This is a genomic window from Exiguobacterium acetylicum (assembly GCF_022170825.1).
Classification (GTDB): domain Bacteria; phylum Bacillota; class Bacilli; order Exiguobacteriales; family Exiguobacteriaceae; genus Exiguobacterium_A; species Exiguobacterium_A acetylicum_B.
This window is the reverse complement of sequence record NZ_CP081878.1, coordinates 1,015,073-1,072,316: the sequence shown is the minus strand read 5'-3', so window position 1 is coordinate 1,072,316 and position 57,244 is coordinate 1,015,073. Positions and strand designations below refer to the sequence as shown.

The 57,244-nt window shown below is 47.3% G+C and carries 61 protein-coding genes (2 of these 61 cut by a window edge); 15 read left to right on the top strand and 46 right to left on the bottom strand.

Annotation, left to right across the window (positions count from 1 at the left end; translation table 11 throughout):
- The 13 genes from K6T22_RS05505 to K6T22_RS05445 all read right to left on the bottom strand — a co-directional run.
- Positions 1-112, bottom strand: the 5' portion of a protein-coding gene (locus K6T22_RS05505) for a DUF3388 domain-containing protein (protein ID WP_023467698.1). Its footprint begins 671 nt before the window's first position; the window shows 112 of its 783 coding nt (coding positions 1-112); its start codon is at positions 110-112; the stop codon falls past the left edge of the window.
- Between the two features lie 94 nt (positions 113-206).
- Positions 207-911 carry an elongation factor P 5-aminopentanone reductase gene (gene ymfI / locus K6T22_RS05500; RefSeq protein ID WP_238239312.1) on the bottom strand — a complete coding sequence of 235 codons (705 nt, stop codon included), beginning with the start codon at positions 909-911 and terminating at the stop codon, positions 207-209.
- A complete protein-coding gene (gene yfmH / locus K6T22_RS05495; protein WP_425293153.1) occupies positions 911-2,179 on the bottom strand; it encodes an EF-P 5-aminopentanol modification-associated protein YfmH in 1,269 nt (422 codons plus the stop codon). The genes ymfI and yfmH overlap by 1 nt, the downstream gene beginning before the upstream one ends.
- Entirely contained in the window at positions 2,179-3,432 is a 1,254-nt protein-coding gene (yfmF, locus tag K6T22_RS05490; protein WP_238239310.1) for an EF-P 5-aminopentanol modification-associated protein YfmF, read from the bottom strand. The genes yfmH and yfmF overlap by 1 nt, the downstream gene beginning before the upstream one ends.
- Positions 3,432-3,980, bottom strand: coding sequence for a cob(I)yrinic acid a,c-diamide adenosyltransferase (locus tag K6T22_RS05485; RefSeq protein WP_238239308.1), 549 nt, complete (start codon positions 3,978-3,980; stop codon positions 3,432-3,434). Before K6T22_RS05485 ends, yfmF begins: the two co-directional genes overlap by 1 nt.
- Before the next feature lie 33 nt (positions 3,981-4,013).
- Positions 4,014-5,741: an ATP-binding protein gene (locus K6T22_RS05480; protein WP_238239306.1), complete on the bottom strand. Its 1,728-nt coding sequence runs from the start codon at positions 5,739-5,741 to the stop codon at positions 4,014-4,016.
- A 2-nt stretch (positions 5,742-5,743) separates the two neighbouring features.
- A complete protein-coding gene (locus tag K6T22_RS05475; protein ID WP_023467692.1) occupies positions 5,744-6,460 on the bottom strand; it encodes a response regulator transcription factor in 717 nt (238 codons plus the stop codon).
- 170 nt (positions 6,461-6,630) lie between these two features.
- Positions 6,631-7,797, bottom strand: coding sequence for a c-type cytochrome biogenesis protein CcsB (ccsB, locus tag K6T22_RS05470; RefSeq protein WP_283205702.1), 1,167 nt, complete (start codon positions 7,795-7,797; stop codon positions 6,631-6,633).
- A complete protein-coding gene (gene resB, locus K6T22_RS05465) occupies positions 7,794-9,341 on the bottom strand; it encodes a cytochrome c biogenesis protein ResB (RefSeq protein WP_238239305.1) in 1,548 nt (515 codons plus the stop codon). Before resB ends, ccsB begins: the two co-directional genes overlap by 4 nt.
- Positions 9,342-9,364: 23 nt before the next feature.
- Positions 9,365-9,955 carry a thiol-disulfide oxidoreductase ResA gene (gene resA, locus K6T22_RS05460; protein ID WP_023467689.1) on the bottom strand — a complete coding sequence of 197 codons (591 nt, stop codon included), beginning with the start codon at positions 9,953-9,955 and terminating at the stop codon, positions 9,365-9,367.
- Positions 9,956-10,081: 126 nt separating this feature from the next.
- Positions 10,082-10,843 (bottom strand): pseudouridine synthase, encoded by a 762-nt coding sequence (locus K6T22_RS05455; protein ID WP_023467688.1) that lies wholly within the window; start codon positions 10,841-10,843, stop codon positions 10,082-10,084.
- Complete coding sequence (scpB, locus tag K6T22_RS05450) at positions 10,843-11,415, bottom strand: SMC-Scp complex subunit ScpB (RefSeq protein WP_023467687.1); 573 nt, start codon at positions 11,413-11,415, stop codon at positions 10,843-10,845. The genes K6T22_RS05455 and scpB overlap by 1 nt, the downstream gene beginning before the upstream one ends.
- Entirely contained in the window at positions 11,405-12,160 is a 756-nt protein-coding gene (locus K6T22_RS05445) for a segregation/condensation protein A (RefSeq protein WP_023467686.1), read from the bottom strand. Before K6T22_RS05445 ends, scpB begins: the two co-directional genes overlap by 11 nt.
- Positions 12,161-12,252: 92 nt before the next feature.
- On the opposite strand from K6T22_RS05445, the gene K6T22_RS05440 reads away from it, so the two are divergent.
- Positions 12,253-12,717, top strand: a complete 465-nt coding sequence (locus tag K6T22_RS05440) for a DUF309 domain-containing protein (protein ID WP_133208018.1) — start codon at positions 12,253-12,255, stop codon at positions 12,715-12,717.
- Positions 12,718-12,734: 17 nt separating this feature from the next.
- Here K6T22_RS05440 and K6T22_RS05435 read toward each other — a convergent pair whose 3' ends face one another.
- The 11 genes from K6T22_RS05435 to K6T22_RS05385 form a co-directional block, all read right to left on the bottom strand.
- Complete coding sequence (locus K6T22_RS05435) at positions 12,735-13,082, bottom strand: GNAT family N-acetyltransferase (protein ID WP_238239302.1); 348 nt, start codon at positions 13,080-13,082, stop codon at positions 12,735-12,737.
- Positions 13,083-13,235: 153 nt separating this feature from the next.
- Positions 13,236-13,763, bottom strand: a complete 528-nt coding sequence (locus K6T22_RS05430) for a type 1 glutamine amidotransferase domain-containing protein (RefSeq protein ID WP_238239301.1) — start codon at positions 13,761-13,763, stop codon at positions 13,236-13,238.
- 97 nt (positions 13,764-13,860) lie between these two features.
- Entirely contained in the window at positions 13,861-14,298 is a 438-nt protein-coding gene (locus K6T22_RS05425) for a peptidylprolyl isomerase (RefSeq protein WP_238239299.1), read from the bottom strand.
- Between the two features lie 103 nt (positions 14,299-14,401).
- Positions 14,402-15,406 carry a S66 family peptidase gene (locus tag K6T22_RS05420; RefSeq protein ID WP_238239298.1) on the bottom strand — a complete coding sequence of 335 codons (1,005 nt, stop codon included), beginning with the start codon at positions 15,404-15,406 and terminating at the stop codon, positions 14,402-14,404.
- An 82-nt stretch (positions 15,407-15,488) separates the two neighbouring features.
- Complete coding sequence (locus K6T22_RS05415) at positions 15,489-16,133, bottom strand: hypothetical protein (RefSeq protein ID WP_238239296.1); 645 nt, start codon at positions 16,131-16,133, stop codon at positions 15,489-15,491.
- 503 nt (positions 16,134-16,636) lie between these two features.
- A complete protein-coding gene (locus tag K6T22_RS05410) occupies positions 16,637-17,938 on the bottom strand; it encodes a pyrimidine-nucleoside phosphorylase (protein WP_029341182.1) in 1,302 nt (433 codons plus the stop codon).
- A gap of 47 nt (positions 17,939-17,985) precedes the next feature.
- Entirely contained in the window at positions 17,986-18,798 is an 813-nt protein-coding gene (locus K6T22_RS05405) for a purine-nucleoside phosphorylase (RefSeq protein ID WP_029341181.1), read from the bottom strand.
- A gap of 18 nt (positions 18,799-18,816) precedes the next feature.
- Entirely contained in the window at positions 18,817-19,989 is a 1,173-nt protein-coding gene (gene deoB, locus K6T22_RS05400; protein WP_238239294.1) for a phosphopentomutase, read from the bottom strand.
- Between the two features lie 117 nt (positions 19,990-20,106).
- Positions 20,107-20,991 (bottom strand): site-specific tyrosine recombinase XerD, encoded by an 885-nt coding sequence (gene xerD / locus K6T22_RS05395; RefSeq protein ID WP_238239293.1) that lies wholly within the window; start codon positions 20,989-20,991, stop codon positions 20,107-20,109.
- A gap of 125 nt (positions 20,992-21,116) precedes the next feature.
- Entirely contained in the window at positions 21,117-21,599 is a 483-nt protein-coding gene (locus K6T22_RS05390; RefSeq protein ID WP_023467675.1) for a ferric iron uptake transcriptional regulator, read from the bottom strand.
- Between the two features lie 101 nt (positions 21,600-21,700).
- A complete protein-coding gene (locus K6T22_RS05385) occupies positions 21,701-22,231 on the bottom strand; it encodes an NUDIX domain-containing protein (protein WP_238240036.1) in 531 nt (176 codons plus the stop codon).
- Between the two features lie 166 nt (positions 22,232-22,397).
- Here K6T22_RS05385 and K6T22_RS05380 point away from each other — a divergent pair, with 166 nt between their 5' ends.
- The gene (locus K6T22_RS05380) at positions 22,398-23,252 is read left to right on the top strand and encodes an aldo/keto reductase (protein WP_238239291.1); all 855 of its coding nucleotides are present in this window, start codon (positions 22,398-22,400) and stop codon (positions 23,250-23,252) included.
- Between the two features lie 67 nt (positions 23,253-23,319).
- On the top strand, positions 23,320-23,979 hold the full coding sequence (locus K6T22_RS05375; protein ID WP_238239290.1) for a type 1 glutamine amidotransferase domain-containing protein: 660 nt from the start codon (positions 23,320-23,322) through the stop codon (positions 23,977-23,979).
- A 59-nt stretch (positions 23,980-24,038) separates the two neighbouring features.
- Here K6T22_RS05375 and K6T22_RS05370 read toward each other — a convergent pair whose 3' ends face one another.
- The 11 genes from K6T22_RS05370 to K6T22_RS05320 all read right to left on the bottom strand — a co-directional run bounded on the left by K6T22_RS05370 (position 24,039) and on the right by K6T22_RS05320 (position 33,509).
- The gene (locus K6T22_RS05370) at positions 24,039-24,656 is read right to left on the bottom strand and encodes a hypothetical protein (RefSeq protein WP_238239288.1); all 618 of its coding nucleotides are present in this window, start codon (positions 24,654-24,656) and stop codon (positions 24,039-24,041) included.
- Positions 24,657-24,741: 85 nt separating this feature from the next.
- Positions 24,742-25,278 (bottom strand): PadR family transcriptional regulator, encoded by a 537-nt coding sequence (locus K6T22_RS05365; RefSeq protein ID WP_023467670.1) that lies wholly within the window; start codon positions 25,276-25,278, stop codon positions 24,742-24,744.
- A 149-nt stretch (positions 25,279-25,427) separates the two neighbouring features.
- On the bottom strand, positions 25,428-26,024 hold the full coding sequence (locus K6T22_RS05360; protein ID WP_238239287.1) for an NUDIX hydrolase: 597 nt from the start codon (positions 26,022-26,024) through the stop codon (positions 25,428-25,430).
- A complete protein-coding gene (locus K6T22_RS05355; protein WP_238239286.1) occupies positions 26,021-26,602 on the bottom strand; it encodes a CDP-alcohol phosphatidyltransferase family protein in 582 nt (193 codons plus the stop codon). The genes K6T22_RS05360 and K6T22_RS05355 overlap by 4 nt, the downstream gene beginning before the upstream one ends.
- A gap of 1 nt (position 26,603) precedes the next feature.
- Positions 26,604-27,491 carry an ABC transporter ATP-binding protein gene (locus K6T22_RS05350; protein ID WP_238239285.1) on the bottom strand — a complete coding sequence of 296 codons (888 nt, stop codon included), beginning with the start codon at positions 27,489-27,491 and terminating at the stop codon, positions 26,604-26,606.
- Positions 27,463-28,209, bottom strand: coding sequence for an ABC transporter permease subunit (locus K6T22_RS05345; RefSeq protein WP_238239284.1), 747 nt, complete (start codon positions 28,207-28,209; stop codon positions 27,463-27,465). Before K6T22_RS05345 ends, K6T22_RS05350 begins: the two co-directional genes overlap by 29 nt.
- A complete protein-coding gene (locus K6T22_RS05340) occupies positions 28,206-28,964 on the bottom strand; it encodes an ABC transporter permease family protein (protein ID WP_238239283.1) in 759 nt (252 codons plus the stop codon). The genes K6T22_RS05345 and K6T22_RS05340 overlap by 4 nt, the downstream gene beginning before the upstream one ends.
- Entirely contained in the window at positions 28,951-30,147 is a 1,197-nt protein-coding gene (locus K6T22_RS05335; RefSeq protein WP_238239282.1) for an ABC transporter substrate-binding protein, read from the bottom strand. Before K6T22_RS05335 ends, K6T22_RS05340 begins: the two co-directional genes overlap by 14 nt.
- A 19-nt stretch (positions 30,148-30,166) precedes the next feature.
- A complete protein-coding gene (locus K6T22_RS05330; protein WP_238239281.1) occupies positions 30,167-30,925 on the bottom strand; it encodes an SDR family NAD(P)-dependent oxidoreductase in 759 nt (252 codons plus the stop codon).
- The gene (locus K6T22_RS05325) at positions 30,925-31,896 is read right to left on the bottom strand and encodes an MBL fold metallo-hydrolase (protein WP_238239280.1); all 972 of its coding nucleotides are present in this window, start codon (positions 31,894-31,896) and stop codon (positions 30,925-30,927) included. The genes K6T22_RS05330 and K6T22_RS05325 overlap by 1 nt, the downstream gene beginning before the upstream one ends.
- 173 nt (positions 31,897-32,069) lie before the next feature.
- Positions 32,070-33,509, bottom strand: a complete 1,440-nt coding sequence (locus tag K6T22_RS05320; RefSeq protein ID WP_238239279.1) for an NADP-dependent glyceraldehyde-3-phosphate dehydrogenase — start codon at positions 33,507-33,509, stop codon at positions 32,070-32,072.
- A 218-nt stretch (positions 33,510-33,727) separates the two neighbouring features.
- On the opposite strand from K6T22_RS05320, the gene K6T22_RS05315 reads away from it, so the two are divergent.
- Positions 33,728-34,606, top strand: a complete 879-nt coding sequence (locus tag K6T22_RS05315; RefSeq protein WP_238239278.1) for a chemotaxis protein CheV — start codon at positions 33,728-33,730, stop codon at positions 34,604-34,606.
- A 46-nt stretch (positions 34,607-34,652) separates the two neighbouring features.
- Here K6T22_RS05315 and K6T22_RS05310 read toward each other — a convergent pair whose 3' ends face one another.
- Positions 34,653-35,021 (bottom strand): Hpt domain-containing protein, encoded by a 369-nt coding sequence (locus tag K6T22_RS05310; RefSeq protein ID WP_023467659.1) that lies wholly within the window; start codon positions 35,019-35,021, stop codon positions 34,653-34,655.
- A 122-nt stretch (positions 35,022-35,143) separates the two neighbouring features.
- On the opposite strand from K6T22_RS05310, the gene K6T22_RS05305 reads away from it, so the two are divergent.
- Complete coding sequence (locus K6T22_RS05305; RefSeq protein WP_238239276.1) at positions 35,144-36,079, top strand: magnesium transporter CorA family protein; 936 nt, start codon at positions 35,144-35,146, stop codon at positions 36,077-36,079.
- 80 nt (positions 36,080-36,159) lie between these two features.
- Here K6T22_RS05305 and K6T22_RS05300 read toward each other — a convergent pair whose 3' ends face one another.
- Complete coding sequence (locus K6T22_RS05300; protein ID WP_238239274.1) at positions 36,160-37,263, bottom strand: PP2C family protein-serine/threonine phosphatase; 1,104 nt, start codon at positions 37,261-37,263, stop codon at positions 36,160-36,162.
- Positions 37,264-37,389: 126 nt separating this feature from the next.
- Between K6T22_RS05300 and ytzI the strand changes: the two genes are divergently transcribed.
- Together ytzI and K6T22_RS05290 are read left to right on the top strand one after the other, a co-directional pair.
- Positions 37,390-37,563 (top strand): YtzI protein, encoded by a 174-nt coding sequence (ytzI, locus tag K6T22_RS05295; RefSeq protein WP_023467656.1) that lies wholly within the window; start codon positions 37,390-37,392, stop codon positions 37,561-37,563.
- Positions 37,564-37,696: 133 nt separating this feature from the next.
- The gene (locus K6T22_RS05290) at positions 37,697-38,248 is read left to right on the top strand and encodes a hypothetical protein (protein WP_238239272.1); all 552 of its coding nucleotides are present in this window, start codon (positions 37,697-37,699) and stop codon (positions 38,246-38,248) included.
- A 54-nt stretch (positions 38,249-38,302) separates the two neighbouring features.
- Here K6T22_RS05290 and K6T22_RS05285 read toward each other — a convergent pair whose 3' ends face one another.
- The gene (locus tag K6T22_RS05285) at positions 38,303-38,887 is read right to left on the bottom strand and encodes a YdcF family protein (protein ID WP_238239270.1); all 585 of its coding nucleotides are present in this window, start codon (positions 38,885-38,887) and stop codon (positions 38,303-38,305) included.
- 155 nt (positions 38,888-39,042) lie between these two features.
- On the bottom strand, positions 39,043-39,867 hold the full coding sequence (locus K6T22_RS05280; protein WP_238239268.1) for an endonuclease I family protein: 825 nt from the start codon (positions 39,865-39,867) through the stop codon (positions 39,043-39,045).
- Between the two features lie 355 nt (positions 39,868-40,222).
- Here K6T22_RS05280 and amyS point away from each other — a divergent pair, with 355 nt between their 5' ends.
- The gene (amyS, locus tag K6T22_RS05275; protein ID WP_425293152.1) at positions 40,223-41,746 is read left to right on the top strand and encodes an alpha-amylase; all 1,524 of its coding nucleotides are present in this window, start codon (positions 40,223-40,225) and stop codon (positions 41,744-41,746) included.
- Positions 41,747-41,793: 47 nt separating this feature from the next.
- Here amyS and K6T22_RS05270 read toward each other — a convergent pair whose 3' ends face one another.
- Positions 41,794-42,408, bottom strand: coding sequence for an NAD(P)-dependent oxidoreductase (locus K6T22_RS05270; RefSeq protein ID WP_238239267.1), 615 nt, complete (start codon positions 42,406-42,408; stop codon positions 41,794-41,796).
- A gap of 215 nt (positions 42,409-42,623) precedes the next feature.
- Between K6T22_RS05270 and K6T22_RS05265 the strand changes: the two genes are divergently transcribed.
- From K6T22_RS05265 to K6T22_RS05240, 6 genes are all read left to right on the top strand, one after another.
- Positions 42,624-43,313: a hypothetical protein gene (locus tag K6T22_RS05265; protein ID WP_238239265.1), complete on the top strand. Its 690-nt coding sequence runs from the start codon at positions 42,624-42,626 to the stop codon at positions 43,311-43,313.
- 17 nt (positions 43,314-43,330) lie between these two features.
- Positions 43,331-44,254 (top strand): AAA family ATPase, encoded by a 924-nt coding sequence (locus K6T22_RS05260; RefSeq protein WP_238239264.1) that lies wholly within the window; start codon positions 43,331-43,333, stop codon positions 44,252-44,254.
- A 6-nt stretch (positions 44,255-44,260) separates the two neighbouring features.
- Positions 44,261-45,328, top strand: coding sequence for a DUF58 domain-containing protein (locus K6T22_RS05255; RefSeq protein WP_238239263.1), 1,068 nt, complete (start codon positions 44,261-44,263; stop codon positions 45,326-45,328).
- A gap of 29 nt (positions 45,329-45,357) precedes the next feature.
- Positions 45,358-46,218 carry an ABC transporter permease subunit gene (locus tag K6T22_RS05250; RefSeq protein WP_238239262.1) on the top strand — a complete coding sequence of 287 codons (861 nt, stop codon included), beginning with the start codon at positions 45,358-45,360 and terminating at the stop codon, positions 46,216-46,218.
- On the top strand, positions 46,218-47,246 hold the full coding sequence (locus tag K6T22_RS05245) for an ABC transporter permease subunit (protein ID WP_238239261.1): 1,029 nt from the start codon (positions 46,218-46,220) through the stop codon (positions 47,244-47,246). Before K6T22_RS05250 ends, K6T22_RS05245 begins: the two co-directional genes overlap by 1 nt.
- A 114-nt stretch (positions 47,247-47,360) precedes the next feature.
- Complete coding sequence (locus K6T22_RS05240; RefSeq protein ID WP_238239260.1) at positions 47,361-48,533, top strand: MFS transporter; 1,173 nt, start codon at positions 47,361-47,363, stop codon at positions 48,531-48,533.
- A gap of 52 nt (positions 48,534-48,585) precedes the next feature.
- Here K6T22_RS05240 and K6T22_RS05235 read toward each other — a convergent pair whose 3' ends face one another.
- The 5 genes from K6T22_RS05235 to K6T22_RS05215 form a co-directional block, all read right to left on the bottom strand.
- Complete coding sequence (locus K6T22_RS05235; protein ID WP_283205711.1) at positions 48,586-49,659, bottom strand: MFS transporter; 1,074 nt, start codon at positions 49,657-49,659, stop codon at positions 48,586-48,588.
- A gap of 181 nt (positions 49,660-49,840) precedes the next feature.
- Positions 49,841-52,396 (bottom strand): sensor histidine kinase, encoded by a 2,556-nt coding sequence (locus K6T22_RS05230; protein ID WP_238239258.1) that lies wholly within the window; start codon positions 52,394-52,396, stop codon positions 49,841-49,843.
- A gap of 206 nt (positions 52,397-52,602) precedes the next feature.
- Positions 52,603-53,055: a hypothetical protein gene (locus K6T22_RS05225; RefSeq protein ID WP_238239257.1), complete on the bottom strand. Its 453-nt coding sequence runs from the start codon at positions 53,053-53,055 to the stop codon at positions 52,603-52,605.
- A gap of 75 nt (positions 53,056-53,130) precedes the next feature.
- Positions 53,131-53,547, bottom strand: a complete 417-nt coding sequence (locus K6T22_RS05220; RefSeq protein WP_214808234.1) for a hypothetical protein — start codon at positions 53,545-53,547, stop codon at positions 53,131-53,133.
- Complete coding sequence (locus K6T22_RS05215; RefSeq protein WP_238239256.1) at positions 53,547-55,664, bottom strand: DNA topoisomerase III; 2,118 nt, start codon at positions 55,662-55,664, stop codon at positions 53,547-53,549. Before K6T22_RS05215 ends, K6T22_RS05220 begins: the two co-directional genes overlap by 1 nt.
- 44 nt (positions 55,665-55,708) lie before the next feature.
- On the opposite strand from K6T22_RS05215, the gene K6T22_RS05210 reads away from it, so the two are divergent.
- Complete coding sequence (locus tag K6T22_RS05210) at positions 55,709-56,602, top strand: DMT family transporter (RefSeq protein WP_238239254.1); 894 nt, start codon at positions 55,709-55,711, stop codon at positions 56,600-56,602.
- Between the two features lie 45 nt (positions 56,603-56,647).
- On the opposite strand, the gene K6T22_RS05205 is transcribed toward K6T22_RS05210, so the two are convergent.
- Positions 56,648-57,244, bottom strand: the end of a protein-coding gene (locus K6T22_RS05205; protein WP_238239253.1) for an MDR family MFS transporter. It continues 864 nt past the right edge of the window; the window shows 597 of its 1,461 coding nt (coding positions 865-1,461); its start codon lies beyond the right edge, outside the window; its stop codon occupies positions 56,648-56,650.

Sequence of the window (57,244 nt, the reverse complement as noted above, 5' to 3'; positions counted from 1 at the left end):
TCGTCACGATCGAAATATGTAACATTCCCATCAACGAAGCAATGTCCCCGAGTATACCGGGACGGTTGACCTTTAATTCATATTCGAGATACCATTGCTCGAACTCACTCACGCGCCCATCCTCCTCTATCAATACGATTATCCATTCCTCATGTTAAATGATTTTTTGAAAAATGAAAAGCATTCCTGAACTGAAATTCCACTGCTCACATCCAGGCACCATCTATTTTAAGGATCGCTCCCGACACATAACTGGATTCCGGATGCACTAAGTAACGGATTGCAGAAGCGACTTCCTCTGCTTTCCCGAAACGACCGACAGGGATTTCAGCAATCGCCTCTTCCTTTTCCTCATCAGAAAAAACCGCGTTCATCGGAGTATCGATCCACCCCGGTGTGATCGCATTGATTCGTCCATGCATCGGCCCAAGCTCCTTGCTGTACGCTTTGACGAATCCAAGTTGCGCCGCCTTACAGGTCGAATAGGCAACTTCACCCGCGACACCTTGCTCCCCTAATACACTACTGACGACGACGATTGCAAGATTTGACGTAAACGGTTTTGTCCGCGTCACCGTTTGGCTGATTCGCATCAAGGCATCGACATGGATTTTCCAAAGCTCCTGCATCGATGTCGCCGATTGATCGAGTAACAAACCGCTATAACTCGTTCCAGCACAATGGACGAAAGCATCGACGACCGGTAACGTCGCACAAAATGTCTGCAAGTCCGCCTCATCCGCCAAGTTCACAGTCAGGATTACGTGTTCCCCAGGCCACTCCTCTATCATCCGTTCTAAAACCGCTTGCTGTCGATACGTCTGAAGCACCAATTCATGTCCGGCGACAGCGAGTTGTTTCGCTGCCGCAAGACCAATGGCACCACTCGCACCCGTGATGAGAATTCGCATCACGCGTATGGTTTGACGATCGAGATTGCTCGATTTTCAATAGCGAACAACTCATCAAAACGAGCTTCAATCTCTTCTTTCGTAATCGACGCAATCATCGTCGGAAGCGTGAATAAATTCGTACCGGCAAGTGCGTGACGCGAGAACTGGTTTGCGATGAACTCCGGCGAGTTCAAGGCGCGGAGGAATTTCCCTTGCATCATGTTTCGCTTACGCGTGACTTCATCTTCTGAAAAGTCAGGACGCGTTTGAAGCAATGTCTCGTAGGCATTGATGAATTTATCCGGGTCTTCTGTTTCCATTCCAAACGTCGCAAAGGCGAACTCTTCTTCACTCGAATAGTCAAAGCTGAACGTATCATCAATCAATCCATCTTCATAGAGCTCTAAATACGTCGATGATGTCTGATCGAATAAGAGATGCAACAGCAATTCACTCGTCAACTCCCGGCGGACTTGCGCTTCGCCGCGAAGAGATTCGTCTTTATAGCCAATCAATACTTTAGGTGTTTTAACGTCGAGTTCAAGTTCGAACCGTGGACGATGCACTCCGCGCGGTTCTTGCCCATAATCCCGCTCGATCGCTGGGCGATCCGTGTAGTCCTTCTTCGCTTGGTTCGCCTTGATCAATGCAAGCGTCTCTTCCGGGTCGATGTTACCAACGACGAACAAGACCATGTTCGATGGGTGATAGAACGTACGGTAACATGTGTAGAGGTCATCGGCTGTGATTTGATTGATTGATTCTGGTGTTCCCGCGATATCGATCCGGACTGGATGCGATGCATACATCGATTCAATCAAACCAAAGAATAGACGCCAGCCTGGATTATCTTGATACATCTGGATCTCTTGCGTAATGATTCCCTTCTCTTTCTCCACGCTTTCCGGCGTAAAGTACGGATCTTGTACGAAATCGATCAACGTCTCGAGATTTTGTTCGATCAACGATGTTGCCGAGAACAGATAGGCTGTCCGCGAGAATGATGTAAAGGCGTTCGCTGAGGCACCGAGGCGACCGAACTCTTGGAAGACATCCCCTTTTTCTGATTCGAACATCTTATGCTCAAGGAAATGGGCGATGCCGTCCGGGACCGTGACCCATTCCTCTCCTTTTTTGAATCGCTGATCAATCGAACCATAACGTGTCGTAAACGTCGCATACGTCTTTTCGTAGCCTTTTTTTTGCAACAAGTAGACCGATAACCCGTTATCGAGCTGCTCGTGGTATACCGTTTCGTCTGTATCGTGATAAGTCAGTTGTTCCATCATTCTTCACCTCGCAATAGATATACGGCATCAAGATCGATTGCCGCTGCTAATCGAACGACGTCTTCACGTGTCGCCGTTTCGATGATTTGGATCTCATCTTCAAGTGTCAATCCACGCATCTTCGAACCATTCAACCAACCAATCAACTGCCCTGGTTGATCAAGGATTTGACGACGCGCATTGATTAACATCGCCTTCGTCTGTGTCAATTCTTCATCCGTGAACTGTCCTGCCTTCAAATCAACGAGTTGTTCTAAGATGATTTTCTCAGCACGTTCCGCTTCTTTTGTGTCGACCCCGGCATAGACATAGAGTGCACTATTCAATGCCGCATAACGTGAAGCGGCGTAGTAGGCGAGACTTTCTTTTTCACGGACATTCATGAACAGCTTCGAGTGCGGGAAGCCACCGAACAGACCGTTGACGATTTGCATACGGATTGAATCAGCCGATGTCGGATCAACTGCTACCCGGTAACCGAGATGTAATTTCCCTTGTTTGATCGGTTGTGTTTCACTCGACCGTTTCACGCCATTGACTGTTTTTTGAGCAGGAATGTAATGACTGACTTTTTCCGAGTGTGACGGCAAGAAGGATAACGCATCTTCCATTTCGTCTTGCGTCACCTGCCCGACGACGAAAACGTCGATTCGATCGTCTTCGATCATCGAACGGTATGTATCACGCAAAGATGACGGAGTGATCTGTTCAAGTTCTTCCAGTGTTCCAAGAGATGGCAGGGAGACTGCTTCACCTGGTGCCATCAATTCGAGAAGACGCTGTTGTGCGTAACGCATCTTATCGTCATACAGTGAACTGATCCGTAACGCATGGAGTCGTTTTTCTTGTTTGACGAACTGTTCGCGGAAGCCACCTTCCGTCAAATCAGGATAAAGCACCATCTGCTCTAATAATTCGAGTGCTTCTTTTAAGAGCGACGGATGATGGACAAGCTCTCCCCGTACGACATCGAGCTGGAAGGAAATGACGTGCTCTTCTCCGAACTTCGATGCGTCCGCATAAAGACCGGCATCATATAGTGTTTCAAGTGGTTCACGTAACGCTTTCATCGACGGATAAGCAGCTGTCGATTTTTCCATGATGTACGGCAAAATCGCACGGCTTGTTAACGTCTTCGCTTCGAGCGGTGCCGAAAAAGTGACAAGGATCGTCGTCGTCTTGAATTTATCGGTCGGAACGAGGTGGAAGCTCGTTCCTTCTTTTTTCCATGTGCTGAATGACTGACTCATTACTCTCCATCCTTTCGTTTGAATACATGCGCACTGCGGACGTATTCAATATCTGCTTTTTGTTTAACCGCATTCTCATAGCGAGCGGCTGTAAAGAAGAAATCACTGAGTCGGTTGATGAACGGTAGTAGATGCGCTGCTTGAGGGACATCGATCATCGAACGTTCGACGCGACGACAGACCGTCCGCGCCACATGCAACGTCGCAGCTGCTTCCGTTCCGCCTGGTAAAATGAATTTATCGAGTGGTGGCGATAACTCCGTTAAACTGTCGATCCAACTTTCTAAATCGACTGTCGCTTCCTGACTCAATCGTGATGGTCGTGGTTCGATATACATCAAATCACTACCACAGTCGAATAAGGCATGTTGAATGACTGTTAATTGCTCTCGCACCTCAATCGATGATGCTTTCGTCCGAGCAAGTCCGACGAAGCTATTGAGCTCATCGAGTTCTCCCATCAAACTGATCAAACGATCATTTTTTTTGACCCTACCACCAACGAGAGAAGTTTCTCCCTCATCGCCAGATTTCGTGTAAATTTTCATTTTTCATTCACTCCTATAGCGAAAGGAAGCGACTCATAATGTTCGCTTCCTTTGTTTTTTTGGTAATCGAATTCGGAAAGTCGCTCCTTCTCCTAGGCGGCTGTCGACTTCGACGTCTCCACCGTGAGCACGGACGACGTTCGCGACGATCGCTAGACCGATTCCTGTACCGGTCTTTCCGCGCGTCCGCGCCTTATCTGCCTTATAGAAACGATCAAAGACAAATGGTAAGTCTTCTTCCGGAATCCCGTCACCTGAATCAATGACGGATAATGTCATGTTTTCCCTATCTTCGTCAATCTTAATCTTGATTTCACCGTTCTCCGTATAACGAAGCGCGTTGCCGAGAAGATTCGTCAACACTTGCTCCATCTGATCCGGATCAGCGTCAAACTCAACGTTCGGACCAGCAACAGAGAACGTGACCTGCTTATCGCGTCCCATTTGTTTGAACTTCTTGATGACCCGCTCTGCGAAAGGTACGGCTTCGACTGATTCGATTCGCAACTCCTGATATCCCGCTTCCATCCGCGCAAGATCGAGTAAATCATTGACGAGACGTGACAGCCGTTGTGATTCATCGTAAATGATCGAAGCGAATTCCTTTGTCGCCTCATCACTTTCGGTCATCCCGTCGACGATCGCTTCCGAATACCCTTGCAACATGACGAGTGGTGTCCGAAGTTCATGACTGACATTCGCAACAAAATCAGCGCGCATCTTTTCAAGTTGTTGTGCTTCCGTCATGTCACGTAAGACTGCGACTGCTCCAATCTGTTCTTCTTGTTCAAGCAACGGACTGACGATGATGATGTAGAAGCGTCCCTCTCGCTCGAAGGACACGGTCATCTCCGTCTCTTCTTGCATGACCGTCTGGAACAGCTCGATCAGTTCGTCCGGAACCGGAGAACCTGCAAGGAATGCCTCTGCCGGTGGATTCGTCGCGAGTAGCTCACCTGATTTCGAAAACGTCAACACCCCGTCTGCCATACAGCGCAGAATCGAGGAGAGTAGATGCCGTTCCTTATCGAGATCCGTGACGTATTGATTGAGTTGGCTACTCATCTCGTTAAAAGCAAGCGCCAAGTCACCAATCTCATCGCGCGACCGTTGCGTCAAACTTTGATCGAATTTCCCCTCACCCGCCTCAACGACGGCTTGGCGAATCGTCCGCAGTGGTGCCGTAATCCGCGTTGAGAGGAAGAAAGCAAAGACTGTCGTCCCGATGATCGCTAACAAGACACAGAGTTGAATGATTTGGCGTGCACCCTCATTCGCTTGCTCGATATTCGTCAATTGTTCGATCAGGTAGATCGTGCCATTGCCGCTATCCGTAATGAGCGGTGCTCGGTACGCAAGTGCCGCCTTTCCATCAAACGTCTCATAGTTCCCGATTGCCGTCTCTCCCTCTTCACCATCGATTGCTTTCCAGTTCTGGCGTTCAAGTTCCTTGATGATCCGGTTCGCTTTCGCTTGTGAGATGTTTGCTTCGACAGAATCGTCCTGGGTCTTCGCGATCAGTGTCGCGCCATAAATATCGGTGATTTCAACAGCGGTACTCGATCCTTCCTCGATGCCGGAGTGCGCCTGAAAGACGGTCTCGACTTGTTGACCAAGCTTTGCAAGGTGCCCCCGCTCCTGTTCGATATGAAACGAGTTGAAAAATTCAAGTAACAAGATCGTCAAGGCAATCAAGACGACTGAAACGAGTAACAAAATCGTACCCCATAGTTTAATGACAACGCTTTGCAACCATTTCATCGTCAGGTTGGACTATTCTCGAACTTGTATCCGACACCCCAGACCGTCGTGATCATTTGAGCGGCGTTCGGCGACAAACGATTCAATTTTTCACGCAGACGTTTGACGTGCGTATCGACCGTCCGAAGATCTCCGAAAAATTCATAGTTCCAGACTTCCTTGAGTAGTTGTTCGCGCGAGAATACCTTGTCCGTTTGTTTGGCCAAGAAATACAGCAGTTCGTATTCCTTTGGTGTTAAGTTAACTTCTTGCGACTCGACCGTCACGCGATGTGCGTCATTGTCGATCGTCAAATGTGGGAAGACGATGACATCTTTCGTCTTCGCATCCGTATGGAGGAATTTCGTCGCGCTTGCTCGACGAAGGATTGCTTTGACGCGCAAGACGACTTCACGTGGACTGAATGGTTTAACGATATAATCATCCGCCCCCATCTCAAACCCATGAACACGGTTTGTCTCTTCGCCTTTTGCCGTCAACATGACGATAGGCGTCGCTTTTGTTTTCCGCAGTTCTTCACAGACTTGCATCCCGTCCATCTTCGGCATCATTAAGTCGAGGAGAATGACATCGTATTCTGTCTCAAGCGCCATTTCAAGCGCCGTCTCTCCATTGTCTGCTTCCTCGATCGTGAAATTTTCCCGCTCCAGATACATCTTCAACAGGCGACGAATCCGTTCTTCATCGTCGACGACTAAAATACGTGCTTCTTCTGACATGCTGTCTCCTCCTATGAACTAAACTCTACTCCTCTATCCTACTACTCTTTTAGTATACTATGAAACGAAAAGAATGGCTTGCTCTGGCTGACTTCTCCGAAAAGAGGCACATTGATGAGACAAATATGAAAAAGCAGCGGACCGTTTCCGGATCCGCTGCTTTCCTTTCCTTATGCGTAAGAGTGTAATCCTGCTACGACAAGGTTAACGAAGACGAGGTTGAACATGATGACGGCAAATCCACCGACACATAACCACGCTGATTTTTTACCGATCCAACCACGCTGGATGCGCATGTGGAGATAGAACACATAGAAGAGCATCGTGATCAGTGCCCAAACCTCTTTCGGGTCCCAGCCCCAATAACGGCTCCATGCCATTTGCGCCCAAATCATTGCGAAGATCAGACCGCCAAGAATGAAGATCGGAAGACCAATCGCAACAGAGCGGTAGCTGATTTCATCCGCTGTTTCAAGATCAATTTTACGCGCAATCGGCTTTAAGCTTTCAGCAAGACGCTTCCGTAAGATGACGAAACGAAGCAAGACGTATAAAACGACGCCACCAATGACTGACCAAAGGACCGTATTGACTTTGTTCGCGTTCAAGAAGTTTGGTAATTCGATGACAGCACCTGAACCCGATAATACTTTTCCGCCTTCAGGACCTGTCAAGACAGGCATCGCATAGTCGTGCGTCATTGTCGCACCGTTCTTCGCTACGTATTCAATCGTCGAAGCCGATCCCGTCGCTTTGAACAATAGACCGACTAAGATGTAACCGACGACACAAGCGAGTGAGAACATGACGACTTCAAGCCATGTACGTGTTTTCGATTCCTTGCTGAAATCCGTTGCGTGAATCAAGTACAACAATCCTGTCGCGAAACTGACGGCAAGGATTCCTTCGCCGAGTGCAGCTGTCGTGACGTGGATTTTAAGCCAGACGCTTTGAAGTGCTGGAATCAATGGTTGGACTTCATCCGGGAACATCGACGCATAAGCGATGACGAGCAACGCAACTGGCATCGCAACTAAACCGAGGACATTGTTTTTGTAGATCGCATAGACGATCAAGAATCCGAGTACCATCATCATGCCGAAGAATGTCGTGTATTCATATAAGTTCGAGACCGGAACGTGCCCAGCTCCTGCCCAGCGGGTAAAGAAATACCCGAGCTGAGCGAGGAAACCGATGATGGCGAGCGTAAAGGCGATTTTACCAGAACGCGTCGGTCCTTTTTTACCACTCGTCGCTACAGCGAAGAATCCTGTACTGACGAGGTAGACGATGAATGATGTAAGGAGCAGGTTACTGCTCAACTGAAGCAAATTCATTTAGCTTCCCCCTCTTCCCGCAACTTTTGTCGATCCTCAAGTTCTGGTAGACCGACTTCCGTCAACGCGAGATTAGCTTCTTTTTGAAGCCCCAATGCATTTTTGTTCGTAAATCCAGCAATCTGGATGCGACCGTTCTTCTCACGTAACCAGAGACGACGGTGCGGCCAGTACATTCCGATCAATAGGCCTGCCATGAAGATGATACCACCTGCAAACAGGAACGGTAGCGTCAAATCTTTTTTAATCCGGACACCCGAGATGTTCGAGAGTTCCGTACCGGCGAATGCCATCTTGTACTGGTTCTCATCTCCACCGACGTTGAGCTTGATACCAATCAAACTCCGCTCACCTTTCGGGTGTTCCGGTGACTTGATACTGAAGACGAAGGCTGGATTGACTGGACGTCCCGAGTTCGTCGTTGGCTGACCATCTTTGACGACGAAGTCCGGAAGGAAGTCCTTCAGTTCGACTTCATATCCATCTTTTAAAGCATAAGTTTCTTTCGGTTCACGCAAGTCGACTTTGATTGTATCGACGACTTTGTCCGTCTTCTGGTTGACGATATTAAACGACATCGTCTTGAATTCCGGATCTGCCGCATACTGTTCTTGGAAGACTTGATAATCATCGAATTCGAATGGGCGGTTGACTGCCGTCTCACCTGACTTGATTTCTTCAAGCTCCGGTTTGAAATCGGATGTTTCGCCGACTTTCTTATACAGCGTCATCTTCGTATCATAGTTCTTCGGTACGTTTCCGCCTGCTGCTTCAAGTGACTTCTTGAACTTCTCATCGACCTTCTCAGGATCATAGAACTCGATGTTGAACGCTTCGTTCTTTAGGTAGTACTGATTGTCCGTCGCCTCGATGGGCAACGTCTCCCCTTCGCGTAACCAGAGCAATTCATCTTCGTGCATGCCCGGTACGACCCGAAGCATTGCACCACCGAAGAATAAGACGAGTCCGATGTGATTGATATATGGACCCCAACGCCCGAAACGTTGCTTTTCAGCCAAGAGTGCTCCGTCTTGTCGACGGACTTTATATCCTTTTTTCTCTAGCAACGGTGCGATCGCATCGATTGTTTTGACATCTCCAGTCGCTTCCGCGCCAAATCGCTGACCGTTCATGAAACGGTCCGACTGGATGACCGGTTGTTTCTTCAATGCTCGGTAGAGCGGGAAGAATCGGTCAATTGACACAATGATGATCGATAGTAGTAAAAGCGTGATTAACCCAATATACCACCACGATTCAAAAAGATTATGGAATCCTAACGTATAATAGATATCACCAGCTGTACCGTATTCTTTTTGATAAAACTCTTCCGGTGGTGTTGCCTGTGGAATATACATCTCTTGTGGGAAAATCGTCCCGACTCCACTTGCGATGATGATCAAGGCAATCAACCACAACCCGACTTTGACAGACGAGAAGAACGTCCATGCCCGGTCGATCCAAGATGGATTTTTACGTTTCGATCGAAGCTCCGCTTCCTCGTAACGCATGTCCAGTTGTTTGAAATCTTCTTGCTCCTGCATCCCTTAAATCCCCCTTCGATGCGTTACTCGTTCGCCTTCTTCACCATCTCTTCGAGCTTCGCTTGATCAATCTCACCTTCATACTTCTCGACGACTTCACCTTTTTTATTGATGATGAACGTCACAGGTAAGTTATAGATCCCGTAAGCCTTCTCGACCGAACTGTTCGTATCCATGAGAATCGGATAGTCCGTTCCGCCAATATCCTTGATGAAGCTTGAGACACGAACTGGTGTTTCACCGACATTGACCGCTACGAAATTGACGCCTTGGTCTTGCATCATCTGATAGTTGTCATTGATCAATGGCATCTCTTTCTTACATGGTTCACAGAATGTTCCCCAGAAATTGAGTAAAAGTCCTTTTCCTTTGTACTCGTCCATCGAGTGCTGTTTCTCACCATATAGATCGACGAGTGCGAAACCAGGGGCATCATCGCCTGCCATGACACGACCGTTTTTATCACGTGTCGCTTGATCGACGAATTGCATGATGACGACTGCTCCAGCGAACAAGACGATCGTCATGATCATTAGACGCCAGAAGGAGCGTTTCTTCTTTTTTTGCTGGGCCGCTGCTAAGCGTTCTTCCGGATTTTGTTTCGTTTTTTTCATATTTTACCGCCTCCACCCATATTGTACTTGAAATCGCTTTAACGTTGACAAAATGTGAAATTCGTTAATCGTTTTGTCACAAAAAAAGAAAACTCAACCCGGAGGATGAGCTTCTCGCTTTACAAATTAACGTTTTTTTGTGTTCTTACGTCTTTTCGTAGGTGGAGCGGCTGGATCCGCTAGCTCACGCAATTGATTGACTTCTTTTTTTGAAAGTTCACGCCACTCGCCAGAAGTAAGACCTGCCAGTGTCAAGAAACCGAACTGTTCACGTTTCAACTTCAAGACTTCCGAACCGAGTGTCTCGACCATTTGACGAACTTGGCGGTTATGTCCCTCGTAGATGACCATTTCAAGAATCGCTGTATTTTTCTTCTTATCGATATCGCGCATCTCGACACGTGCTTTACCTGTCTTGAAACCATCCGGTAAGACGACGCCTTTTTCAAGACCTTTGACGTGGAAGTATTCTGGTACACCTTTGATTTTGACGATGTAACGCTTCGGTACCTTATACTTCGGGTGAAGCAAGAGGTTCGAGAATTCACCGTCATTCGTCATTAAAAGAAGACCGCTCGTATTGTAGTCGAGTCGACCGACTGGGAAGACACGGTGTCCGGGTGGTACGAGATCGACGACCGTCTTACGTCCTTTGTCGTCTTCAACCGTCGAAACGACACCTGTTGGTTTATAGAGCATGTAGTAGACGTGTTCTTCACGTTCGAGCTTCACACCGTCTACTTCGACTTCGGCACGTGCTCCGACTTTCGTTCCAAGCTCCGTGATGACTTTTCCATTGACCTTGACGCGACCTGCTGTGATCAATTCCTCTGCTTTACGCCGCGAAGCGACACCTGCTTGTGCGATGATTTTTTGTAACCGTTCCATTAATTCACTCTCTCCTCTAATGAAGGATCATTCCGGAAGAAGAGATCTCCATCCGATTCGAACGTTTCTTCGAACTCGAGTGGCGGCAACTCTTCAATACTGTTCAGACCAAAATGGTCCAGGAAATGATCCGTCGTTTTATACAATTTTGCGCGACCGACGCCTTTGGCGCGTCCCGCCTCTTCAATCAAACCTTTTGCACTTAACGTATGGATGACACGCTCCGTCTTCACACCACGAACGACTTCGATGTCAGCACGTGTGACGGGTTGCTTGTATGCGATGATGACGAGTGTCTCCATCGCTGCTCGAGACAAGGAATCTTCTGCAAGCGAACCAGCATATGCCTGAATATATGGCGACATCTCTTTTCGTGTCACCATCTTAAAGACACCACCCGACTCCACGATTTGCAACACACGCTGCTCTGCTTCGAATGTCGTTTGAAGAGCCAGCAACTGTTCGCGTGCTGCCGCTTCACTGATCTCTAGCGCTTGACTGAGACCTCGCGGATCGATTCCATCGTCTCCGACGACGAATAACAGGCTCTCAATGATTTGTTCATACGCCAATCTGACTCTCCTCCTTCACCATGCTCCGCAATAGGATATCATCGGTCATCTGTTCACAATCAATGACCCGTTGCTTCACGAGCTCAAGAACAGCGAGGAAGCTGACGACTAGTTCTTCGACCGTCGGTTGCTCCGCAAAAAAACCGAAGAATGTCGTCCGCTCACGGGTCGCGACGTACCGGGCAACGGACTCCATCTGTTGCTCGAGTGAACGTTCTTCCCGTTTGACCGTCTTCGAACGGCGTACCTTCCAGGCTTCCCGTTGGCGCATTTTTTCGTAAGCACGTAATAAATCACTCAGTGATAACGTACCGTTATACTCTTGTGCATCCGTGTCGAGATAACGCATCAAATCCTCTGGTTGTTTCGAGAACAGCTCAAGGCGTGCCTCTTCCTTTTCTTTCAGGACGAGTGCTGCTTCCTTGTATGCTTTATACTCGATCAACTGTTGAATCAGACCTTCTCGCGTCGGTTCTTCCTCGAAATCGGGAATCTCATCGTATTCCGTCTGTTCGATCGGCAAGAGTTGTTTGCTTTTCAGTTGCAACAGCGTCGCTGCCATGACAAGATATTCACTAGCAACATCTAGTTCAAGATGCTGCATCGCACGGATATAGGACACATATTGATCCGTCACCATGGAAACGGATATATCATAAATATCGATTTCTAATTTACCAACCAAGTGTAACAGCAAGTCCAGCGGGCCTTCAAACGCATCCATCTTTACACTGTATGATTCCATGATTCTCCCTGCCCATCAACGTTTTTTGCGCCTTAGTATACCATACAACGGATGGGTTCGACTATGTTATATTCAAAGGAAGAGGTGATTCCATGAATCCAATCGAGCGATTCGTATTTGAATTCAACATTCGGCACGATTACTTCGAGTGCCATGAAATCTTAGAGGAAGTCTGGCAAGAAGGACAACGCCAGGACGAGGCGCTTGTCGGTCTGATCCAACTGGCCGTCGCCCGCTATCATCACCGCCGCGGAAATACGACTGGGGCACAGCGGACATATGCGAAAGCATTTGATAAAATCGAACGCCACCGGGCAACACTGATTGCGTCCGGGATCGACGTCTCATATTTGCTCGATCATCGCGACCATTTTACGGATAAAGTCTATCGGCACATCCCGTTACCTGTCTTCCCGGACGTCATCCGAACCGTCGCACTTGAAGCGACAGCGCCTGATCTCGACTATGTGACGCATAAACACCGTTTACGCGATCGTACGGATGTCGTCACGGCACGACAAGAAGCGCTACAAAACCGAAGAGACCGGTCCATCTAAGCCATGGACCGGTCTTTTTATTGAGTTTTCCATTTGTCGACGAGGCGTTGCGTCTCTTCGGTCGCACCCGTAATATCCGTTCGAAGCAATTTGGCTGCTTCATCGAGTAGGAGATACGACATACGTTCTCCCCGGAAAGACGGCGATAACGCGATATGTTTCAATTCAGCATGGCCATCCATTAATTGAAACCCGATGACACCGACGAAATCCTCATCTTGTTTGTACAAATACAAGCGTTGGTCTTCTTCCTGTTCATAGGCTTGAACCGTTTCAAGCAAATACTTCGGATCCTTCACTTCGCACGAAAAGGCGATCAGCCCCATCGCGGTCCGTTCATTCAACTTCTTATATTTTACTAGCATGTGATTCTACACCTTCCTAATTTCAACAACTCTCAGGAGCATGAACGACTGAGACTCATTCATTCTACACCTTCTCACACAGAATTACTGCATTTTTTTCATAATCCACTAAAAATGCAGGAGTCCGTCACGCGACGTCCCCCTGCATCTGAATCATGCTTGTTCTTCCATCACTTGGATGAAGGCACGCATGTAATCCGGTAAATCAGGCGGACGACGACTTGAGACGATATGTCCGTCGACGACGACTGCTTCGTCATGCCAGATTGCACCTGCATTCGTCATATCATCCTTGATCCCTGGTGTACTCGTGACGTTGACACCTTGTAAGATGCCTGCAGAGATCAGTACCCAACCAGCGTGGCAAATTTGACCAATCGGTTGTTTGTTTTGATCAAAATGCCGGACCATATTCAGGACAGAGTCAAAGCGACGTAATAGATCGGGCGACCAACCACCCGGAACAAGAATTGCATCGTATTCGGCTGGATTGATCTCGTCGAACGTCTTATTCGATTTGATCGGGACACCGTACTTCCCAATATATGTCTCATCCGCCTTCTCACCGACGATGTCGACGATTGCCCCTTCTTCACGCAAGCGATGGACAGGATACCATAATTCTAAATCCTCGAAGTCATTGCTGACGACTTGGATGATTCGTTTTCCTTCTAAACGCATGACAAACACTCCTTTTCGAGTTAACTTCCCTTACTGATTGTACCCGGATCTAAAAAAAGAAAAACTCCTCTTCGAACGTTCGAAGAGGAGCAAGAACTTACGCTTCGACGCGGATTTCTTTGATGCCAGCGCCTTGCTTCATTTTTTGTGCATGTTCGAGACCTGAAGTCACTTGTCCGAAGACCGTGTGTACGCCATCGAGATGCGGTTGTGGCTCATGTACGATGAAGAACTGGCTTGATCCTGTGTTACGACCAGCGTGTGCCATCGAGAGTGAACCCGCTTTGTGTTTGTGTGGGTACGATGTTGACGTTTCGCAAGGAATCGTTTTTCCTGAACCGCCTGTACCGTTTCCGATCGGGCATCCGCCTTGTGAGACGAAGCCTGGGATGACACGGTGGAAGTTCAATCCATCGTAGAAGTTCGAGTTTGCAAGACTTTCGAAGTTTTCAGTCGTGATCGGTGCTTCATTGTTGAACAATTCAAATTCGATTTTATTTCCATCTTCTAATAAGATATGACCAGTTTTTTGCATGTTTGACCAACCTTTCGTGCTTTTCAGCAAGAGATTCGTCACGATTCAAGATCGTGATTCCATGGTACAGTGTACCAAATTTCAGGACGTCGTGCAGACCTTTTTACTCGACGGCCGCTTCTAACACATCGAGTGTCACTGAATCCGTTGCTTCGACATGAATCCGTACTCCATTCGCGAGTGTCGCAACAGGATCCGTATGCCCGAAGTCCGCATCGAGAATGATTGGGAAATCATAGCCCCGCGTCGCGCGCAGAATGATATCTTTAAGCGGAAAATCGGGATCAAAATCGACTTTGCGCGGGAATCGTCCGACGACGAATGCCGCAATCTTGTCATACGCACCCATGTGTCGCAATTGCGTGAAATACCGGTCGATCGTTTCCGGTGTCTCACTTTCGTCATCCTCAAGCATCAAGACAACACCGTCAAACGATGGCAAGTAAGGCGTTCCGGCAAGTAGTAACAGTGTGCCCGTGTTCCCCGTCAGAATCGGACCTTCTGCGACGCCGGTCTTAACGATCGTATATCCTGCGTTCACTTGATGTTCTCGTCTTCGGTCGTCCGCGACATCCCAGCGTAAAACCTCATCCGTCCACTCTTCAGACGCTTCGATTCGACCAATTGGTTCCGTCTGCATGAACGTACGATTAAACGATTCTTCTGTATACGGATCAAGACCATCGAATTGACCGAACTGTGTTAGTAGCGCGGGTCCGACGAACGTCGTCAATCCAGTCTTCTGATAGATGCCAGCAAACAGCGCCGTGATGTCACTGTATCCTACGAAAATCTTCGGATTATTCCGAATCAACTCATAATCGAGTTCGTCGAGCAACTGATGCGAGTTAAACCCACCGATCGTCGAGATGATCGCCTTGATTGTTGGGTCAGCAAACGCCATATGTAAATCTTGTAGCCGTTCCCCGATCGTTCCTGCCGTATGACTATGAACAGCTGTCGCATTCGGCATCAAGACGACCTCAAAGCCCATTTTTTCAAGTGTCGCGATCCCGCGGGCGAGACGACGCGGCACGTATGCCGCAACTGCAGACGCGGGTGAGACGATCGCAATCTTATCCCCTTTTTTCAAGCGTGGTGGTTTCATGAAAGCTCCCCCTTTTTCATTACAAGTATTTCCAGTATAACAAATCAGATGAGAACCGCACACTCTCCTTTTTTAGTACACTTTATAACGTCACGAATAATGAATTTCCGTCCTCTAGTAACTCACCCTTTTCCGAGACATAGTCGACTTTAACCGTCATGTGTCGAAGAATTCCTTGTTCGCGTAAAGAATTTGCCCACTCTTCGATTCGTGTTTTGTCCTGCTCGTGTCGTTTGCGATGGACATCCATTAAGATTGTCGGTGCCACTTCTTCACGTAAATAGGCGTTTGAATCAAAACGTGCATCACCCAGTTGTTGGATCTCTTCGTTATCATATAAAACGTGTACGTCTAATTTCTCATCAACGTCTTCAAGCGCAGGAGGCATGATGCGTCTTTCTAACTGGTCTTCCCAAAGTGCCGCATGGTACGTATCGACGAACATCCCTGACTCCTCCTGTTGATAGACGAAAAACTCCGTATTCGTTTTTTCATCGACTGCTCGCGCTGCATACTCAAACGAAAAATTTCCCATATTGTCGTAAATACTGCCGGTCACCTTTGCTTCCGGAAGGTGCTTCTCTAAGTATGTCTTTGCTTTTTGTTGTACTTCAGCCTCTTTCGTTCCATCTGACTCCATGTCCTGTGTAAAAGCGTACGTTATCATCAATGCGCCGCCTCCGATAACTCCAACTAAACTGGCAATTACTATGAACCAACGTTTCATACGATCGCTCCTTTGGATGTATCCATATTTTTACACTTTCGATTTTATCATAAAAAAAGAGTAGCGGACGAAATCCACTACTCACAGATTGTAGACAAATGGGCTGACTCAAAAAAAAGAATGACTTGTCTTTTCACGCCCTTTCCTCAGGCGAGACACAAGCCAGTTTTCCCGCTCCATTCGAGCAGGAAAACGGGTCTTGTTTGTCTCTGACAGCGCAAAATTGCGCTTTTTCCTGTAGGAGTTGCGTGTAACGCGTCATTCTTTTTATACACGGAAGAAGGATCAAGAGAAGCGTTTTGTTCACTCGACATCGCTTCCTAGGGAAAAACAAGCAAGAGCGACCCTGCAGCGAAGCGAAGCGGCGCGATGCTTGTCCCAGGAAAACGATTCGAAACAAACAAAAAAGCGCAATCCTTCTCGTTAGAGAAAAATTGCACTTTGTCTTCAGTCTCAAGAGTAGCGGACGAGGTCCACTACTCAGGTATTGCTTATCGGATCGATTACTGGATGACAGCGTGAACGAGCGGACGTGCTTCCGGTTTCGTTTCGCTGATGTGGTACGCGTGATCCATTTTTTCGATCGCCTGATCGAGTGTTTCTTTGTTTGAACGAAGTGTTGCGATGACATCGCCGACTTCGACGCGGTCGCCAACTTTTTTGTGCAACGTGACGCTTGCTGCGTGATCGATCTCATCAGCTTTCGTCGCGCGTCCAGCACCGAGGATCATTGCTGCAACACCGACTTCGTCAGCGATGATTTCAGAGACGTAACCCGCTTTTGAAGCGACGAATGTTTTTTCGTATTTTGTTTCAAGTGCTTTTGTCATGTCGTCAACGAGTGAAGCGTCGCCACCTTGAGCTGCGATGAACTTCTTGAAAACGTCAAGTGCTGCGCCGTTACCGAGACGTGTTTCGAGATCAGCGTATGCTTCGTCGAACGTCGGGTAGAACTCACCGAGGACTGCCATGTGTGAAGCAATCGTCAAGGCGATGACTTTCAAGTCACGGACATCTTTCCCTTGAAGGACTTCAATCGCTTCCTTGACTTCATTTGCGTTTCCGATTTCAAAGCCGAGCGGCTGATCCATGTCCGTAATGACAGCAACTGTCTTACGATTGACACTCTTACCGATTGAGACCATCTCTGTCGCGAGTGCTTTTGCATCTTCAAACGATTTCATGAAAGCACCAGAACCCGTCTTGACGTCAAGTACGATACTGTCTGCTCCCGCTGCGATCTTTTTCGACATGATTGAACTTGCGATCAATGGGATCGAGTTAACCGTTGCTGTAACATCACGAAGTGCGTAGAGTTTTTTGTCTGCAGGCGTCAAGTTACCTGTTTGACCGATGATCGCCATCTTGATGTCGTTGACTTGTGAGACGAATGCTTCTTCTGAAAGTTCAACGTCAAAACCAGGGAACGCTTCGAGTTTGTCGATTGTTCCACCAGTGTGACCGAGTCCACGACCGCTCATCTTCGCAACCGGAATACCGATTGACGCAACGAGTGGTGCGACGATCAGACTGATTTTGTCACCGACGCCGCCTGTTGAGTGTTTATCAACTTTTTTCCCGTGGATGCGTGAAAGGTCGATCACGTCACCCGAGTTGACCATTGCCATCGTTAAATCAGCAATTTCACGATCTGACATTCCTTGATAGAAAATCGCCATCGACATTGCTGACATTTGATAATCTGGAATCTCACCATTCGTGAATCCTTCTACCATTGCTTGAATATCAGCTGTTGCGAGTTCGCCACCGTCTCGTTTTGTTGCAATCAAATCTACCATACGCATAATCTAGTTCCTCCTCAGGAGTGTTTTGTGAGTTTTATAAACAGTCGTTACATTTTTTTGATCGAACCGCGAACGAGTGATAGGAAGTGTGCCCGGACACGTTCTGTCGTTTCGATGACTTCATCATGGTGTAACGGTTGGTCGAGAATGCCTGCTGCCATGTTCGAGACACATGAGATACCAAGGACTCGCATATCGGAATGACGGGCAACGATGACTTCTGGGACCGTCGACATACCGACAACGTCGCCACCGAGCATCCGTGCCATCTTGACTTCTGCTGGTGTCTCATACGTTGGACCAGTGTTTCCGAAGTAGACACCTTGACGGACACGAATTCCGAGCTCATCTGCTGTTTCCTGTGCAAGACGAAGTAATTCCGCATCATACGGCTTCGACATATCCGGGAAACGTGGTCCCATCTCATCGACGTTCTTCCCGATCAATGGGTTCGTACCGAAGAAGTTGATGTGATCCGTGATCAACATCAAATCACCTGGTTCGAACGCTTCGTTACACGCACCCGCTGCGTTCGTGACGATCAATGTCTCGACACCGATCGCTTTCATGACACGGACTGGGAACGTGACCATGTCCATCGAATATCCTTCGTAGAAGTGGAATCGCCCTTGCATCGCAACGACTTGTTTCCCTTCAAGAGTACCGAAGACGAGTTGTCCCGCGTGTCCTTCGACCGTTGATACTGGGAAGTTCGGGATTTCATGATATGGAATCGCGATCGGGTTTTCGATCTCATCCGCGAGGACACCCAGTCCTGAACCGAGAATCAATCCGATCTCCGGTTTTGCCTGCATCTTGCTTTCTAAAAACGAACGTGTTTCATTCCAGTTGACTGTCATCTGAATCGCTCCCTCGAATTATAGTTCTGTTAAAAAGCTTGTTCCATGTGCCGGCATTTTGACGCCGAAGTTTTCTGCAACCGTCGCTCCAAGATCAGCGAACGTCTCGCGGATACCGAGCGATTTTGCGACGCCGTTCTTGTGATAAGCAAGCAACGGTACGTATTCCCGCGTGTGGTCCGTTCCAGCGTGAACCGGATCGTTTCCGTGGTCAGCCGTGATGATCAAGAGATCGTCTTCTTTCAAGCGATCGAATACTTCCGGAAGACGTGCATCGAACTCTTCAAGTGCTTGTCCGTACCCTTGTGGATCACGACGGTGTCCGAACAACGCATCGAAATCGACGAGGTTCAAGAAGCAGAGTCCGTTGAAGTCACGATCGAGTTGCGTTACGAGTTGATCCATGCCATCCATGTTCGATTTCGTACGGATCGCATCTGTGACGCCTTCGCCGTCATAGATATCAGCAATCTTACCGAGCGAGATGACATCAAGTCCTGCTGTCTCGAGTTCATTCATGACCGTCCGGTCGAATGGTTTGAGTGCATAGTCGTGACGGTTCGCAGTCCGGACCCATGCCCCTGCCTCGCCTAGGAATGGACGTGCGATGATGCGACCAAGCATGTACGGGTCATCCCGCGTGATGTCACGTGCATATTCACAAATCCGGTACAGTTCCTCTAGTGGAACGACCTCTTCATGTGCTGCAATCTGAAGAACAGAGTCTGCCGACGTATAGACGATCAAGGCGCCTGTCTCGACATGTTCTTGTCCGAGTTCGTCTAAGATTTCCGTACCAGAAGCTGGTTTGTTTCCGATGATCTTCCGTCCTGAGAACTCTTCTAAGCGATGAATCAAGTCATCCGGGAATTTTTCGAAGACACGGAATGGTGTATCAATTCGCAGTCCCATGATTTCCCAATGTCCTGTCATCGTATCTTTCCCTGCAGATACTTCCTGCATTTTTCCGTATGCCGCAAGTGGTGCTTCTTCAGCCGAAACGCCTTCGATCGGTTCGATATGTGAGAGACCAAGTTTCGCCATGTTCGGCATGTTTAGTCCGTTCCGTTCACGCGCGATGTGACCGAGCGTATGCGAACCGAGATCTCCAAATTGTTCAGCGTCTGGTGCTTCTCCGATTCCTACGGAGTCCATGACGACTAAAAATACACGTTTAAATGATTGAGCCATTTGCTGTTCCTCCTATTGCGAGCTGTAGTTATGCGATTCCCGTTACGATTTTTCCCGGAAAGGGACTAGACAAAACGCATCATTTGTCTGAAGTCAGACCTTTAAAAGATAGAACCATCATGCCCGTGGATGATGTTTCTTATACACGTCATGGAGTCGTGCTTTATTGACGTGTGTATACATTTGTGTCGTTGACAAATCGGCATGCCCCAGCATCTCTTGTACGACGCGTAAATCGGCACCGTTCTCAAGCAGATGTGTCGCGAACGAATGACGCAGGACGTGCGGCGTGATATCTTTTTCGATACCTGCATCCTTTGCTCGTCGTTTAATCATCTTCCAAAAACCTTGTCGTGACAAACGATCACCGCGACTGTTCAAGAAGACGTCGTCGGTCTGTTGACCACCGAGACTATTGCGCGCGAGGTCGAGATACGTCCTGACGCTTTCAATCGATGTCGTACTCATTGGAATGATCCGGGATTTATTCCCTTTCCCAAGACACGACAGATACCCCAGTTCGAGTTGCAAATCGTTTAACTTCAGTTGGAGGAGTTCGCTGACGCGCATCCCTGTTCCATAAAGAAGCTCAAGCATTGCTGCATCTCGTCGCGTAAGCGGATCGACACCGACGACCGAATCAAGCAAACGTTCGACGTCCGTTTGACTCCAGACGACGGGCAATTTTTTCTCCGGTTTCGGTAAATCAAGATGACGAGACGGATCATGCGTCGCGAGTCTCTCTTCGACCAAATACTGATGGAACGAACGAATCGAACTCGTCGCCCGGCGAACCGTCGATCGTGATTTCCGTGCTTCAAGCAACCGTTCAATATGGTCGACGATATGATGGCGGTGAACCTGTTCGAACGAGGAAACCTCCGCTGTTTCAAGCGTCTGTAAGTATTGATTTAAATCATTTCGATACGCAGCTGCCGTATTCGCGGACATTTGCCGTTCAATCACTAAATAGTTGATAAATGCTTCCAGTTGTTCACGCACTGAACTCATCCTCTTCGTTTACGAAATCGCTTACTTTCCCATCATATCAAAGGTGTAAACCGTTGTGAAGAGGTCTGACCTATAAAAATCGAAAAAGAAAAACCATCCGAAATTACGTCGGACGGTCAGACTGTTTGTGTTTGCGATTGTTCCAACGCTTCCCGAGCGTGACGCTCTTGGCAGACACGGCAGACGCCGTGGAATGTCAAGCGATGATCCTTGATTTTAAAGTGGAATCGGGACACGATTTCTTTCTCTACTTCTTCGAGCATATCGTCTAAAATCTCTTCGACGGATCCGCATTCGATACAGACGAGATGGTGATGCGAATGACTCGCACCTTCTTGTCGTAAATCAAACCGGGATACGCCATCTCCGAAGTTGACCTTATCGACGACTTCGAGCTCCGTCAATAATTCGAGCGTCCGGTAAACCGTCGCAAGTCCGATGTCGGAGTTCTTTTCTTTTACAAGGAGAAAGACATTTTCGGCACTGAGGTGATCCGACTCGTGTTCGAGCAGGACACGCACAGTCGCTTCACGTTGGGGAGTCAGCTTATATCCTTTACCGCTTAGCTGTTTTTTGATGCGTTCTACACGACTTTCCATCATAACGCCCCCTTTGTTCGAACTGATGCTATTATCATAGCTGATAATCAGTCGTTTTTCAAATTAAAATGATTATCAACTGAAAATCATTTAAATGAGAATCATTTTAAAGTACGGATTTGCCAATGTTGAATCGCCATGATCGTCTTCGCGTCAACAATCGTTCCGTTAGCAACAAGTTCGAGTGCCTCTTCGAGCTTTAATGTCTTATTCTCAAGGAACTCATCCTCATCGAGTTGACGATCGCCGGCAGTGAGACCAATCGCTTCATAGATATGTACACGTTCACTGCAAAAACCGGGCGCCCCGTAAAAATCAAAGACATGCTGTAACTCTTTCGCGACGTATCCTGTTTCTTCCTTTAATTCCCGTCCGGCACAATCGAGTGGATCTTCACCTTTCTCCAGTTTGCCTGCTGGTATCTCGATCGATAGACTTTCGAATGCTTTTCGGTACTGTTCGACGACGATCAGGTCACCTTGTTCATCAAAAGCAATGATCGCGACGGCACCATTATGATAGACCAGTTCACGAACAGACGTATTGCCATTCGGTAACGTGACGACATGTTTCTCGACATCAAAGACTTTTCCTTCATAGATCACTTCACGTTCAATCGTTTTTTCTTCCATCATGTATGCCCCATTTCTATCCTAGTTTACGTTCTCTGTCATGAATAGTATGCCGTTTCCGGCGTATTGCCGCAAGACTTCGAAATCGTCTTTTTCATCAGATATGATACACTAGAATGCAGAAGTTCCAAACTTACAGTTCATCTAAGAAAAGAGGGAATTGAACATGTCATTAGGATTAGGTACGATGACGATCTTAAAACGCGGACAAGAAGAAGCAACTGCAATCTTACGGACAGCACTTGATGCTGGAATCACACACTTCGATACAGCAGACGTCTATGCGAACGGAGCGGTCGAATCAATCATCGGTCAAACCTTCGCACAAGAGGATCGCAGTCGATTGTTTCTTGCCTCAAAAGGTGGTAACCGGATGAATGCGACCGGAACCGGTTGGACATGGGATCCGAGCTATGATTATCTGAAACAAGCTTGTCTCGAAAGTTTGAACCGCCTTGAAACACCTTACCTCGATTTGTATTACGTTCACGGTGGTACGATCGATGATGATATCGATGCGTCCATCCGTGCGATGGAAGACTTAAAGGCAGACGGTAAGATTAAACAATATGGTCTCTCGTCACTGCGTCCGAACGTCATCGAATACTGGCTCGAGCATAGTAATTTCTCTTACTTGATGACGCCCTATTCATTACTTGACCGTCGAATTGAAGAGTTATTGCCACGATTAAAAGAAAAGAACATTCAAGTCGTCGCCCGCGGTCCACTTGCGAAAGGACTGCTAACACACGAGAGTCCTTCACGCCTGCAGTCGGTTGACCGTTTCGAACAATTCGATAAGGAAACGCTTGAAGCGAGTCTACAAAAACTTCAAGACTTCCCGCTTCCGGCGCTTGCCTTGCAAGCAATCGATCAACAGGTCGCTATCGTTCTTCCTGGTGCTTCGAGCGTGTCACAACTTCAAGCAAACGTCCAAGCGATGAAGGAGCCAATCTCGCAAGCTCAGGTTGACCAAGCGCTCGCTTCATTGCCGGTTCATCACTATACAGAACACCGGTGAGGTTTAACTCTTCACTTCCCCGGGAAACTCCTTCTTTGTAACGTTCATACAGAGGAGGAGTTTTATTATGGCACGTATTTTAATCGTATCAACAAGCGCAGATGACATGAATGGTCACAAAACAGGGTTATGGTTCGAAGAGTTCGCAGCACCTTACAACCTGTTCAAGGATGCAGGGCATGACGTGACGGTTACATCGATCAAAGGTGGCGACGTCCCAATCGATAAAGCGTCGATCGTCAAAGAAATCTTGCCAAAATTCCAAGATGCTCGCCGTGCATTGCACGACACGAAATCACTCTCTGAAGTGGATCCAGCATCATTTGATGCAGTTTACTTCCCAGGCGGTCACGGTGCAGTCGTCGACTTCCCGAACAACCCACAAGTTGCAGGTGCCATTGAAGCCGTCATTAAAAAAGATGGCATCGTCGCATCAGTCTGTCACGGTCCTGCTGCCTTCGCGCATGTCATGATCGATGGCAAACCATTCGTATCAGGTCGTCAAATCAACGGCTTTACGGATGAAGAAGAAAAATCGACAGGTCTCGAAGATAAAGTACCATTCCTGCTCGAGACGACGCTTCGTGGTGAAGGCGCTACTTTCCTCACATCAGATGCCGGTAAAGAGTTCGCCGTCATCGATGGAAATGTTGTTACTGGTCAAAACCCTGCTTCAAGTGAAGCAGTCGCAAAACTTGTCCTTGCGAAACTCGCTACACAAGCTTAACTTTATATAAAAATGGAGCACGCGACGTTATGTCGTATGCTCCATTTTTTTGTCGTGACTTACAGATGGTGAAGTGAATCCAATCGTTCGAGATTAGCTTCTGCCTCGCGTTGTTGTTGTTCGAGTCGCTTCAACTCTTCTTCAAGTTGTTGCTGTTGCGTTTGTAATGCCATTCGTTCTTCTTCCGTAAAGGAACGTGAGACTTCCTTTTCTTTGAGATACCACCATTTTTTGATTTTCTCAGGTGGAGGTCCAAGTTCAATCTGTTGCTCATGTTGTTGAACTTCTTCCATTTGCTCGGCATGTGCTAATTGTAGCTTTTCTAACTCAACCTCATAAGCCGTTTGTTTTGCTTCAAGCATCGGTGCGAGGTGCTCAAGGATATGCGCAGTAAAATCTCTTCGGACGACCCGCCGTAACACGTCTCGGCGAAGTGATGCTTCCGAATTGCCCGTCGCATTCTCCCAAACGATAGCATCTGCGTGTTCTAGAATCTCTTCTTCTTCCGTTTCTCCGAGCCAGCGTAGTTTGAGTAACAATGGTTCAAGGAGTGCCTCCTCTACGTACGCCGTAAACTGCGAATATGATGTCGCTTCTCGTATCAGCGATTCCTCATGTAAGCAAAATAATGCTTCCGCCTCTTCTTCGATCCAGTCTTCATAATCATTAAAGTACATTAGTTCACTCCTTACTCCGTCTCATTACAAAACAAAACTGGCTCAAATCCGCCTCTTACATGACGGTCAAGCCAGTTACGTTTCGTTAGACGTTTGCTTCGTTCTTTTTGATTTCTGCAATGGCCCAGTCACACCAATCCAAGTAATTCAACATCATACGCAAGCCGTACTCACTCGTCAATGTTTCGCCGAGTGTCGCTCCGTTCTCGAGATGGTCGTGACGCCAACTATGCATCATCTCAACAGCAAATTGATGATGCCGCTTTGACTCTTCTAGATAAGCAACGGCTTCCTCTGGAGGCAGTAGATGGAGGAGCGAAACTCGCATCAAGTTCTCATCCTTCATCTTTGGTTTGAACTCGTTCGGCGTCCGTAACCACTCAACAAGTTCTGTCCGTCCTTTATCCGTGATTGAATAGACTTTTTTATCTGGAAGGTCTTCTTGAACGATATGAACACTTGTTACGAGTTCTGCTTCTTCCATTTTTAACAACTCTCGGTATATTTGTGTATGATGTGCGGTCCAGAAGTGGATCATCTGTTTTTTAAAAGTCGCGCTTAAATCATAACCGGTCGCTTCCCCTTGGGTCAGCAGCCCGAGTAGTGCAAATCGTAATGCCACTGGCTGCACCTTCTTTCCTTCTTTTGTATATATACTTAATTATCTCAAATATACCTCAATTTCGCTACTCTCGCGTCGAACGAATGTACGAATTGAAAAAAGACCTGCAATCGACATCATGTTCGATCGCAGGTCTTTGTGTTATATCCTCACTGTGGTCTCTGTTCACGTAACCGTTCGATGCCTTGTCGTACATGTCTCCAGTAAGAAGGAAGATGTGGGGCGAATTGTCGACGATTGAACCATTCTCCTGCCGTGTCCTGAATGCGCTCAATGGACTCGTCAGCAATTCGCTCAAACTGCTCGATCGAAAAAGCGATCAATCGTTTGACTTCTGTTTTTTGCAGTACGTATGACTCGATCGCTTGATCGCTCTGTACGAGAAAGACATGGCATCGTTCACAGTCCCAGAGCGTCGCATTCCGGAATTCTTCCTCCTGAATTCCAAGCGGTATCAATTGATCAAATGTACACGTTAGACCAATCTCTTCCTCAAGTTCCCGAAGACCATCTTCGACCGACTCATCTGCAAGCAAATGACCGGCTGCCGTGATATCGAGCATTCCCGGAAAGTCCTTCTTCTGCTCGGATCGTTGCTGAAGTAACACGACGTCCCGCTTCCGATCATAGACGAAACAATGGAATGTTTCATGCCACAAACCGTGCGTGTGGACTTCTGACCGTGGACGCGGACCGAGCAGATTGCCTGCTCGATCCATTGTCATGATCATTTCTTGTTCGCTCATCGTAACACCTTCGACGCTTGATGGAATCGTTCTCCGACGGTATAGAGTTCAGCGATCAAGAAGACGCTCGCAATCCAGATGATTGCGCTCGGGAATAGGATCATCGCTGTCAGGAATAAGAAGCCTTCAGTCCGTTCGACGAGTCCAGGTTGATATTGAAACGACTTGTAGCCGTAGTTCTCACTGACGGCTCCAATCGCAAGAAACATCGTCATCCCAATGACGAATGACGCAACAAGTAATAGAATGACGACCTGCGTTTCCGGGAACCGAAGTGCAAGACCAATCAACACCGACAGCTCGACGATTCGGTCGAGTACAAGGTCAAGAATCGTGCCGATCGGCGTCGTCTTCTCTTTTCGTGCCATCGTTCCGTCAATGACATCGAGCATGCCCGAGATCCATAACAAAACGATCGCCGTTCCCATCATATCGTTATAAACGAAAAATCCAGTCGCACCACCGATGATACCGGAAATGATCGTCACCTGAGTTGCCGATAATCCAATTTTCTTAAATAAGGTCGCCCCTTGGTCAAATAGGGGTTGAACGATTTTACGCGCACGCGTATCTAACATGTCACCCCTCCTTTCTAACGATATAGCCTTCTTTCTCATGCATCGTCTCGTCTGAAGAGAGCACGAGCCGTTCTCCGGACGTCCGTTCTACTTCGTAGAAGCGAACGCCGTATTGAATGAGTTCTTTCGTAATCGTAACACGTTCATCCGTTTCCTTCGTCGGTCTTGAGACCAAGTTGACTGCCGTCAACGGATACCATGTTTCTTCAATCTGAATCCCTTCGCCAAAAAACGGACTTGTCTGGCTAAGCGTGATCGGTGTACCATGATCGACGATTCGCCCCTGTTCTAAGACATATACGATATCCGCCATCGCCATTGCCTCTTCCCGGTCATGCGTGACAAGGAGCGTCGTGACACCTTGTTCCTCGGTCAACTTTCGGATCAATGTCCGAAGTTCCCGTCGTCTCGGTACATCTAGACTTGAGAACGGTTCATCGAGCAACAAGAAGTCCGGTTGACTTGCCAGCGCACGAGCTAGACTCGCCCGCTGTTGTTCGCCACCCGAGAGTTCATCAATAGCACTTTTACCTCTCCCCTCAAGTCCAACGCGATGTAACCAGGACTCGAGCTCAATCGGTGTTAATTGTTTCGCGCCGAGACGGATGTTTTGTTCGACGTTTAAATGCGGAAACAATAACGACCGTTGAAACATCATTGTCACCCCGCGCTGATTCGGTGAAAGGACGGTGACATCTCGGTCACCGAACTGAATCGTTCCACTTGTCACACGTTCAAGACCCGCAATCAGGCGGAGTAATGTCGTTTTCCCACTACCGCTTGGTCCAACTAAAGCTACACATTGTCCAGACGCGATCTGTAAATCGATATCAGATAATACACGCTTCGTTCCAAATCGTTTATTGACTTGTTGTATCGTGACTTCCATTTAAACGCCTCCGTACGATTCGTATCCAACTAGAAAAAATAACGGCTTGTAGAGCATAAAAGAGAACGGGCAAACCAATCAACCAAAGTGTTGCTAAACGCGCCGCTCCCTGAGAATTACCGGAATACGCCGGAAACACTTCCAGTGCAATCATGCGGACGATTCCGCCACCGATCAACGCCACTAGTGCATACTGACTGATCGTAATCACCGTGACGAGCAACGTTACCGATTGTAGCGTCGATCGAAGCATCGGACCCGTCAAATAGAACCAACGTTTGAAACGATTTCCTTCGATCAAGACCATCTGTTCGAGCATTCGTTCTCCGAGCGCCTGAAACCCGTTCGTGTACAAGCGAACCGTATACGGCAAGGTCGGCAGAAGCAACACGAGGAGGACACCGAAAAATCGGTCTGCTAGACCAAGACGAATCCATGTCAAATAAAGGCCGAAGGACAGCAACAAGACAGGAACGAACAACGGTAAACTAATCAAGAACTCCGCTACACGTACACGTTTCCCCGTTTGAAAGGCGATCGCTTTTCCTGCCATGTACCCGAAGAGATGATTCAACAACACGACGGCACAGATCATTGCGACGGTCGTGCCAAGCGTCGCTTCAAGACGCGGATTCCAACTCCATTCTCCCGGAATCAATCCGATCAAGGGAATGATGAAGACAAGGACAACGAATACGATCACACTAATTTTTTTCATTCACTTCGCCCCCTACTGATTTTCGCTGCAAGTGGGCGTGTCAAACCAGTCATGAGCAATAACAGGACAAAAAGTCCTCCCGTCAAGACGACACTCATTGCAAAAGCGAGTGGTTGCTCCGATAAATCGCCTTGCGTATACAAATCAAACGCATAGACTCCGAGTAACTTCGGATAAGTCACACCAAGTAACGCCGGGATTTCATAGGCGAACAGGATGAAGGCAAGTAAGATGAAGGCTGCTTCAAGCATCGGTACAAGTAGAAATACACCTCGCGCATGCCAAAAGCGACGCACTGGCGACAAACCGAGCATCGTACCGAGCTCTTGATAACGTGGGTCAAGACGACGGACCACCGGTAAGAGATAAAAAAAGACGAACGGAATTTCTTTATAGAGGTACGTCAGGATGACACTGAAATAATTCCCTTCATGCGGTCCAATGACAGGCACATCGCTCAAATAGAGGATGGCGAGATATGCCGCTCCTAAATGAGGAATAAATAAAGGAACTGCAAGTAACGCCGCTAGCCGTGTTCTACTCAAGAGTCGTGCGAGCACCATACCAATGATCAGCGCGAGTACCGTACTGACGATGGCAACATAACTACTGACGGCGAGACTTTCTAAAAAGACCTCATCCGTCAGTAGCTCGCGGTAATCGGCAAGTGACGTCATCGAGATACTCACCCATAACCCGTATAAGACCATCCCCGCCATCAAGATCGCAGCTGGATACGCGTTACCGCGCCACACGAGACGGCCATTCCTTACGGATCATTTCGAAGATGGATGGATCAAGTTCCGTCCGGACCTTCCCTTCAAAGACGCTTGGCTTCGGTGTTGATGGTGCAGCTGGTACGTCAGCGAACTGCTTTTGTTCTGACGTATTCAGTGTCGATAAATCAAGACTTGTTCCATCTCCCCAGTACGTTGCATCATATTTTTTTAGTTGTGCCTCTGGTGACAACAACGTGTTAATCGCAACGAGTGCACCTTTCGGATTCGGAGCATTGAATGGTACGGAGAGGAAATGCGTCGACGCGATCGAGCCATCCTTTAGAACGATCGGTCGCGTTTGTTTTGGAAATGTTCCGGACGTCACTTCTTGTTCTGCCCGTCGTTCATTGAAGCCCATCGTGAAATCAACGTCTCCTTTGGCATACAACTGATCGAGTTGGGCAAGTGTCTTCGGATATGTCTTCCCTTTTTTCCAAAGATACGGTTTGATTTCATTCAAATAAGCCCACGTCTTCTTAAAGTCTGCTTTTGGATCTTTTAACGTTTCATTCGATTCGACCCCATACATGACGTGGCGGACGAAGGCATTCCCTGTAAAGTCCGTCACTTCCGGATAAGTGAAGCGTCCCGGATTCTCCTTGACCCAAGACTTCAACGTTTGTAAGTCCTTAGGTGGCGACGTCACGTCTGCTGCATCATAGTGCAACGTGTATTGGACTTTTCCCCAAGCCGCTTCGAGCCCTTCTGTTTTTGTTCCGCTATCTGAACTTTGCGCAGCAGCATCGACATATTTCATGTTCGGGAGGACTTTTGTGATCTCTCCATACAGTAAGTCATCTTTTTTAGCATTTAGGAAATTATCGCCATTGATCCAAACGACATCGATGACACCTTTTTCCTTACCTGCTTGCTTCTCAGCACGTAGTTTTTGCATGATATCCGCTGTCTCAATCGGTACGCGTTCTAGCGTAATGTTGTGTTCCTTTTTCAAACGTGGTGCCACGTACTCATCGATGTAGGCGTTGATTCCGTCATCGCCCCCCCACATATACATCCGGACCGTTGATTTTTCGGCCTCTTTTTCAATTGATTGATAGCTCGTTCCTAAGACATTTTTCGGTTCCGGCGTCGTAGCTGGCGTACCGCACCCTGCGAGCAGCGCACTTAAGGCAAGGAAGCTGATTACTTTTGTTCTCATTTGTCATTCCCCTTCGTTATCACTTTTTATCAAAACCTGATTTGCCTAACCACTCGATGAGTCGCGGCATGACGCCGTATCCTTTTGCTGACAGCTCCATCCACCATGGTGCGTTGACCTCTCGCTTTTGGCGTTCCATCGCTCGGACGACGGTCTGAGCAAGCCGTTCTTTTGATAAGACGATTGAGGCGACATTTTGCTCATACTTTCGGTCAACATCCGCACGGACGAAAAATTCCGTTGCGATCGGACCTGGATTGACGGTCATGACATGGATGCCTTTAGGGCATAACTCGAGACGTAGCGCATTCGAAAACTGCAACATTGCCGCTTTCGTCATGCAGTAGATTGTTGATTTCGGTGTCGGCAACTTCCCCGCCTGACTCGCGACGTTGACGATCATGCCACCTTCTTTCAGTAAAGGTAGGCAGGCTTTCGTCAAACGGACCGGACTTAAAACATTGATTCGGTGCATCGACTCGATCGTCTCAATTGAAGTATCGTCTAGGAAACTGAATTCCCCGAACCCTGCATTGTTAATCAAAATATCGATTCGACCATACCGATCAGCTAGTGTTTGTGCGAGTGTTTCCGGCGCATCTTCCAAGTCGTAGACAAAATAGTCTGCTTGAAGTTCAGACGCGAGCGTTTGTAACCGTTCCTCCCGTCGTGCGACTAAGATCAGGTTTGCTCCTTCCTTGTGTAAGGTACGGGCTAACGCTTCACCAAGTCCACTGGAAGCTCCTGTGATGACGATCGTCCGATTGATGAGTTGCATTAGATTTCCTCCGTTTTCGAATAGTAGAAGATACCTGATCGTTTCTCAACCGTTATCGTCCCACGTGCGACAAGCGTATCAAGGCGTGCCTTCATCTCACTCATGACGAGTGGGAATGATTTTTTTAATCGGTTTCCGTACGTCACTTGTGCTAATTCGAATAACGTATGCTCTCCTGAAAAATACTTCAACAGTTGATCACCACGCGCTTTACGTTGCATCAACCGTTCTTCGACGAGCGCCGCAACATCGCGAATCGGAGCACCGTGTCCGGTATAGGCGATTCGAATGTGTTCACCTTGTAATTTTTCTAAGGAGTCGAGGTACGCAAGAACAGGTCGCTTCACGAGCGTATCATCCCCTGGTTGCGGTTGTTCGAGCAACGGGTTCGGTTCGACCCGGTCGAGTAGATGATCGGCTGCGAACAACACACCATCGTCACTTAAAATACCGATTTGGTCACTTGCATGTCCCGGTAGTTCGATGACACGGTATCGCCCAGATGGTGTGATGGCGTCCCCTTCTTGTAATGTGAAATCGAGCTGACCTTTCCCAAGCCATTTTAAGGCAGATTGATAACTCGGTAACATCTCTTGAATGGCTACCGGAACACCAAACGATGTCGCCAAGCGACGCAAGAACGCATCTCCATTGTTTAAGAATGTCTCATCTTGCTCCAAATACGGGCGTAAACGCGCATGTCCATAGACAGGAATGCCTTTCTCTGAAAAACGATGCGCCATCCCAGCATGATCTGCATGGTGATGCGTCACGATGACACGATCTAAATCCTCGACTTGAAGATCATGTCGTGCCAAGGTTCGCTGCATCGCTTGCCACGCTTCCAGTGTATCGGGTCCACAATCAATGAGGATGTTCTCCCCTTCTGTTCGTAATACGTAGCAGTTCACGTCTCCTACCGGAAATGGTGTTGGAATCGGAATCGAAATGATTTCGTCTGATACAGTCATGCCTACACGCCTCTTTTCTCTCGTCCATTTTCTTTCATTATAGAGAGAATGAAGCTATAGCGCCAAACTTTGTGCGTCAACGAATGATATTTGTTGTCTAGCTTACGTTAGCGCTTTAGAAACGGATGCACAAAAAACCGACCTTTCCGCAGATTGAAAGGTCGGTTCGGAACTTATTTTAAGTTAAGAACTGTTAATTTATCGCGTGTCATCGAAGCGAGGCTTCGTCCGACACCTTGTACGCCGAGACCCGATGATTTCACACCGATGAATGGGAAGTGGTCAGGACCACGTTCCGTCCGACCATTGATTTGAACAGAACCTGTTTCAAGGGCATCCGCTACCGCAAATGCTGCATCGATGTTTTCCGTGAAGACACTTGCTTGAAGACCGTACTCTGATTCGTTCGCGTACGCAATCATCTCGTCAACCGAGTTAACACGGATAATCGGAAGGACTGGTCCGAATGGTTCTTCCCAAGCGACGCGCATGTCGCGTGTCACATTGTCAAGAAGTGTTGGTTCGATCAAGTTTGCTGTACGTCCGCCACCTGTGACGAGCGTTGCACCTTTGTCTGTTGCGTCCGTAATCAAGCCTTCGACGAAGTCCGCTGATTTCGTATCGATCAATGGTACGACGACACTGTCTTGTTCTGGCGAACCGACAGTCAATTTCGCGATCCGTGTGTTAAGTTCTTCAATCAATGCATCCGCTTGATGATCGAGGACGAAGACACGTTTGATTGCTGTACAACGTTGACCTGAGTACGAGAACGCACCGCTAACGATATGATCTGCAGCAAGCGACAAGTTTGCATCTTCAAGGACGAGTGCTGGGTCTTTTCCACCAAGCTCAAGGACAAGTGGAATCATTGCAGATTGACGCGATAAGTGTTGCCCTGTTCCTGTACCACCTGTGAATGTGATCATGTTGATTCCAGGGTGAGCCGTCAAGTAGTCACCGATGACCGATCCACGACCTGTGACGATGTTGACGAGTCCAGCTGGAAGACCTGCTGCGACGAGTGCTTCAACCATCAAGATTCCGCTGATTGAACCTTGTGTTGCTGGTTTGAAGACGACCGCATTCCCTGTCATGAGTGCAGGTGCGAGTTTCGCTGCTGCCAAGTTGACTGGGTAGTTGAATGGTGAAATCGCAAGCACGACGCCGAGCGGTGCTTTTTTGATGACTGCGATTTTTTTCGCGCTACCGCCTGGGAACGAATCCCCTTGCATCATCTGACCGTCAAAACGAAGTCCTTCTTCCGCTGTATAACGGATGATTTCGGCTGTCCGTTTGACTTCTTTAACGCCATCTGCACGCCCTTTACCGACTTCACGCATGATGACTTCACCGATTTCGTCTGCACGTTTCTCAAGCTCCGTCGCCCAAGCGTGAAGCAACTCAGCTCGTTTGTTTGCCGGTTGTTTTACCCACTCTGCTTGCGCCGCTTTCGCTGAAGCGATGGCACGGTCGACTTCTGGTTTTGTCATCGCTTGAACGCGACCAACAAGATCCTCTTTATATGGTGAAGAGATTTCAATCGTCTCTTTTGATTCACTCTCATGCCATTGTCCATCTAGTAAAAATGTGTAGGTTGTTGCTGTAGTCATTCCACTCTACCTCCATTTATTTTTATCTCTCTCATTTCAGTGTGTGGCTGCATAGCTTATTGTAATCAATTGGTCAGACAAATGCCAAACTTTTTGCTTAACATATTATGAAAGCGATTACAACACTTTTTTTGTCATTTCAGAACTAGAATTTTTAGCGGAGTATGCCGATAACTAGTCAGAAGTGAAGTGAAGGTAATGGAAAGGGGCATAACTACATGTACAATCAGCACGATATTTTATTAGAAGCCGGCACGAACGAACTCGAGATCGTCATCTTCCATTGCGGTCCGTATACGTTTGGTATCAACGTCATGAAAGTCCGGGAAATCATCGTTCCGCTCCCGATGACACCACTCCCGGGTACACCGGATGCTGTCAAAGGATTAATCGAACTCCGCGGTGAGGTCATGACGGTAATTGATTTGCCGACAGTCATCGGCGTTCCCCATGACGAAGCAACCGAGGATCGTCTGATTATCTGTGAATTTAATGGAGAAAAGAGCGTCCTGCGTGTCGATTCCGTAACAGAAATTCGCCGTATCTCGTGGGAGCAGATCGATACACCAAACGAACTCGCTCGCGGGATCGAGGGACTAACGAATGGTGTCGTCAAAACTGGCGACAAGATGATCATCTTACTCGATTACGAAAAAATCGCCCTTGAGCTCTCTCGAAAAGATATCTTTGCCCGCGAAGAAGGACGACGCGTCCAGTCCCGTGATCGGTCCGATAAAATCATCTGGATCGCGGAAGACTCGGAAATGCTGCGAACGTTGATCATCGAAACACTTGAAGAAGCCGGCTATCATGGTCTGAAATGGTTCATCAACGGAAAAGAAGCCTTTGACGCCTTCGAACAAGGCAGTAACTGTGATCTCCTGATCACGGATATCGAAATGCCGAAGATGGACGGACTTCATCTGACGAAACGTCTTCGCGAAGACGACCGTTATGGGGAGTTACCGATCATCGTCTTCTCATCATTGATTTCAGACGATTTACGCCATAAAGGTGAATCCGTCGGTGTCAACGCTCAAATCACAAAACCGGAAATCGGTCGACTGATCGAAACAGTCGATTCATACGTCTTATAAGAAAAAAAGCCGACAGCATGTCGGCTTTTTTGATCTATTCGATTGCTCAACGCAACGCGTCAAGATTTTTTCCAGTAAAGACATCGAGCCAGACGACACGGAATTCTACCATGCATTGCTCAATCCGATCGACGATTTCTTGGGTTCCAGTCATCGAACCGGATTCTGCTTCTTTTTCAAGCAGTTCGAAATCATCAGCTAAATCATCGGCAGCAACGGAATAGGAAGCACCTTTTAACAAGTGAGCGAGCTTCTCAGTTTGCTCAGCATCTTGTTTCGCGACGGCATCTTTTAGTTCAGGAAACTTTCGATCGAATTGTGCGATGTACGTCTCTCCGATTTTTTGGAGAAACGCATGGTCCCCACCTGCGATCGATTGAAGTTCTTCGAGCTTTTTAGCATTAAAAAAAGGCATGTCTTCCCCTCCTCTGTTTTCATCTTATCACTAATCTTCGTAAAAAAAAATCGGAGAATCATTTACACACCGTCGCTTCTATTTCTATAATGAGACAGTGAAGAGCAGGAGGGATAGACAATATGTTGACGATTTATCGAAGCGATGTCACCGGGGCAGTCAACGAGATACAGGAGTTCACGAAAGGTTCCTGGATCCATCTTGTCAATCCGACAAAAGATGAAGCCGACCAAGTCATCGCTGCTACGAAAATTCCAGAGGATTTCATTTATGATCCTTTGGACGTGGAAGAAAAACCACGTTTTGAAAAAGATGAAGAAGGCTTACTGATGATCGTCGACGTTCCCTACATCGAAGAAGAATCATCAGGACGCCGTTATAATACGATTCCGCTCGGTATCATCGTGACATCTCGTCATTTCATTACGGTTTGTTCGCAACAGCTCGACGTGTTGACGTTGTTCTCGAGTGGTAAGTTACGTGGATTCCGAACGAATTATCGATCGCGTTTCGTATTCCAGATTCTCTACAAAGTCAGTTCTTCGTATTTACGTTTCTTGCGTCAAATCGATCGTCGCATGGACGAACTTGAGGAAGAACTACAACGTTCGATGCGAAATCAAGAAATCTTTCAATTAATGAACCTTCAGAAGTCATTAGTTTATTTCATGACGTCCTTGAAATCGAACGACGGTGTACTCGACCGGATTATCAAGACACCAAGTCTTGAGAAACACGAAGACGATGAGGACTTACTCGAAGACGTCTTCGTCGAACATCGCCAAGCAATGGAAATGGCACAAATCTATAAAGATATCATCAGTTCGACGATGGATACATTCGGTTCCGTCATCTCGAACAATGTCAACTTCGTCATGAAGTTTCTTGCTTCGATTACGATCGTCATCTCAATCCCGACGATGATTTCCGGTATGTTCGGGATGAACGTCCGAATTCCGTGGGAGGGCGAAGCTATCGGCTTTTGGATTGTTCTCAGTATGATGATTTTCTTCTCCGGTCTTGCTGCGTTTATCTTATGGCGGAGAAGGTTCTTCTAGTCCAAGTAAATTCAGAACGTGTATGACTCAAAAAAGACTCAGCGATGACTTGTTCATCGCTGAGTCTTTTTGTATACATATTAGTTAATCTCGACTGTCACAAGACAAAGATCATCCGCTTCATCACTCTGATCCGGTTGAATCAACTGATGGATATTTGGTCCTTGTTGTTCAATCAGATTTTGAATCGCGTGGATCCCTTCATCAATGCCTTTACTGTAAAGTTCCATGAAACCGTCCGTATATAAGTAAACGCATCCTGGTGAGACGATGTCGATCGTCTTGCTCGTATACGTCGAGTCTTCAAACATACCGACAGGAAGTCCCGTATTCTCAAGGGGAATGATTTGATCACTCATTCGCAACAAACCAGGTGGATGCCCTGCGTTGGCATAGCTGAGTTTCATCTCATCTAAGTCGATGTAGAGGTAAACGGCAGTGAAATAAATTTCCGTCTCGTCTCCCGGGAACAATCGGCTCATCTGTTGATTCAACTCTTCAAGGACTTGAGCCGGATCACCAATCCGGTGTACGAGTTCGAACAAGATCGAACTCATTCCCATCGTGATCAAGGCAGAAGAGACACCATGCCCCATGACATCGAACAGGATGATGCCGTATTTATTCTGAGAGATGCGATACCAGGCATACATGTCTCCCGCTAGTTTCTTAGACGGGATATACGTCGCCATGATCCGGATCTCATCATCCTCGATATTGGCACTCAGCACACTCTGTTGTAATTTTTGTGCTAAATCAAAGTCTTCCTGTAATACTTTTTCATATCGTTTTCGCGCATCGATTGCTTGCTTCAGACCGATCGCGTTACGAACTCGCGCGAGCAATTCCGTTTTCCGGATCGGTTTCGTCGTATAATCCGATGCTCCTGCGTTAAGTCCATCAACGATATCTTCTTCATTGGATCGCCCGGAGACGATCAAAATCGGCAATTCATCAAGACCAAACCGTTTTCGAATCAAACGTGTTGCTTCGATTCCGCTAATCCCCGGCATTTCGACATCGAGTAGAACGACGTCCAACTGTTCGATGAATAATGGATCCTCCATCAATTCAATCGCTTCTTCCCCACTCATCGCTTTGACGACGTCATAGCCTTCATTTTCTAACAATCGCTCTAAAAGCATTAAATTCGTCAATTCGTCATCTACGACCAAAATACTCATCCGCCGTCACCTCGTTCCGTTTAACATGTTTATCTGACATCAGTTTAGCACACAACCTACAATTTCGTTTAGACGGAAGCTGCGTTTTCCGTCATACTAGAAAGTGAACGAAAGGAGGAGTGGACTATGTGGTTATATGTCGTCTCCATTCTCATCATCGTATTCGTCTTGGTCGCCTCGATCATCGTCATTTCAAAAGGATATGGCTACAAAGGCAACAAAGATGATATCGAAATCGATTATGATGAAATCAACCGAAAACTTCGTCACGAAAATGATGATGATTCATCCAACAAATGAACCTCTTAGACCATCATATCACGATGGTCTTTTTTAGTTCATTTCAAATACATGTTTTTTTTAGATGTTTTTTATTCGGTCACAAGGGTATATCCATATCATGGTTAAATACTATCTCAAGGGAGTGTTCATCATGGAACCGAAACTTCAACATGATCCACACGCAACGCACGCAGAACATCCGAATCGTCAGTTCGATCAAGAAGAATCATCAGGTCGTCAAGTCAATCTCGTCACAGGGATGTTGCTCGGTGCCCTTGTTGGCGGTCTATTGACACTACTTAGTTCTTCGTCCCGCCAAAATACGAAACAGAGCTTACGTGGTGCGAAGGATTCCGTTTCAACGCTCGCGTCTTCCATCAAAGAAGATCCGTCAGGCAAAGCGTCACAAGTCATCAATCAAGTGAAGAGTGCTTCAAGCATCATTCAAGAAGTCGCATCTGACGTTCAGAACGTCTACGACAAAGTAAACACAGAACTAGAAACAGTGAAATCAGATGCTTCGACAGTGAAAGACACTGTAAATGAGACGAAAGGTGACTTAAATGCCATCAGCAATAAAGTCGTCGAAGCGAAGGATGTAGCACTCGGCAAAGAAGAACCACCAGCTGAGCATGATGCTTCTAATCAACAAGCAAATGACTCTCAATCTTCTGAGGAAAAGCATAAAGGCGAAGGCATCTAATCACTCCAGTGCACTTCTTAAATCACCCTGACGTGTTCGACACGTCGGGGTTTTTTAGCGTAAAAATTGTACAACGATCGCGACGCGTTCGCGCATCCCGAAGCGGAGGACGCCAGACAGTGGTGTCTCAGCTGGAATCGCATCCGTCTGTAGATTGAGTTGAAGTGCCTCTTTTCGAGCGCGGTACAGATGAAAGTCCGAAGTGACGATCGAGACGTGACGTACATCCTTTGGCAACAAGTTTTTTGAGAACTGTAGATTTTCTGTCGTTGATGTCGAACTCGACTCAAGAATCAATCGTTCCTCGTCTATACCAGAAGCCACCATCCCACGTCGCATCGCCTCTGCTTCAGAAATATCTTCATCCGGTCCTTGCCCACCGCTCAAAATAAAGCGAACATCCGGATGTTGTTTCCCATATGTCGCAGCTGCCTGAATCCGGTTATGTAAGATTTGCGACGGTTTTTCTCCTTTGACACCTGCACCGAGGACAATGACATACGGTGACGTACCGTCAGCAAGTGGTCGCTCTCCTCTGCTTACAAAAATCCCAACACTGTACCAGAATGCGACACAAGCGACGAGTCCACTACCAACTATCCATTTGATGTTTCGTTTGTTAAACGTGCGTTTGATCATACCGTACGACCTTTCTGCTAAAAAATGGTTTACGATATGCTGTACGAATGTTTCTTTCAAAAAGTTTCAGTACTGCGACTCTTTTGGCTTCTATCTAAAAAATGCGATCTTCTCTTATTTGAGAACATCGCATTTTCCTATTTACTGTTCAGTCATCAATTTCCCCAAATTGATGTTACGTATTCCGGATGATCGATGAACGGATTCCGGTTTTTTTGCCATTTCTCGAAGATGATATCGTTGCGACGCATCTCGAAACTATCGACTGGATCGAGTTTGTTCCATGCCTTCAGCGTTGACAGTTTTCCATGCAGTGGGTTCGTTCCATTATTGACGTTTTCCGAAGCTTCGAGGTCGATTTCTCCGCCACCTTCATAACGAACAGCCATGTAGAAGATCATCCGCGCGATGTCACCTTTGACACGGTTCGGTGGTTCCCACGAATCACCATCGCGGTAGCAATCGCATCCACTATACTTCGTTCCACCATTGTCGAAATCGAGGTTGCCACGTGCACTGTTGACGACAACGTCTTCTGGGCGCAAGTGATGCAAGTCTGTTCCTGGTCCATTCGTCGTTCCAAAATCACCGTGTGATTTTGCCCAGACATGTTCGCGGTTCCATTGACCGACGTTCCCACCGTTACTGCTCTTCGAGATTGATTTCCCCGTGTACAATTCAATGACGTTGTTCGCATTGTTTGGATCTTGATCCGTTTCCTTCAGTGCTGTCCACACCGTATCGTATGATACTTGTGTATGGTTGTCGATGATATCGTGCAGCGATGCCTTCAACGCTGCCCCTGTTTTCCCTGCTGCTGGTAAATAGTACGCATCGATTGTCGATTGCGATGTGACCATCTGTGGACCTGCCGAAACTTGTTTCGGATCGACTGTTTTTGCTGTGACCGGTGTAAAGACGATTGACCCGAGCGCAAGTGTAGCGGCAAGCGCACCTGTGACCTTTGACTTCCAGTTCATGTGTGTTCCCCCTCGAATGGTATGTATGAAAGCAGTTGTTACACGCTCATTTTCACATCGAATCCATTCATGGTGGAAGATGGACGATAGACCTGCTATTTTGATGTTGAGCGGTCATTCAGATTATTCATCGAAAGGCAACGGTTAGATGGTCCTGATTTTTTTCATCCAAGACGTCAATATCAATAAAATATTTCCGCGAACGAAATATTCTAGGGTCAAAAGTCATGAACAAAAGAGACTGACAAATAAGAATCCGGGACGATATTCCTTCTCTTCAAGACTTCACTATAATAAATGATGCAAGCGCTTTCACTAATCATGAGGAGGTCTTTACGTGAAACAAAAAGGATGGATTTTAGCAACCGTCGCATCTGCTGCTTTTTTAGCGCCACTTGCGCAACCGATTGCAGTCGGTGCAACGGCCGATAACGGCACGATGATGCAGTACTTCGAATGGTACGTCCCAAATGACGGCAATCATTGGAACCGTCTCGGGAGTGACGCAACAAAGCTCGATCAGCTCGGGATCACATCAGTCTGGATTCCCCCCGCTTACAAGGGTACCTCGCAAAATGACGTCGGCTACGGCGCCTATGACCTGTATGATTTAGGTGAGTTCAACCAAAAAGGAACGGTCCGCACGAAGTACGGAACAAAGGCACAATTAAAGACAGCCATCGGTCAATTGCATACAGCAGGTATCGACGTCTATGGTGATGTCGTCATGAACCATAAGGGTGGTGCTGATTTCACGGAAGCCGTGACGGCAGTCGAAGTCAATCCAGGCAACCGTAACCAGGAAGTCTCTGGTGACTATCAAATCCAAGCATGGACAGGCTTCAACTTTGCAGCACGAAATAATCTCTACTCGAACTTCAAATGGAAATGGTACCACTTCGACGGTACGGACTGGGATCAATCGCGTTCAAAAAGTGCGATCTATAAGTTCCGCGGTACCGGAAAAGCATGGGATACAGACGTCTCAACTGAAAACGGCAACTACGATTACTTAATGTATGCCGATCTCGATTTTGATCACCCAGAAGTTCAACAAGAAATGAAGAACTGGGGCAAGTGGTACGTCAATGAACTCGGTCTTGATGGGTTCCGTCTCGATGCCGTTAAACATATCAAACATGGGTATATAGCGGACTGGCTCGCGAATGTTCGTCAGACGACCGGTAAACCGTTATTCACGGTCGCTGAATACTGGCAAAACGATCTCGGGACATTACAAAACTACTTAAGTCGGACGAATTATCAACAATCCGTCTTTGATGCTCCGCTTCATTATAAATTCGAACAGGCAAGTAAAGGTGGCGGATACTACGACATGCGGACAATCTTTGACGGGACTCTCGTTAAGAGTAATCCAGTCCAAGCCGTCACACTCGTTGAAAACCATGACTCGCAACCTGGACAATCGCTTGAATCAACAGTTCAATCGTGGTTCAAACCACTCGCCTACGCGATGATCCTGACACGTGAACAAGGATATCCGTCTGTCTTCTACGGCGATTATTATGGAACAAAAGGCACGTCGAACCGCGAAATTCCAGCACTTTCTTCGAAAATTGATCCATTGCTCAAAGCACGGAAAGACTTCGCGTTCGGAAAACAAAACGATTATCTCGATAATCAAGATGTCATCGGTTGGACACGAGAAGGTGTCTCCGATCGTGCGAAATCCGGACTTGCGACAATCCTCTCAGACGGTCCTGGCGGTAGCAAATGGATGTACGTCGGTCTTCAGAACAAAGGAGAAGTCTGGACAGACATCACTGGTAACAATACAGCATCAGTCACGATCAACCAAGATGGCTACGGTCAATTCTTCGTCAACGGTGGTTCGGTTTCCGTCTATCGTCAACAATAAACACTTAAAAAGGTCTCTTCCGCATATACGGGAGAGACCTTTCTTCATCATTCAGCTAGTCCAACACTCGATTTGATATGCTCTTCAGTCTCAATCGCTTGTAAGAGGAAATGTGCTACATCCGCTCGATTGATTTGTTTCGCATCTTCCGGTACGCCTACGTCCGCTTGACGATAAAGTCCAGTCAACGGACCATTTAGTAAACGTAATGGACGTGCCACTGTATAGTTGACGTCTGCTTGCTGGAGGAGCGCAATCGCTTGACGGTGATCTTTTAGCGGGTTCTTCAGAATGCGCTGGGCAAGCATGCCTTGCACGCCAGGCAACTCATCATCGACGCCGGCAGAAGCGACGTAACCAATCCGCCCTACCCCCTGCTTTTTCATCGCTGTTACGATTCGGACGAGACTCCGCTCCAAAAAACCATTATATGCAAGACTCTCCGTACCAAGCGCTGTCAATACAGCATCTTGTCCGGCAACTGCAGCCGTCACTTCTTCTTGATTGAGAACATCTCCTTTGACGACATGTAACCGTTCGTCGCGTAGCGTTAGTTTTTCCGGACTCCGGACGAATGCCGTGACCTCATGTCCGTGATCGATTGCCTGCTTGACGAGTTCTTGTCCAGTTTGACCAGTTGCTCCAAAAATAATCAACTTCATACAAAACACCCTTTCCCTTTCAAGATCCACTGATTCAATCATACCCTCAGTGCTTGAAAATGAATCGTCTCACTTTGTCTTTATTTTCAGAAAATTGTTTTTATTTGTTAAGCGTGTATGCTAAAATCTTCCTAAGTACATATGGATATTTTTTCCTTAATTAATCGAATTGTCATTCTCTTATTCCTTTTTACAGACGGAGAGGAGGAATATGTGTGTTACGGCAACGCTTAATCATGTCGCTTGGTGTCATTTTGATTGGACTATTTTTGTTTCAAACTACCGCGACGTATATTTATACGCATTACATCATGCCGGATCCTTCTAAAAAGCCTTCGATGGCAGAGGCTGATGCAAACGGCGAAATCACTTTTAAAGAAGGTCACTCACCTTCTAACACGAGAGGCAAGATGCCATTTGAACCGATTGATCCACGACCTGGTCCAAAGGAGCTCTGGAAATCCCTCAAAGCGGATGCGTCTGACTCCCCATTTTCTTATCTGCAATACATCATTTTAATCACCTTATTTAGTCTCATGGTCTGGAAACTTGTTCAGTCGCGTCGCGTGAAAAAACGGCGTAGGTCTACAGGAGAATTAACGGATGACGTTCCAGTAGCTCAATCAATCTTTCGCCCTGCTTCTTTAAGAAAATCACCTTATCTGTATTCATCTTATTCGTCTTCACGTGTCCGCGATCTCGTCATCCGTTTTGAGCAACACTTACCACACAGTCAGCAGCGTCGCCCGAACGAGACACTGGAAGACTGGTTACGTCGGATTGAGGTCCCTGTCGATTTTCAGTTGTACCGAAATATTCGATATGGTGACATGTCAGAAACAATCGTCACGGACGATGAGATTCTACGCTTCGAACAACAATTAGCACGCTACTCATCACTTTAAACTTGGAGGGATTTCCTATGAAACTACAACAATTAAAAGACCAACTCAATTCCATCTATCTCGGTAAACCAGACGTCATCGATCTCTGTCTAACGGCACTTATCGCTGAAGGACACATTCTTCTTGAAGACGTACCGGGAACAGGAAAAACGATGCTCGCGAAAGCACTCGCTCAAAGCTTCGAGAGCGCCTTCTCCCGGATTCAATTCACAGCGGACCTTCTCCCATCAGACGTCATCGGTTCGGACTTCTTCAACTTAAAAACGCAAGAGTTCGAAAATAAACGCGGTCCATTGTTCGCAAACGTCGTCTTGATCGATGAGATCAACCGTGCCGTTCCCCGGACACAATCGGCATTGCTCGAAGCAATGGAAGAACGCCAAGTCTCAATCGGCGGTACAACGTATCAGATGCCAGCCCCATTCTTCGTCATCGCGACACAAAACCCGATTGAGTCAGCAGGAACGTTCCCGCTACCTGATGCCCAACTCGACCGGTTCATGGTCGCAATCGAAGTTGGTTATCCGGACTTCGAGAACGAACGCCGCTTGTTGTCTGAGATTTTAACGAATGTCCGTCGGTCAGCTGTCGGGATCGCGTCAGGCGGCGACTTGATTTCCTGGCAGGAAGAGGCACGTCGTGTCCACGCCTCGCAAGACGTACTCGATTATCTACTCCATATCGTCCAAGCGACACGAAATCATGAACTCGTTGAAGTTGGGGTTAGTCCGCGTGGCGCGATTGCGTTGCTCCGTGCTTCCCAAAGCTATGCTTTCTTGAACCAGCGCGATTTCATTATCCCGGAAGACATTAAACATCTCGCAAAGCACGTCCTCTCCCACCGCCTGACACTGACACTCGAAGGCGGGATCAAGACGACGAAGGCTGCTGTGTTAACACATATTCTCGATGATGTGCCAGTTCCGGTCGAGATGGGGTGATACGTCATGCAAATTGAACGTTCCGTTCCATTTTGGCTAGAGCGTCGGTTATTTCCCCTTTACGTTACGTTGACGTTTATCTTCTTATTCATTCCGAGTCTTTCCGTCCTCGGTTTTTTGTTCGCAGTATTGGCGACGATTCATTTCGTCGTCGGTCGAACAGAAAAACAGCTCCGACGGGACGTGGCAATCGAATGGAAACATTATGAATCGTTGATGTTCAACCAAGAACAGACATCGCTCCACTTACAAGTCTTCGGTGTCGAATCTTTAAGTCAGCTTGGACTCGAAGCGACGCTTCGATTGCATACGGATGGTGGTGTCATCTTCCCAGAGATGGACCCGCTTCACCCAGCAACATTTCATGCAGTGATCGACTCGGAAGATGACGTGTCGATCCCGATTCAGACCGTTCGCCGTGGACCGGCTGAATTCGATGAGATCATCTTGACGATTCGTCTGCCATGGAAGATGGGGGTCTATCTTTTTACGTTCGATACGTACCCGTCATTTACGGTCTTACCATCCTTGACGGCGCAAGCAACGCCCTTGCTTTTGCAACGTTTACGAATCGGCGACCGACCAGACCGGTACTCACCGCTTAAGAACAAACTCGTTCAGCTTGGCGCAAAACCTTATACAGCGGAACCGTCAAAAGAGATTGATTGGTATGCGACGGCGAAGACCGGTCGGTTGCAGGCAAAAGTGTTCGAAACGAGTAATCAGGACACGTTTACGATTGCCTTGAATTTATCGGCACCAAGCGGCTACGGGCTCCATCAACAATTCGAGACATTCATCGAACAAGCAGCATTCTTGATCAGCGAATTAATTAAGGAAGGCTGCAAGATCGAACTATTCCTCAATCGACTCGACGGAGCGAACCGGATGACGCATCTTTCGTTACAAGAAGGACAACCACAATTAAAACATGTTTTAATGACCCTCTCGACGGTCTCGACGCGTGATTCGTTCATCGCGACACAACAGTTCGAACGCTACGTGCTTCGCCGTAAGCATATGAATAGTCAGTTGATCCAGATTGGGAATGACCGGATCCTCGCCATCGGTTGAGGATCCAAAAGAAAGGAGTTTCTCATTTCATGGTATTTATCGCCCGAAAATCGATGCAGCTCATCGTGGCATTTTTTGTCTTGATTGCGATCAGCGCCCTTCCGGCGCTCGTCGCCCAAATGAAATTCAATCCAGCAAGCTACTGGGAAGGTCTCAAGCAGCAATTTGCTCAATTAACGAAACTTGATGAAATTACCTATTTCAACGTGACCGCTCAAAAAGAATTCTTGTTGCTTCCTACCATCAGTCCTTTTATTAAAGAGACGTTGATCATCTTCACGACAGCTATGCTGGTCTCCGCTGTGTGTGCGATTTTATACGTTTATTTGTTTTATCGAAGTGGCAGAAAAACGCGCATGATGCTGAAGCAGACGACACGAACGCTTGAGATGGTTCCGGACTTGTTCTGGATCATTCTTTCACAATTCCTTGTCCTCTATCTGTTTAAAACGACCGGGTATGACAAAATTGAAATTGCGGGATCCTATGCTGAGTACATTCGTTTTTTACCGATTCTTACGCTAACGTTGACAACACTGTTCTTCTTCATCAAATGGTTGACGACTCAAGTACTTGAACAAGAAGCCGCCCCATTCCTAGAACTAGCACGGGCAAAAGGCATTCGTCCTGCCGCTCTTTTCTGGAAACACTTAATCCCGACGATGATTTATCGATTTTATCTGTTTTTCCGAGCAAACATCATTACCGTTTTATCGAGCTTAGTGATCATTGAGTACACGTTCGAAGTACAAGGCATGTTCCGATTCGTCTTTTATAATGGACAAATGCCGATTTTGATGGTCATCTTGTTCCTCATCTATTTACCGATTTTTGTTATTGATTTGTTGGCGGAATGGCTGATTCCGAACGCCTGGAAAGGAGGGATTTGATGCGCCGCACCTTGATGCGAGATCCTGTCTTCTGGCTATGTTTATTTTTACTCACCGGTTTACTACTCCTTAGTTTTGGAAATACGATTTTCCGTGACGGTCAAGTCGATCAAATCTCGAACCGGTATGCTGAAGACGGTACGTTTCTTGCAACGTCTCCTTTAGAACCTTCAAGTGATCAATGGCTTGGTACGGATCGATCCGGCTATGATCTCTTTCAATTGATGATCGAAGGGTTCAAATGGACGGTCGGTATTTGTATGATTGTCGCTCTCGGTCGAATGCTTCTTTCGCTAATTATTGCGATTCCGTTAGCTTTCCGAAGTGCTCGCGTCAATCGATACTTAAAACTTGTTCTTGATGGATTTTTAGTCTTACCGCTCTCTCTTGTCGCTTTGTTAATTTTGCTTCCATCACTCACGTTCTTTGATTCGACTGCGATTCCATCGTTATTCGACCGCGTGTCGTTTGAATTAACTATCTTGATTTTGCTCGGTCTTCCTGCTTTATCGCTTTATCTGATTGCTGAGACCCGTCAGTTGCTTAGTCAAGAATTCATGATTGTTGCCCAGACGCTTGGTGGCAGTCCATGGCATCGGTTCAGACGTCACATTTGGCCACATCTTGTTCCCACGTTGACAATCGTTTTCATGCAACAGTTCATCCAAACGTTGATGTTACTCGTTCACTTATCACTCTTTGATATTTTCTTTGCCGGAACAGTTAATTTACATGTAGGAACTGCTCCAACGATTTTTGAATGGTCGTCGATGTTCGGCTATTACTTCAACCAGTTTTCGGCGACGTCTTGGCTCAATCATATGTTCCTCGTTCCGCTCATTGGACTAGCATTAGTCGTCTTTTTCAGCAATCTATTCATGAGTCGACTTGAACGAGCCTTCCGCTTCCGCCAGCAACTAAAACCAATCACGCTATCGGCATCCCGTGCTCAAGACGAAGCAGCCGCGACGTCGATGGTTGATCCCTTTACACCCGTTGCACTGAAAACTCATCGCGATTCTGATTGACAATCCATTTTTTTCCTCTTACACTAGAAAAAAACATGAAATGAGGGCGTCCGATGTAAATCATTCTGAATTCTCACTCCTAACTAAATACGTACGATATGGAGGTCATTCAGAATGAACCGGTTTACGCTTTTATTGGTCAGTCAATGGATTGCGAATGCGGGAGATGCGCTCTATATCGTCTCCCTGATCGCGATGATTTATCAAACGACAGGGCAAGCGAGTCTCGCTGCCCTGTTTCCTGTTCTCGTCACAGCAGGGATGACAGGAAGCGGCTTCTTATTCGCTAAAGTCGCTCAACGAGTCCCACACGCATCTTTGTTGTTTAGTAGTCAACTCCTCAAGACGATTCTATTAGGCATCATCTGGGGACTTGATTTACCACTACCACTCGTTCTTGCGCTCGTTGGTTGTATCGCCTTCTTCGACGGATTTGCTCGTCCGATCGAGAGTGCTTTCATCCCTCGACTATGTCAGGACGTCCAGAAAGCTAACAGTCTCGTACAAGGTTCGAATCAAGTGATTCAGCTCATCATGTGGCCGCTCGGTGCCATTCTCGTCAGTCTGTTATCACCACTTTCCGTCTTGTCCGTCTCAGCAGGCCTGTTTTTAGGTGCCAGTCTCATCAGCTATCTGTTCTATCGAAGCGTCCGCTCTCTATCCGACCCTTCGATGGAAGGAGAAGACGTCTCCTTCCGGTCGAGTATTCGCTATACACGATCGCATCCTTTCGCGAAAGCCAACACGTACCTCGTCGGAATCGATGCATTCGTCAGTACCGCCTGGATTTCTGCATTGTTCCTCGTCTACATTGATACCCATTTCCAGTTATCAGAACGCTGGTGGGGTATTCTAAACGCCTTTTATCTGCTGAGTATGATTGCCGGCAGTTACTTGATGTTACGTCGTCGCGGAACGCGCTCGTTGCTTTATCGCAGCATCGGCTTCTCGATTGCTGCGACCTTCTTGTTCGCCTTCGCTCCAATCGTCACGCTTGCCGTGATCGCCTGCCTATTCCAAGGCTTCGCCAGTCAAGTCCGGGCGATCGAGCTGAATACGTTGTTGCAAACGACGACATCACTCGAACGGTTACCGTATGTCTACAGCGTGCAACAAACCGTTTATGCACTCTGTTTCTGTCTCGGCAGTTTATTGTTCGGCTGGCTCGCTGATCTGTTTGCGATCGAACTCGTCTATGCGCTTGCAGGTTTCCTCTCCTTGTTGATGTGGCAACCAGCTCGCCAGTTATTAAAACGTTCAATCGTAACACAACAACAAGTATCGTAATCATTACGCAAGAAGGACAAAGGTCACCCGCACCTTTGTCCTTCTTTTTGATTCAGTTCCGACGCGTTCGCGTCATATCATACATTATGAGAAACATAAGCGCGACGAACCCTAGTGCAGCATACGTCATCTGAAGCGAGAAAGTACGTTCGATCAGGACAAATAACATTCCGGTCCCAAGAACAGATACACGTTCGATGACCGAGATCAGCGACGCAAACGTTGCGCGTCCATTTTCTGGTGCTACCTCTTGAATGATTGTCGTCACATATGGCTCCGCCCATCCGTAACACAAGTACAACAGACCGAGTAACCCGATGCTGATGAGTGGTGACGCCACCGACAATCCAACAAGGCACACGATATAGAGCATCGCCCATCCGACAGGTGACTGAAACTGTGACATGGACGCACCGATTGCCTGCATGATTTGAAACAACACGAAGACGAGCCCCATATAGATCATCGGTATCGACTGGTCACGCAAATAAAGTTGCCAAAACTCATCGACGAAATCAATCGTTGCCCCGTACAACAGGACGAGACAAAGGACTCGAACATATACGCGCCGGATTGACAATCCTTTGAGCAACGTCAGAAGCGGGCGAGACTCGTCACCCGTTACCCGAGGAGCTTCTTTCAAAGAAAACGTCAACAGCACCGTTCCGAGTAAGACCCACCAGGATACTTGATAATGCCAGATCAAGTCGACGAATCGGACAGCATAACTACCGACAAGTGCTGCAAGTCCCGCCGTAAGCAAACCACTAATTGAGAGCATTCGCCACACTGTCTCAAAACGCTCCTCTATTCTATGCATCCGCAATGTTTCATAGACGTGGGCTTCAAGCGCTCCACTGAGTGCTGCGCCACCAATTCCGGCAAGTACCATCGCTAAAAGGAAAGCAGCTAGTGAGTATGCTTCAAGCAGCACCGTGAACGATAACCACTCGCACACGAACCCAGCTAAAATGAATGGTTTTCTGCCCCATCGATCCGATAATAGACCAAACGGCACCTCACAAATTAACATCACCCAAGCAAAAACGATCTCAGCAATGACGACGTCGGCAATACTCATACCGCGTGCTTCCCAGTAGAACCGCTCAATCACATAAGCCGGAATGAACGCACTACTACTTTCAATGAGTATCCAAAGAATGATTGATCGCCGGACTTAACAAGGCCATCTGCTTCGCCGCATCTCCTCACTTCCTTTCTTCTTTATATAACTCGATTCCCGTTTCGTAGATGAAACCAACAAAAAAACGCCCTTTGGTTGAAAAAACCAAAGGACGCTTTTGACATTAACATTCATCAACCGATTCCGTAACCGGGACGACAGACTGGACGATCGGCAGTTCAACGATAAACGCCGAACCGACCCCTTCTGTTGATTCGACATGAATCATCCCTTCGTGTGAACGAACGATTTCTTGACAAATCGCGAGACCAAGACCCGTTCCGCCGATTTTTCGACTATCGGAATTGTCGACACGATAAAACTTACTGAACAGTTGTGGTAACGCATGACGCGGAATCCCAATGCCTTCGTCTTCGATCTTCAACTGGACGCGATCTTCGACTTGACGCATCGTAATCGTGATCTGACCACCATCAGGCGAATACTTGATCGCATTGTTGATTAGATTCGTGAACAATTGGCGCATCTTTTGTTCATCGGCATGAATCCGACCTGTCGTCGTTTCTTCGAAATCAAGGACAAGCTCATGATCTTTTGCTGAAGCCGTATGGAACTCGACCGTCTCCTGAATGACTTTTATCAAATCAAGCGGCTTAAAGTCATATTGTTGCTGACTTGATTCCATCCGCTGTACGTCTAAGAAGTCATTGACGAGATTCGTCAACCGTTCGGTTTCCGCATGAATCGTTTCGAGATACCGCTGACGTTTTGATTCCTGGACGTCTCGTGCAAGCATCAATTCTGTATAACCGTATATTGACGCAAGTGGTGTCCGCAATTCGTGTGATACGGTCGAGACAAATTCCGATTTCATCCGGTCGATTGCGGTCTCTGCCGTCACGTCACGTAAGACAAGCATCGTGCCGCGGAAACAACCGCCATAATGAATTTCTTCTGCATATAACGTAATGAATCGTTCTTCTTTATTCAAGGACAACGATAAGCTTTCTGTCGGAATTTCCTGACTGCATACCTGATCCATATAGGCGAGGAACTCCTCGTGTTGATCGACCTGCACCGCTAGCTCTTCGATTTTAACATCAAGCGTCATCAGTCCCTCATCTGCCACTTGATCGTGTGCCGGGTGATGGAACAACGCGAGCAACGGTTTGTTCGCAAAGATCGTTTCCCCTTCGATATAAATGACAGCCTCTCGAATCGAGTGGAGGAGTTTTGACGTTTTTTCGCGCTCTCGTTCGACTTCCTCAAAGACACGCATCCGTAGCAAGGAGAGTGCTAATTGACGAGAGAATGACCAAATTTCGTTCGTCTGGTCTTCCGTGAAGGCATCTCGGTAACGAACGAGATAGATACTCGCAATCATCGTATTTGTCGCTGGGTCCATGACCGGTACGACGATTTCATACATCGTGTACGGATACGGAAGTGGATGATGACTTGCGACTTGTTTACTCGAGCGTACAGCACGTTTGTTCATGCGAGCGCGTTCAAGTAACGATGTCGAGGCATGCAACAACTGATGCTCTTGCGCTGTTGTCATTCCGTACGAGACGATATCCGTATAACGATCTTGCTCTAAGAAAACGATCGCCCCAAGTTCAGCATCCGTGATCGTAATCAATTTTTCGATGATCGCTGGGTACGCCGTCAACGTTTCACGCGAAGCAAGCGTCTCCGTCAACTCATTTCGATAACGCAAATGCGTCTCGTTACGTAACGTGATATCGAGCGCTTCCTCGAGTTCTTCCTGTTGCGATTGCAGTTCTTCTTGCTGGGCAATCAATTCTTCCTGCTGACTTTGCAGTTCATCATTACTTGAGACGAGTTGGTATTTTTGACCCGAGATGGCGGCTGCCATCTGGTTAAATGTCGTCGTCAATTCACCAATCTCATCTTGACGGTTCGTAATGACGATTGGTGTTGCATCCTCACCATTAGCGAGTCGTCCACTTTCGCGGTTCAATTGACGCAACTGGCGTGTCAAGCGACGGACGAACGGTCGGACGAAGACAAGTGTGATCAACAAGAGAATCGCAATGTTGACCGCTCCGAGAATTTGCGATGAGTTGACTTGTTTACCAAGTCGTTCTTGTGCTGCCGTCTCCTGATCATTTAAGGAATTGCGATACTTCGTAAAGACCGTCTCCATATCAACGATACTTGAACTCATATCGGCTGCACTTTTCGTTTTGATGTTGAACTTCCGCTTTGGATCGAGTGCTTTTGATTTCGTGACTTTACCAAGTGTCGGCATCTTCAAAAATGGTTCCGTCACCTTTCCATCTTTTTTTGCCGCGACATAGTTGACGAGACTTGGCATGACCCGTTGCGTATAGGCAGTATAAAGCTCCCGTGCATCCGTTGCATACTGTTGTTCTTCTGGAAAACGAGCGTTCCGCTCAAACCAGGTCGTCTGTTGATTGATACCGTTCTTCTTTTTTTCGATTTCTTTTAGCATCTCTTCGTCCCCAAGTAAGACGAATCCACGCATTTCATATTGCATGCTTTGCCAAGACTCATATAAATCGGTCGCTCGAGTGCGATGCTCATTTAACATTTTCAACTCTTGTCGTGATTCATCCACCTGTTGTTTCGTATATAGGTATACACCACCGGTCGTTAAGAGCAGTGTCAAAAAAATCACATAAAACGCGGACATGATTTGACGTCCAATCGTTCGATTAAGCCATGTTTTCATTGGAGGAATTCAACTCCTTTCCCTTTATCCATATCCAGCAATAAAGGTATTCCCGTCCATTCATTGTAAACTTTTTTCAGACGATACACAGTATTCTGCTCAAAAAGATTTCATTTTCATACAACTTTAATCTAAATCGTTGTATATGACAATTAGATGTCAAAATTCGACCGTTTCTACAAAAAAAGAGCCCCTCAGGACTCTTTTTAATGATGATGGTGATGGCTATGACTATGGCTCCGGACGGGCTGTTCGTCCGCTAAATGATCCGCATCCAAGATGCCGAGTCGTAAGTACTGGGCGACGACTTGTTTTTTAGTCGTTTCGGAAATCTGATCCGTCCCCTGAACCAGCCTTAAGATACCGGTCGCAATCCGTAACGGTTCGAGATTCGTCTTTTCGATTGGAAAGCTCGTCAACGTTTCTAAGTAAGCAACGTAATTCTGCGCATCCGATTCATCCGGACTAACAAGACGCGCTGCATGCTCACGCAATCGAGTCGTCACTGACTTCGTTGAAATTCCCTTTGACGCATTTGAAATCAAGGCGTAGATAAAGAACCCAATGAGCAGAAAAAAGACAACACTGATGAAGAGCGGGGCAATCGTGAGAAGGCTTTCGTCTCCGAACTCGTCCCCCAAAAATGCTAGTGTGAACATGATGAACCCTCCAACTGAATAGGATGATGACGATAACTTGTCCTACGTCATCTTATTCCAGAAAGTTTCATCTCGTTAGGTAATTTTTTGTAATTCCGCTTGAAACCAATCTTCGACGTAAAAGCGTTCTGTCTCCGTCTCGATTTGATACGAATATAACACTTCGAAATCGCCTTCCGTCAACATCGGCAACGTCAATTCGCGCACGAGGTGACGTAACTCTTCCGTCAATTCAGCTTCGTAGCGAATGAATCCATCTTCCCGGTGTTCGACTTCCGTCAAATACGGAAGTAAAATATGCTTACCGAACGATTGTGGATCGTCAATCACTTCTGCTGTCACACCGAACAGTTCTTCTGCTTCTTCGACGAGCCCTTCCGCCGACTGTACTTCGATATGGTCCGGAAACCAGACCGTCAAGCGGCGTCCTTCCTGCAAAAGTCTTTCAAAGACGGGACGAAACGTTTGATTTTGGATCAGTTCGTATTGCATCAGTCTTCCCCTTTCGTAAATTCGAATTTTAATTGATCGCGTTCGAGATAGAGCATCGCCTTGAACTGACGCGCATTCTTTTTCATCTCGAGCGGCTTCGTCTTCTGACCAACGAGTACTTTTTTAACTTCCGTTTGTGTCAATCGGGCACCTAGAATTGTTTTCGGTAATGTAAAACCACAGTTGTTTTTTTGATAGCCACTACAGCCATAAAACTTCCCACGATCAAGCACTGCTGACTGGCACAGTGGACATGGACCGACCGGGCGATTCGTCGCTCCCCGCGGTGACTTGCTTTTAACTTGCGTTGGATCAACAGCGAGTTGCTCGATCCGTTGTTTCGCATCGACGACGAGATGCTCCGACAATTTTTTCGCCTGTTCAATGAACTGGGCGGCAGATGCTTCGCCTTTTCCAATCTGTTCAAGACGGCTCTCCCACTTCGCTGTCATTTCCGGTGAGGCAAGGATGCTTCCCGTCACGGCATCGATCAATATTCGACCTTTTGGTGTCGGATGAATCTCTTTTTTGACGAGTTTGATATACTCACGTCGTTTTAATCCATCGATGATCCCAGCACGGGTCGCTTCCGTTCCAAGCCCTTCGACTTCCTTCATGATTGCTTGCAGTTCATCCTCTAGCAACTTACCAGCTGTCTTCATGCCGAGGATCAGTGTCCCTTCCGTGTAGCGTTTCGGTGGCTCCGTTTGTTTCTCGAGCAGACGACAGCTTTTAATTGGCATCTCTTGTCCTTTTTCAACAGCTGGCAATTCGACTTCTTTCGATTCGATTTGCAATACCTGTTTAAAGCCCGGATCAATCGTTCGACTACCGCGTGTCAGGAAACGATCCGTCTCACGCGCCGTCACGATTTCCGTTTTTTCCGAGACAGCGTCCGGTGCAAATGCTGCTAGAAAACGTCGGACGATTAAATCATAGACTTGGGCATCACGACCGGATAACTTAGCGACGGCACCTGCTTCTTCTGTCGGAATGATCGCATAGTGGTCGCTAACCTTCGCCGGATTGACATAGCGTTTATCGTTTGCCGGATTGTTCGTCAAAACATTCTTGATTGGACTATACTCCGCTTGTTTCAATAACCGATCGAGGATAATCGGAAACTGACCTGCTTCCTCTTTTGTCACGAAAGACGAATCTGTTCGCGGATAACTGATCCAGCCGCGAATGTAGAGCTTTTGCGCGATATCGAGCGTCTCTTTGGCACCGAGTCCAAAGCGTCGACTCGCTTCCGTTTGCAAAAGTGACAAACTAAACCAGAACGGTGGACGTTCCGTTTGCCGTTTTTTCTCGATCGAGGCGACGATGCCTGTTCCTTTCGTCCGATCGACGATCGCTTGGGCCTGCTCTCGGTCACTCAGTTTCGTCTGTTTCTTCGCATTGATGTATTTCCCTTTGTAACGTGTAAAATCTGCTTCGACTTCATAATATGTCTCCGGTTGAAAATTCTCGATCTGTTTTTCCCGCTCGACGATCAAGGCAAGCGTCGGTGTTTGGACCCGTCCGAGCGAAAAGACGTCGGCGATGCCTTTCTTCTTCAGTAACGTTGTATAAGCACGGGATGCATTCATCCCAATCAACCAGTCGGCGCAAGCACGACTCATCGCTTCATGGAAAATGTTCTCCGTTTCCTTACCATCAAGTAGATTCGCAAAACCATGATCGACGGCTTGCGGCGTTAAACTAGAAATCCAGAGTCGTTGTAGTGGTTTCGCATTGTTTGCGAGACGTAAAATCAATCGGACGATTGCCTCTCCCTCTCGCTCGGCATCCGATGCTATAATGATGGAAGTCGTCGTCCGCTCGTTTAATAATTTTTTGATGACTTGATACGGTTTACTCTTGCCCTTTGCTAGTCGGTAATCAAATCGTTCCGGGATGATCGGCAAATGGTCGTAGTTCCATCGTTTCCATTTAGCGTCGTAATGCGCCGGCTCCTGGAGTTCGCACAAGTGCCCGACCGCATAGGCGAGTTTTGCTCCTTGCGGAAATCGATCACACGGTTTGATTTCAATGTAGCCGTCTCGTTTCACGGACGGATACGGGGCTGCCAATTTTTCAGCTTGTTTTGGTTTTTCAGCAATGATCAATTGCACACGCTTCACCCTCATTTCCTTACTTCAGACATGTGGAGGTACCCATGCCCTATTTTACGTTATTCATGGCTTTATTCTTTATTTCAACATCGGCAATCTTCGTCAAGTGGGCGGAGACCCCGATTGAGGCTGTCGCCTTTTACCGCATGTTATTCTCGACCTTGTTGTTGCTTCCACTCATTCGATTGAAGGAACTGTTGCAACTCAGTTCGTCGACGATTCGACACATGCTACTAAGTGGCGTTTTGCTCGCCGGTCATTTTTGGCTATGGTTCCTCTCTCTTGATTATACGACAGTTGCGAGCTCGACGCTCTTCGTGACCGCTAGTCCGATTTTCGTTCTTGCAGGTAACGCGTTGTTTTTCAAACAACATCCATCACGTAAGGCACTTTTGTTCGTCGCCGTCGCCTTATTCGGTGGTGGACTGGTCGCCTACGGGGATATCGCTGTCGGCATGCGCGCCTTGATTGGAGACGGTCTTGCTTTACTCGCAACGATTCTCGTCGCTGGTTATTGGTTGCTCGGTCAACACGTCCGGACGAGTGTCTCAACAAACCTTTATTCGTTCGGTGTCTATGCCGTCGCGTCAATTGTCTTACTCTTGTTGTCATTGATTCAATCAACGAACCTTGTTGCCGCGTTCCAACAGGACTGGTGGCTTTATATCCTCCTCGCCGTCTTCCCGACGTTGCTTGGTCACAATTTATTCAACTGGGCACTCGCTCGTGTCAGCGCGAGCATCGTCAGCATCACCATCCTCGGTGAAGCCGTCTGGGGTATGATTTTCGGTTATTATCTGTTTGATGAAACGTTGACGTGGATTCAAATCACAGGTGCCGCTTTACTGTTGATTGGGATCGGATTATTTCTCCGACGCAATGAACGCGACATTCGTGAACAGATTGCGCAACAAGAGAGTGCGACTAGTCACTCTTAACGACAAAAGCGGACCAGATGGCTATCATCTTGGTCCGCTTTTTCATTATGAACGAGGGTCTTCCGGTCGGACTTTCGGTAATCGCCATGTCATCATAAATGCAAGGACGGCACAGAGAATACCACCGATGAAGACGTAGCGTAATCCATGTGCTAATGCCACTTCCGCAGCATATTGTACGTCTTGTCCGAACGTTTTTGCCGTACTGGATTGGAAGAACGGATCAATCGCATACTCCGAGAGCTTATCTGATGCAGCAAACGAACGAAGGATCGATAGGTTGAAGATCGTACCAAAGATCGCGACACCAAGCGTCTGCCCTGTCGTGCTCAAGAACGAGTTAACGGCGGTTGCTGATCCGCGAAGGGACCAATCGACGGACGTCTGGAGTACAACCATGAAGACCGGTTGCGAGAGACCAAAGCCGATTCCGATCAGTGAAACAGCAAGATAAATGAAGACATCACTTGATTCGCGCGTAATCAACGATAAAATCGTCGTCCCGACGATTAGCAGTCCCATCCCGGTCATCGTCCGGTACCGGGGTGAAGCGACACCAATCGTACGTCCACCGATGATCGCCGTTAATGTCCAAAACAGTGACAGTGGCATCAACATGAACCCAGCTTCGGTCGGACTCTT

What these genes read in the sequence shown, in the direction of transcription:
- K6T22_RS05285 (WP_238239270.1), bottom strand. Translation starts at nt 38,887, where the DNA reads ATGATCAAACGCACGTTTAACAAACGAAACATCAAATGGATAGTTGGT.
- K6T22_RS05325 (WP_238239280.1), bottom strand. Translation starts at nt 31,896, where the DNA reads ATGACTGTATCAGACGAAATCATTTCGATTCCGATTCCAACACCATTT.
- K6T22_RS05475 (WP_023467692.1), bottom strand. Translation starts at nt 6,460, where the DNA reads ATGTCAGAAGAAGCACGTATTTTAGTCGTCGACGATGAAGAACGGATT.
- yfmH (WP_425293153.1), bottom strand. Translation starts at nt 2,179, where the DNA reads ATGGAACAACTGACTTATCACGATACAGACGAAACGGTATACCACGAG.
- K6T22_RS05480 (WP_238239306.1), bottom strand. Translation starts at nt 5,741, where the DNA reads ATGAAATGGTTGCAAAGCGTTGTCATTAAACTATGGGGTACGATTTTG.
- resB (WP_238239305.1), bottom strand. Translation starts at nt 9,341, where the DNA reads ATGCAGGAGCAAGAAGATTTCAAACAACTGGACATGCGTTACGAGGAA.
- ymfI (WP_238239312.1), bottom strand. Translation starts at nt 911, where the DNA reads ATGCGAATTCTCATCACGGGTGCGAGTGGTGCCATTGGTCTTGCGGCA.
- resA (WP_023467689.1), bottom strand. Translation starts at nt 9,955, where the DNA reads ATGAAAAAAACGAAACAAAATCCGGAAGAACGCTTAGCAGCGGCCCAG.
- K6T22_RS05435 (WP_238239302.1), bottom strand. Translation starts at nt 13,082, where the DNA reads ATGCTAGTAAAATATAAGAAGTTGAATGAACGGACCGCGATGGGGCTG.
- K6T22_RS05315 (WP_238239278.1), top strand. Translation starts at nt 33,728, where the DNA reads ATGTACAATCAGCACGATATTTTATTAGAAGCCGGCACGAACGAACTC.
- K6T22_RS05290 (WP_238239272.1), top strand. Translation starts at nt 37,697, where the DNA reads ATGGAACCGAAACTTCAACATGATCCACACGCAACGCACGCAGAACAT.
- K6T22_RS05300 (WP_238239274.1), bottom strand. Translation starts at nt 37,263, where the DNA reads ATGAGTATTTTGGTCGTAGATGACGAATTGACGAATTTAATGCTTTTA.
- ytzI (WP_023467656.1), top strand. Translation starts at nt 37,390, where the DNA reads ATGTGGTTATATGTCGTCTCCATTCTCATCATCGTATTCGTCTTGGTC.
- K6T22_RS05385 (WP_238240036.1), bottom strand. Translation starts at nt 22,231, where the DNA reads ATGGAAGAAAAAACGATTGAACGTGAAGTGATCTATGAAGGAAAAGTC.
- K6T22_RS05305 (WP_238239276.1), top strand. Translation starts at nt 35,144, where the DNA reads ATGTTGACGATTTATCGAAGCGATGTCACCGGGGCAGTCAACGAGATA.
- K6T22_RS05375 (WP_238239290.1), top strand. Translation starts at nt 23,320, where the DNA reads ATGGCACGTATTTTAATCGTATCAACAAGCGCAGATGACATGAATGGT.
- K6T22_RS05350 (WP_238239285.1), bottom strand. Translation starts at nt 27,491, where the DNA reads ATGGAAGTCACGATACAACAAGTCAATAAACGATTTGGAACGAAGCGT.
- K6T22_RS05330 (WP_238239281.1), bottom strand. Translation starts at nt 30,925, where the DNA reads ATGCAACTCATCAATCGGACGATCGTCATCACAGGAGCTTCCAGTGGA.
- K6T22_RS05355 (WP_238239286.1), bottom strand. Translation starts at nt 26,602, where the DNA reads ATGTTAGATACGCGTGCGCGTAAAATCGTTCAACCCCTATTTGACCAA.
- yfmF (WP_238239310.1), bottom strand. Translation starts at nt 3,432, where the DNA reads ATGAGTCAGTCATTCAGCACATGGAAAAAAGAAGGAACGAGCTTCCAC.
- K6T22_RS05250 (WP_238239262.1), top strand. Translation starts at nt 45,358, where the DNA reads ATGGTATTTATCGCCCGAAAATCGATGCAGCTCATCGTGGCATTTTTT.
- K6T22_RS05405 (WP_029341181.1), bottom strand. Translation starts at nt 18,798, where the DNA reads ATGACAGTCAACTGGAATGAAACACGTTCGTTTTTAGAAAGCAAGATG.
- K6T22_RS05455 (WP_023467688.1), bottom strand. Translation starts at nt 10,843, where the DNA reads ATGGAACGGTTACAAAAAATCATCGCACAAGCAGGTGTCGCTTCGCGG.
- K6T22_RS05440 (WP_133208018.1), top strand. Translation starts at nt 12,253, where the DNA reads ATGAATCCAATCGAGCGATTCGTATTTGAATTCAACATTCGGCACGAT.
- K6T22_RS05370 (WP_238239288.1), bottom strand. Translation starts at nt 24,656, where the DNA reads ATGTACTTTAATGATTATGAAGACTGGATCGAAGAAGAGGCGGAAGCA.
- K6T22_RS05410 (WP_029341182.1), bottom strand. Translation starts at nt 17,938, where the DNA reads ATGCGTATGGTAGATTTGATTGCAACAAAACGAGACGGTGGCGAACTC.
- K6T22_RS05270 (WP_238239267.1), bottom strand. Translation starts at nt 42,408, where the DNA reads ATGAAGTTGATTATTTTTGGAGCAACTGGTCAAACTGGACAAGAACTC.
- ccsB (WP_283205702.1), bottom strand. Translation starts at nt 7,797, where the DNA reads ATGAATTTGCTTCAGTTGAGCAGTAACCTGCTCCTTACATCATTCATC.
- K6T22_RS05220 (WP_214808234.1), bottom strand. Translation starts at nt 53,547, where the DNA reads ATGCAATACGAACTGATCCAAAATCAAACGTTTCGTCCCGTCTTTGAA.
- K6T22_RS05345 (WP_238239284.1), bottom strand. Translation starts at nt 28,209, where the DNA reads ATGAAAAAAATTAGTGTGATCGTATTCGTTGTCCTTGTCTTCATCATT.
- K6T22_RS05230 (WP_238239258.1), bottom strand. Translation starts at nt 52,396, where the DNA reads ATGAAAACATGGCTTAATCGAACGATTGGACGTCAAATCATGTCCGCG.
- K6T22_RS05390 (WP_023467675.1), bottom strand. Translation starts at nt 21,599, where the DNA reads ATGGAAAGTCGTGTAGAACGCATCAAAAAACAGCTAAGCGGTAAAGGA.
- K6T22_RS05245 (WP_238239261.1), top strand. Translation starts at nt 46,218, where the DNA reads ATGCGCCGCACCTTGATGCGAGATCCTGTCTTCTGGCTATGTTTATTT.
- K6T22_RS05445 (WP_023467686.1), bottom strand. Translation starts at nt 12,160, where the DNA reads ATGGAATCATACAGTGTAAAGATGGATGCGTTTGAAGGCCCGCTGGAC.
- K6T22_RS05415 (WP_238239296.1), bottom strand. Translation starts at nt 16,133, where the DNA reads ATGAAACGTTGGTTCATAGTAATTGCCAGTTTAGTTGGAGTTATCGGA.
- K6T22_RS05360 (WP_238239287.1), bottom strand. Translation starts at nt 26,024, where the DNA reads ATGAGCGAACAAGAAATGATCATGACAATGGATCGAGCAGGCAATCTG.
- K6T22_RS05335 (WP_238239282.1), bottom strand. Translation starts at nt 30,147, where the DNA reads ATGAGAACAAAAGTAATCAGCTTCCTTGCCTTAAGTGCGCTGCTCGCA.
- K6T22_RS05425 (WP_238239299.1), bottom strand. Translation starts at nt 14,298, where the DNA reads ATGCAAAAAACTGGTCATATCTTATTAGAAGATGGAAATAAAATCGAA.
- K6T22_RS05260 (WP_238239264.1), top strand. Translation starts at nt 43,331, where the DNA reads ATGAAACTACAACAATTAAAAGACCAACTCAATTCCATCTATCTCGGT.
- K6T22_RS05210 (WP_238239254.1), top strand. Translation starts at nt 55,709, where the DNA reads ATGCCCTATTTTACGTTATTCATGGCTTTATTCTTTATTTCAACATCG.
- K6T22_RS05420 (WP_238239298.1), bottom strand. Translation starts at nt 15,406, where the DNA reads ATGAAACCACCACGCTTGAAAAAAGGGGATAAGATTGCGATCGTCTCA.
- K6T22_RS05320 (WP_238239279.1), bottom strand. Translation starts at nt 33,509, where the DNA reads ATGACTACAGCAACAACCTACACATTTTTACTAGATGGACAATGGCAT.
- K6T22_RS05280 (WP_238239268.1), bottom strand. Translation starts at nt 39,867, where the DNA reads ATGAACTGGAAGTCAAAGGTCACAGGTGCGCTTGCCGCTACACTTGCG.
- K6T22_RS05310 (WP_023467659.1), bottom strand. Translation starts at nt 35,021, where the DNA reads ATGCCTTTTTTTAATGCTAAAAAGCTCGAAGAACTTCAATCGATCGCA.
- K6T22_RS05485 (WP_238239308.1), bottom strand. Translation starts at nt 3,980, where the DNA reads ATGAAAATTTACACGAAATCTGGCGATGAGGGAGAAACTTCTCTCGTT.
- deoB (WP_238239294.1), bottom strand. Translation starts at nt 19,989, where the DNA reads ATGGCTCAATCATTTAAACGTGTATTTTTAGTCGTCATGGACTCCGTA.
- K6T22_RS05225 (WP_238239257.1), bottom strand. Translation starts at nt 53,055, where the DNA reads ATGTTCACACTAGCATTTTTGGGGGACGAGTTCGGAGACGAAAGCCTT.
- K6T22_RS05255 (WP_238239263.1), top strand. Translation starts at nt 44,261, where the DNA reads ATGCAAATTGAACGTTCCGTTCCATTTTGGCTAGAGCGTCGGTTATTT.
- K6T22_RS05380 (WP_238239291.1), top strand. Translation starts at nt 22,398, where the DNA reads ATGTCATTAGGATTAGGTACGATGACGATCTTAAAACGCGGACAAGAA.
- K6T22_RS05240 (WP_238239260.1), top strand. Translation starts at nt 47,361, where the DNA reads ATGAACCGGTTTACGCTTTTATTGGTCAGTCAATGGATTGCGAATGCG.
- K6T22_RS05430 (WP_238239301.1), bottom strand. Translation starts at nt 13,763, where the DNA reads ATGCGTTTAGAAGGAAAACGAATCATCCAAGTCGTCAGCAATGACTTC.